52 protein-coding genes and 2 tRNA genes (2 of these 54 only partly in view) are annotated in these 57671 nt (G+C 48.8%); 27 read left to right on the forward strand and 27 right to left on the reverse strand.

Translation table 11 applies throughout. The annotated features are described in order from the left end of the window. On the forward strand, nt 1-596 hold the 3' portion of the coding sequence (locus tag AC6R0R_RS17550) for a PstS family phosphate ABC transporter substrate-binding protein (protein WP_500627658.1). The gene continues 331 nt to the left of window position 1, outside the view; 596 of the gene's 927 nt are visible here — the last part of the coding sequence; the start codon falls outside the window, past its left edge; it ends in the stop codon at nt 594-596. 80 nt (nt 597-676) lie between these two features. On the opposite strand, the gene AC6R0R_RS17555 is transcribed toward AC6R0R_RS17550, so the two are convergent. Both AC6R0R_RS17555 and AC6R0R_RS17560 read right to left on the reverse strand, forming a co-directional pair. Then, entirely contained in the window at nt 677-1189 is a 513-nt protein-coding gene (locus AC6R0R_RS17555) for a glycine cleavage system transcriptional repressor (protein WP_487903137.1), read from the reverse strand. Between the two features lie 192 nt (nt 1190-1381). Continuing rightward, nucleotides 1382-2272 (reverse strand): DUF3943 domain-containing protein, encoded by an 891-nt coding sequence (locus tag AC6R0R_RS17560; RefSeq protein WP_500627659.1) that lies wholly within the window; start codon nt 2270-2272, stop codon nt 1382-1384. A gap of 180 nt (nt 2273-2452) precedes the next feature. Between AC6R0R_RS17560 and AC6R0R_RS17565 the strand changes: the two genes are divergently transcribed. Together AC6R0R_RS17565 and AC6R0R_RS17570 are read left to right on the forward strand one after the other, a co-directional pair. Further along, nucleotides 2453-3694: a CinA family nicotinamide mononucleotide deamidase-related protein gene (locus AC6R0R_RS17565; protein ID WP_500627660.1), complete on the forward strand. Its 1242-nt coding sequence runs from the start codon at nt 2453-2455 to the stop codon at nt 3692-3694. Between the two features lie 229 nt (nt 3695-3923). Then, nucleotides 3924-4175 carry a hypothetical protein gene (locus tag AC6R0R_RS17570; RefSeq protein WP_487903140.1) on the forward strand — a complete coding sequence of 84 codons (252 nt, stop codon included), beginning with the start codon at nt 3924-3926 and terminating at the stop codon, nt 4173-4175. Nucleotides 4176-4351: 176 nt separating this feature from the next. Here AC6R0R_RS17570 and yfaE read toward each other — a convergent pair whose 3' ends face one another. The 4 genes from yfaE to ubiG form a co-directional block, all read right to left on the reverse strand. Continuing rightward, a complete protein-coding gene (yfaE, locus tag AC6R0R_RS17575; RefSeq protein WP_487903141.1) occupies nt 4352-4630 on the reverse strand; it encodes a class I ribonucleotide reductase maintenance protein YfaE in 279 nt (92 codons plus the stop codon). Continuing rightward, nucleotides 4630-5763 carry a class Ia ribonucleoside-diphosphate reductase subunit beta gene (nrdB, locus tag AC6R0R_RS17580; protein WP_334552297.1) on the reverse strand — a complete coding sequence of 378 codons (1134 nt, stop codon included), beginning with the start codon at nt 5761-5763 and terminating at the stop codon, nt 4630-4632. The genes yfaE and nrdB overlap by 1 nt, the downstream gene beginning before the upstream one ends. 73 nt (nt 5764-5836) lie before the next feature. Beyond that, a complete protein-coding gene (gene nrdA, locus AC6R0R_RS17585; protein WP_500627661.1) occupies nt 5837-8119 on the reverse strand; it encodes a class 1a ribonucleoside-diphosphate reductase subunit alpha in 2283 nt (760 codons plus the stop codon). Between the two features lie 465 nt (nt 8120-8584). Beyond that, on the reverse strand, nt 8585-9292 hold the full coding sequence (gene ubiG / locus AC6R0R_RS17590) for a bifunctional 2-polyprenyl-6-hydroxyphenol methylase/3-demethylubiquinol 3-O-methyltransferase UbiG (RefSeq protein WP_487903161.1): 708 nt from the start codon (nt 9290-9292) through the stop codon (nt 8585-8587). A gap of 282 nt (nt 9293-9574) precedes the next feature. Here ubiG and gyrA point away from each other — a divergent pair, with 282 nt between their 5' ends. The 3 genes from gyrA to AC6R0R_RS17605 all read left to right on the forward strand — a co-directional run bounded on the left by gyrA (nt 9575) and on the right by AC6R0R_RS17605 (nt 14836). Next, nucleotides 9575-12208: a DNA topoisomerase (ATP-hydrolyzing) subunit A gene (gyrA, locus tag AC6R0R_RS17595; RefSeq protein ID WP_500627662.1), complete on the forward strand. Its 2634-nt coding sequence runs from the start codon at nt 9575-9577 to the stop codon at nt 12206-12208. A 194-nt stretch (nt 12209-12402) separates the two neighbouring features. Beyond that, nucleotides 12403-14286 (forward strand): methyl-accepting chemotaxis protein, encoded by a 1884-nt coding sequence (locus tag AC6R0R_RS17600; RefSeq protein WP_500627663.1) that lies wholly within the window; start codon nt 12403-12405, stop codon nt 14284-14286. Nucleotides 14287-14395: 109 nt separating this feature from the next. Continuing rightward, nucleotides 14396-14836 carry an EF-hand domain-containing protein gene (locus tag AC6R0R_RS17605; RefSeq protein ID WP_500627664.1) on the forward strand — a complete coding sequence of 147 codons (441 nt, stop codon included), beginning with the start codon at nt 14396-14398 and terminating at the stop codon, nt 14834-14836. Between the two features lie 43 nt (nt 14837-14879). On the opposite strand, the gene AC6R0R_RS17610 is transcribed toward AC6R0R_RS17605, so the two are convergent. The 3 genes from AC6R0R_RS17610 to AC6R0R_RS17620 form a co-directional block, all read right to left on the reverse strand. Further along, nucleotides 14880-15983 (reverse strand): phosphoribosylaminoimidazolesuccinocarboxamide synthase, encoded by a 1104-nt coding sequence (locus AC6R0R_RS17610; protein ID WP_487903146.1) that lies wholly within the window; start codon nt 15981-15983, stop codon nt 14880-14882. 216 nt (nt 15984-16199) lie between these two features. Further along, complete coding sequence (locus AC6R0R_RS17615) at nt 16200-16595, reverse strand: SulA-like leucine-rich domain-containing protein (protein WP_500627665.1); 396 nt, start codon at nt 16593-16595, stop codon at nt 16200-16202. A 257-nt stretch (nt 16596-16852) separates the two neighbouring features. Next, nucleotides 16853-17554 (reverse strand): glycerophosphodiester phosphodiesterase, encoded by a 702-nt coding sequence (locus AC6R0R_RS17620; RefSeq protein ID WP_500627666.1) that lies wholly within the window; start codon nt 17552-17554, stop codon nt 16853-16855. A 246-nt stretch (nt 17555-17800) separates the two neighbouring features. On the opposite strand from AC6R0R_RS17620, the gene AC6R0R_RS17625 reads away from it, so the two are divergent. Then, nucleotides 17801-18757, forward strand: a complete 957-nt coding sequence (locus AC6R0R_RS17625; protein WP_487903148.1) for a lactate/malate family dehydrogenase — start codon at nt 17801-17803, stop codon at nt 18755-18757. 144 nt (nt 18758-18901) lie between these two features. After that, nucleotides 18902-19681, forward strand: coding sequence for an MBL fold metallo-hydrolase (locus tag AC6R0R_RS17630; protein ID WP_487903149.1), 780 nt, complete (start codon nt 18902-18904; stop codon nt 19679-19681). Here AC6R0R_RS17630 and AC6R0R_RS17635 read toward each other — a convergent pair. After that, entirely contained in the window at nt 19646-20185 is a 540-nt protein-coding gene (locus tag AC6R0R_RS17635) for a lipocalin family protein (protein WP_487903150.1), read from the reverse strand. The genes AC6R0R_RS17630 and AC6R0R_RS17635 overlap by 36 nt on opposite strands. Nucleotides 20186-20278: 93 nt before the next feature. Further along, nucleotides 20279-20503, reverse strand: coding sequence for a hypothetical protein (locus AC6R0R_RS17640; protein ID WP_334552286.1), 225 nt, complete (start codon nt 20501-20503; stop codon nt 20279-20281). A 398-nt stretch (nt 20504-20901) separates the two neighbouring features. On the opposite strand from AC6R0R_RS17640, the gene AC6R0R_RS17645 reads away from it, so the two are divergent. The 3 genes from AC6R0R_RS17645 to AC6R0R_RS17655 are packed head-to-tail and all read left to right on the forward strand — an operon-like array spanning nt 20902 to nt 23918. Then, nucleotides 20902-22518: an ATP-binding protein gene (locus AC6R0R_RS17645; RefSeq protein WP_500627667.1), complete on the forward strand. Its 1617-nt coding sequence runs from the start codon at nt 20902-20904 to the stop codon at nt 22516-22518. Then, nucleotides 22515-23204: a response regulator gene (locus AC6R0R_RS17650; RefSeq protein WP_500627668.1), complete on the forward strand. Its 690-nt coding sequence runs from the start codon at nt 22515-22517 to the stop codon at nt 23202-23204. Before AC6R0R_RS17645 ends, AC6R0R_RS17650 begins: the two co-directional genes overlap by 4 nt. Before the next feature lie 45 nt (nt 23205-23249). Continuing rightward, nucleotides 23250-23918: a DUF2726 domain-containing protein gene (locus AC6R0R_RS17655; protein ID WP_500627669.1), complete on the forward strand. Its 669-nt coding sequence runs from the start codon at nt 23250-23252 to the stop codon at nt 23916-23918. A 5-nt stretch (nt 23919-23923) separates the two neighbouring features. Here AC6R0R_RS17655 and AC6R0R_RS17660 read toward each other — a convergent pair whose 3' ends face one another. Further along, nucleotides 23924-24964: a GGDEF domain-containing protein gene (locus AC6R0R_RS17660; RefSeq protein WP_500627670.1), complete on the reverse strand. Its 1041-nt coding sequence runs from the start codon at nt 24962-24964 to the stop codon at nt 23924-23926. 298 nt (nt 24965-25262) lie between these two features. On the opposite strand from AC6R0R_RS17660, the gene nirB reads away from it, so the two are divergent. The 6 genes from nirB (at nt 25263) to AC6R0R_RS17690 (ending at nt 31117) form a co-directional block, all read left to right on the forward strand. Further along, nucleotides 25263-27836, forward strand: a complete 2574-nt coding sequence (nirB, locus tag AC6R0R_RS17665; protein ID WP_500627671.1) for a nitrite reductase large subunit NirB — start codon at nt 25263-25265, stop codon at nt 27834-27836. Between the two features lie 16 nt (nt 27837-27852). Continuing rightward, the gene (gene nirD / locus AC6R0R_RS17670) at nt 27853-28176 is read left to right on the forward strand and encodes a nitrite reductase small subunit NirD (RefSeq protein WP_500627672.1); all 324 of its coding nucleotides are present in this window, start codon (nt 27853-27855) and stop codon (nt 28174-28176) included. A 119-nt stretch (nt 28177-28295) separates the two neighbouring features. Continuing rightward, entirely contained in the window at nt 28296-29150 is an 855-nt protein-coding gene (locus AC6R0R_RS17675) for a formate/nitrite transporter family protein (RefSeq protein ID WP_500627673.1), read from the forward strand. A 103-nt stretch (nt 29151-29253) separates the two neighbouring features. Further along, on the forward strand, nt 29254-30030 hold the full coding sequence (gene cobA, locus AC6R0R_RS17680; RefSeq protein WP_500627674.1) for a uroporphyrinogen-III C-methyltransferase: 777 nt from the start codon (nt 29254-29256) through the stop codon (nt 30028-30030). Between the two features lie 80 nt (nt 30031-30110). Beyond that, complete coding sequence (locus tag AC6R0R_RS17685; RefSeq protein ID WP_500627675.1) at nt 30111-30500, forward strand: glycine zipper family protein; 390 nt, start codon at nt 30111-30113, stop codon at nt 30498-30500. A 137-nt stretch (nt 30501-30637) separates the two neighbouring features. Then, on the forward strand, nt 30638-31117 hold the full coding sequence (locus AC6R0R_RS17690; protein ID WP_500627676.1) for a LabA-like NYN domain-containing protein: 480 nt from the start codon (nt 30638-30640) through the stop codon (nt 31115-31117). Here the strand turns inward: AC6R0R_RS17690 and AC6R0R_RS17695 are convergent. Next, complete coding sequence (locus AC6R0R_RS17695; RefSeq protein ID WP_500627677.1) at nt 31103-31303, reverse strand: DUF2986 domain-containing protein; 201 nt, start codon at nt 31301-31303, stop codon at nt 31103-31105. The two genes, AC6R0R_RS17690 and AC6R0R_RS17695, sit on opposite strands and share 15 nt — an antisense overlap. A gap of 190 nt (nt 31304-31493) precedes the next feature. Here AC6R0R_RS17695 and AC6R0R_RS17700 point away from each other — a divergent pair, with 190 nt between their 5' ends. Together AC6R0R_RS17700 and AC6R0R_RS17705 are read left to right on the forward strand one after the other, a co-directional pair. Further along, nucleotides 31494-33380 (forward strand): methyl-accepting chemotaxis protein, encoded by a 1887-nt coding sequence (locus AC6R0R_RS17700; RefSeq protein WP_500627678.1) that lies wholly within the window; start codon nt 31494-31496, stop codon nt 33378-33380. Nucleotides 33381-33505: 125 nt separating this feature from the next. Beyond that, complete coding sequence (locus AC6R0R_RS17705) at nt 33506-34426, forward strand: LysR family transcriptional regulator (RefSeq protein ID WP_500627679.1); 921 nt, start codon at nt 33506-33508, stop codon at nt 34424-34426. A gap of 165 nt (nt 34427-34591) precedes the next feature. On the opposite strand, the gene AC6R0R_RS17710 is transcribed toward AC6R0R_RS17705, so the two are convergent. Further along, nucleotides 34592-34900 (reverse strand): hypothetical protein, encoded by a 309-nt coding sequence (locus tag AC6R0R_RS17710; RefSeq protein ID WP_487903459.1) that lies wholly within the window; start codon nt 34898-34900, stop codon nt 34592-34594. Nucleotides 34901-35300: 400 nt separating this feature from the next. Here AC6R0R_RS17710 and AC6R0R_RS17715 point away from each other — a divergent pair, with 400 nt between their 5' ends. From AC6R0R_RS17715 to AC6R0R_RS17730, 4 genes are all read left to right on the forward strand, one after another. After that, nucleotides 35301-36719, forward strand: coding sequence for an SLC13 family permease (locus tag AC6R0R_RS17715; RefSeq protein WP_500627680.1), 1419 nt, complete (start codon nt 35301-35303; stop codon nt 36717-36719). After that, nucleotides 36709-38043, forward strand: coding sequence for an ATP-binding protein (locus AC6R0R_RS17720; RefSeq protein ID WP_500627681.1), 1335 nt, complete (start codon nt 36709-36711; stop codon nt 38041-38043). The genes AC6R0R_RS17715 and AC6R0R_RS17720 overlap by 11 nt, the downstream gene beginning before the upstream one ends. After that, entirely contained in the window at nt 38036-38509 is a 474-nt protein-coding gene (locus AC6R0R_RS17725) for a response regulator (protein WP_500627682.1), read from the forward strand. Before AC6R0R_RS17720 ends, AC6R0R_RS17725 begins: the two co-directional genes overlap by 8 nt. A 96-nt stretch (nt 38510-38605) precedes the next feature. Further along, nucleotides 38606-40075: an EAL domain-containing protein gene (locus AC6R0R_RS17730; RefSeq protein WP_500627683.1), complete on the forward strand. Its 1470-nt coding sequence runs from the start codon at nt 38606-38608 to the stop codon at nt 40073-40075. 204 nt (nt 40076-40279) lie between these two features. Here AC6R0R_RS17730 and AC6R0R_RS17735 read toward each other — a convergent pair whose 3' ends face one another. The 3 genes from AC6R0R_RS17735 to AC6R0R_RS17745 form a co-directional block, all read right to left on the reverse strand. Next, nucleotides 40280-41584, reverse strand: a complete 1305-nt coding sequence (locus AC6R0R_RS17735; RefSeq protein WP_334552257.1) for a TRAP transporter large permease — start codon at nt 41582-41584, stop codon at nt 40280-40282. A 4-nt stretch (nt 41585-41588) separates the two neighbouring features. Then, entirely contained in the window at nt 41589-42086 is a 498-nt protein-coding gene (locus AC6R0R_RS17740) for a TRAP transporter small permease (protein ID WP_487903464.1), read from the reverse strand. A gap of 73 nt (nt 42087-42159) precedes the next feature. Further along, nucleotides 42160-43119 carry a TRAP transporter substrate-binding protein gene (locus AC6R0R_RS17745; RefSeq protein WP_334552255.1) on the reverse strand — a complete coding sequence of 320 codons (960 nt, stop codon included), beginning with the start codon at nt 43117-43119 and terminating at the stop codon, nt 42160-42162. Between the two features lie 360 nt (nt 43120-43479). Between AC6R0R_RS17745 and AC6R0R_RS17750 the strand changes: the two genes are divergently transcribed. Further along, a complete protein-coding gene (locus AC6R0R_RS17750) occupies nt 43480-44517 on the forward strand; it encodes a polysaccharide lyase family 7 protein (protein WP_500627684.1) in 1038 nt (345 codons plus the stop codon). A 42-nt stretch (nt 44518-44559) separates the two neighbouring features. On the opposite strand, the gene AC6R0R_RS17755 is transcribed toward AC6R0R_RS17750, so the two are convergent. Continuing rightward, nucleotides 44560-45504: a helix-turn-helix domain-containing protein gene (locus AC6R0R_RS17755; RefSeq protein WP_500627685.1), complete on the reverse strand. Its 945-nt coding sequence runs from the start codon at nt 45502-45504 to the stop codon at nt 44560-44562. Between the two features lie 212 nt (nt 45505-45716). On the opposite strand from AC6R0R_RS17755, the gene AC6R0R_RS17760 reads away from it, so the two are divergent. From AC6R0R_RS17760 to eat, 3 genes are read left to right on the forward strand one after another with little or no spacing between them, the layout of a single operon-like run. After that, nucleotides 45717-47114, forward strand: a complete 1398-nt coding sequence (locus AC6R0R_RS17760; RefSeq protein WP_500627686.1) for an ethanolamine ammonia-lyase subunit EutB — start codon at nt 45717-45719, stop codon at nt 47112-47114. A 3-nt stretch (nt 47115-47117) separates the two neighbouring features. After that, nucleotides 47118-47996 carry an ethanolamine ammonia-lyase subunit EutC gene (gene eutC, locus AC6R0R_RS17765; RefSeq protein WP_500627687.1) on the forward strand — a complete coding sequence of 293 codons (879 nt, stop codon included), beginning with the start codon at nt 47118-47120 and terminating at the stop codon, nt 47994-47996. 11 nt (nt 47997-48007) lie between these two features. Continuing rightward, complete coding sequence (gene eat, locus AC6R0R_RS17770; RefSeq protein WP_500627688.1) at nt 48008-49408, forward strand: ethanolamine permease; 1401 nt, start codon at nt 48008-48010, stop codon at nt 49406-49408. 389 nt (nt 49409-49797) lie between these two features. Here the strand turns inward: eat and AC6R0R_RS17775 are convergent. The 9 genes from AC6R0R_RS17775 to AC6R0R_RS17815 form a co-directional block, all read right to left on the reverse strand. Beyond that, nucleotides 49798-49874: transfer RNA gene (locus tag AC6R0R_RS17775), tRNA-Val, on the reverse strand. A 36-nt stretch (nt 49875-49910) separates the two neighbouring features. Further along, a tRNA-Val gene (locus tag AC6R0R_RS17780) sits at nt 49911-49987 on the reverse strand. 146 nt (nt 49988-50133) lie between these two features. Beyond that, nucleotides 50134-50763 carry a sugar transferase gene (locus AC6R0R_RS17785; RefSeq protein WP_500627689.1) on the reverse strand — a complete coding sequence of 210 codons (630 nt, stop codon included), beginning with the start codon at nt 50761-50763 and terminating at the stop codon, nt 50134-50136. Between the two features lie 12 nt (nt 50764-50775). Next, complete coding sequence (locus AC6R0R_RS17790) at nt 50776-51963, reverse strand: glycosyltransferase family 2 protein (protein WP_500627690.1); 1188 nt, start codon at nt 51961-51963, stop codon at nt 50776-50778. After that, the gene (locus AC6R0R_RS17795; RefSeq protein ID WP_500627691.1) at nt 51960-53051 is read right to left on the reverse strand and encodes a glycosyltransferase; all 1092 of its coding nucleotides are present in this window, start codon (nt 53049-53051) and stop codon (nt 51960-51962) included. The genes AC6R0R_RS17790 and AC6R0R_RS17795 overlap by 4 nt, the downstream gene beginning before the upstream one ends. Before the next feature lie 101 nt (nt 53052-53152). Next, nucleotides 53153-54619, reverse strand: a complete 1467-nt coding sequence (locus tag AC6R0R_RS17800; RefSeq protein ID WP_500627692.1) for a GumC family protein — start codon at nt 54617-54619, stop codon at nt 53153-53155. Next, nucleotides 54616-55731, reverse strand: a complete 1116-nt coding sequence (locus AC6R0R_RS17805) for a glycosyltransferase (RefSeq protein ID WP_500627693.1) — start codon at nt 55729-55731, stop codon at nt 54616-54618. The genes AC6R0R_RS17800 and AC6R0R_RS17805 overlap by 4 nt, the downstream gene beginning before the upstream one ends. Before the next feature lie 3 nt (nt 55732-55734). Next, nucleotides 55735-56493: an acyltransferase gene (locus tag AC6R0R_RS17810; RefSeq protein ID WP_500627743.1), complete on the reverse strand. Its 759-nt coding sequence runs from the start codon at nt 56491-56493 to the stop codon at nt 55735-55737. A gap of 84 nt (nt 56494-56577) precedes the next feature. Then, a protein-coding gene (locus AC6R0R_RS17815; protein ID WP_500627694.1) for an O-antigen ligase family protein crosses the window boundary here: on the reverse strand, nt 56578-57671 show its 3' portion. The gene runs 289 nt beyond the window's last position; the window shows 1094 of its 1383 coding nt (coding positions 290-1383); the start codon falls outside the window, past its right edge; the stop codon is at nt 56578-56580.

Genomic DNA, 57671 nt, shown 5'->3' on the forward strand with positions numbered 1-57671 from the left:
ACGAAGAGAACCCAAACCAAGAGGTGACATTGCAACAGCTCCGTGACGTTTTTGGTTGTAACGACGATGTCCTGCCTACGCGCTGGTCAACGTGGGGCAAAGAAGCAGAAACGCCGCTGATGCTGCCCTTTGCGGTGGATGAAGGTTTAAAACTCCATCATACTTTCCACGAGTGGGTCACGTGCAAAGAGGGCACCTATGCGGCGACGCAGTTTGTCGCGGATGAAGAAGGGCTTGAAGAGGCGCTGGATGATAACGAGCAAGCGCTAGCGTATGTGACCTATTCCAAACGTTGGCAAGAGGCGAATATCTTGTCGGTCGTCGATGACCGAGGTGATCGTTACGATGTGAATAAAGAAACCATCTTGTCGGGCCGTTATCCGCTGTCGAGTGTTTATTACTTGTATCTCGACCTGCCACCACATCGAAATTACTTTTCACCGTCAGAAAAGCAGTTTATCGAGTTGGCACTGAGCCAAGAGCATCAATCGGTGCTCAATCGCTATGGTTTTATCAGTTTACCTGAACAGGCGATTTGGCGAAATTATGTCAAGCTAGGCCTAGAGCCACCTATCGTTGAGGGTGGTTATAAGTAACCATTTCACTGACACTAACTCATTCGATCTAAAAAGCCCCAAACGGGGCTTTTCTATTAATAGAGGCGTTGAAAGTCCAATTAGGACTCGACCATGACGCGCGTATCTTCACTCAGCGATTCGAGTTCGTTGGCCACATCGTCAATGCTGATCTCCTGTGGCAATCGAATTGCCATGTTGGCGGTGAACAAACTCGAGCTCACTCCGCCACCGCCCGCAATAAAGACTCGCTGGCAATCCATGTCGAGAATATTAATGCCTTGACCATCCAGTACGTGAGTGATCTCATTAACGATGCCGTTGCGATCGTTAGCGTCTAAACGGACTTGATAAATAGCATCCGAGGCATGAGCCGCAGTGTCTGAGTCGACAATTTGCACCAACAACTCATCATAAGATTGGAATGCGGCTTTGACGGTGTCTACGTTCTCCGCCGGGACATCGACTTTGATCACGGCCGCGACTTGATCCTCAATAAAGTTCACTTTGCTAATCAGCCATTTACCGCCGTTCTCATGGGTAATGGCCGCGAGGTTTTTGATTGTGGTTGGCGTCGCTTTACCAACAAAATTGACAATAAATGTATGAGTCATAAGTGCCTCCTGCGTTCTTGGACGAAAACATATCGTCTCATTTCAGTGTAGGATCGCGGTAAAGTTGAGGTTTGACTTAGGTCAATTTTTCAAGCTAATACATTGTTGAAATTGAGAATATTGGTACTTCTGACACAAAAAAGCGACGCATGGCGTCGCTCGATGAAGAAGCGTAAACACGAGACGTTGGGTTTAAAACGTCACTTTAAGCTCAAAACCGTAAAAGACGGGGTCATAGGTTGCGCCTGAATTGAGGGCAAACGTCGCGGCCTCTTGGTTACCAAACCACGGATTGCTCACGTACTGCCACTCTGCGCTGCCGCCCCAGGCGTCAGTCACCCAGCCGTGAATGTGGCCAACGGGGTTCAAGAAAAACAGTGTTACGTCCCCCATGCCTTGGGAGCCGAACACTTCACCGCCATCGGCGATGATACTTTGTTCTGCTTCAAACATCATCTCACCGACTACGGCGCCAAAGAATGGGGTGATGAACAGATCTTGCCAAGAGGGCACTTCCGCAAAAGCTTCCACCCCGTACTCCCAGAAAAACGCTGACATCGTAGCGGAATAGAGGAAGGACTCAAACTCATTGAATCCAGCGTGACGCGCCGCAGTGTAGTAGACACCCCCAAAATAGGGGTGCATGACGTAATTGAGAAAATGCTCGTCACGATCCCAAACTGGACCATCAGAGACGTTGTCTTTCCACTTCTTACCCAAATTACTCAGGTCACGACTCTCTTCATCCCACTTAGTGATGGACTCAGGCAGTAGAGTCATCAGGCCGACAGTGGCGACACTGAGGCCTAAAATGGTGTAGGTTTGGCCCATCAAGTAATCCCAGTCTTTCTCACTTTGCACCGTAAGATAGCGTGGGCGAGGAGGCTCAGAGAGCTCAAGCTCATTTGCGCTCAGACTTAAGGTAAAAGGATCACCGCTTTGGTATTGGTATGAGTGCGCGTAGAAGGTATGGGGCTTGGCAGGGATATAACTCAACTCTATCGGCTGAATATCATGTTGGCTTCCTGCTGCGGCATAAGACGACGCCGTTAATAATAGTGCACCCACGCTTTTTCTAAACACATGAACTCCAAAGGGTTGTTATATTGATCGCGCTCACAATTATCCCTTATAGAGGAGAGAATGCAAACCAGTAAATGTCATAAATAAGAAACTAGGTGATATTAGTAATGTCTGTCACTATAGAGCGATAACAAAAAAGATAAGCTTCACGCGCTGAAGCAACCAAATAAAGGAATTCATATGTTAAAAATTGCCATGTTAAGTACTGGGGAAGAAGTGCTCCACGGAGATATCGTCGACACCAATGCCGCTTGGCTGTCTGAGCAGTTCTTTACACACGGATTTTCATTAGCTAAACGTTCTACCGTTGGTGATGAAGAAAGTGCCCTAGTGGAAGAGCTGTTGATGTTGAGCTTTAACTATGACGTGGTGGTGGTTAATGGCGGCCTCGGACCAACCAGCGATGATTTAAGCGCGCACGCAGCTTCGTTGGCCGCAGAAGTGGAGCTTGTGCTGTATCCCGAGTGGCTTGATAAGTTGACGGCCTTTTTTGCTGCCCGCAACATGGCAATGCCCGAAAGTAACCGCAAGCAAGCGATGTTACCTAAAGGCAGTGTCTTACTCGACAATCCTATCGGCACGGCGTGTGGGTTTAAGGTCGTGATCAATGACTGCGTGTTTTATTTTACACCGGGTGTGCCGAGTGAATTTAAGCGCATGGTCAAAGAACAAATCTTGCCTGATTTAAAACAGCAGCACCCTCAAGTGCAGGGGTACGAATGCAGTCGACTCTATACGTTTGGCACGTCCGAATCGGCGTTGTCTGACACGCTCGATAAGGTGGCATTACCAGAGGGGTATACTCTGGGTTATCGTTCTTACCTGCCTTTTATTGAGGTCAAACTCTTTGGCCCTAAAGGAGAGCTAGAGACACGGGTTAAGTTACTGCAACTGATCTTTAATCTCATTGAACCCAGTGTGGTGTCGGTAGATGAAACCATGCAAAAGCATGTCGCGTTTTTAATCGAAGAGCGCAAATCATCGATCGCGACCGCCGAGCAATCGACGTTTGGCGCGCTATCTCAGTGGTTGCACGCTGAGCCCGAGGCAGCGCAATACTGTGGTCATGGCTGGGTGATTGGTCATGCGGTCTCGGTGGGCGAGCAAAAAGAGGATTCATTAGCGGCGGCGTTTGCCTTGGCGGGAGCGACTCGCGAGAAATGCGCGACGGATGTCGCCATCGTGACGGGCAAGGTCATAGAGGGAGTATTCTCCCTCGCGCTCTCTACCCCCGAAGGTGAATGGGGGCAGACGATGAAGTTCAATCGCCAATATGGCCGTCAGGATCAAATTACGATCATTACGACCACGGCTGCGGATATGCTCAGACGCTATTTGTCAGCGAAGCCCCTGTTTGCGAAATACAGCTCGTTATCTCGTGAAAAAGAGCTGTTCGTGCCACGAAATGCGCTTGAGAGCTAGCCAATAACAGTGAGTCTGTCAAATGACTCGCTGTGTTATTTCTCCTTATCCTGCTGAAAAATAAGTTTATTTTCTACTCCCTCAGAATTAAATTTTTTAGAAGAAATCGTTCTAATGGTTAAACGGATGATTTTCAATAGAAGCGCTGTTTGTCTTACTTTTGCAACGTGCATTTAACAAAATTGATCGTAAACTGGAAATTCGGCAGGGTGTTGCAAAGGAGAGTGACATGTTTAATCAATCGAAGATCCTTATCTGGTATCAAGTGGCGAGCCAGAAAGTATTTCTTGGTGAAGCGCTCAGCGATGAGCATCACGATGTGATTTCTATGTGGCTCAACGCCCCAGAAGAGCTCACACCTAGAGAGAGTTTGGGCTATCGACTTTCACTGTTTGATGATGACGGAAGACAGATTGGTGACAAACCCGTCTCCATGATGACCGCCGATGAGTTTTTGTCCGGTATTCGTCTTCAGATGTAACCTCAATCTCGATAGCTCTCTGGGTTGCTCTGGTCTTTTCAGTGATTCAGTTTCGGCTGTTGAAGATTGGATATGAAGTGTCAAAATTGATAACAGCAGAAAAGAGTAAGGCCAGCATGACGCTGGCCTTAATGTTGTTGGGATGATGTCAATCGGTATGCGCTCACCAATCGCTGTTAAGCGCGTTTTTCCTTAAGGCGATAATTGACGTCAGCCACTTCCACATCCGACTTTGCTCTGCATATACAAGGCAAAATTTCATCACCCTGTGTATAAGCCATCGCAAAACCAACGTATTCCACCTCGCCTGAGACCAAGGTGCAGCGGCACGCTCCACAGTGTCCATCTCGACAGTTATATTCAGGTTCCAGTCCGGCCTGTTCCATCGTCTCCAATATCGTGTTGGATGAATTGGATTGGATGGTGGTAATCGCGTTGATTTTGATACTTGGCATTACAGTTCGAAGTCCTTGAAGTCATCAGCACGTACGTCGCTGTCAATCTGACCGACAAGGTACGATGAGATCTCCGCTTCTTGCGGTGCGACTTGGACATTATCTGATGATAACCAAGCGTTGATCCAAGGGATCGGGTTCGATGTCGCATTTGGATAAGCGGCGCTCAGTCCGACAGCTTGCATACGAATGTTAGTAATGTACTCAACGTATTGGCAGAGGATGTCTTTGTTCAAGCCGATCATAGAACCGTCTTTAAACAGGTACTCAGCCCACTCTTTCTCTTGTTCCGCCGCAGCTTTAAACAGATCGAAGCATTCTTGCTTACACTCTTCTGCGATCTGCATGAATGAGAAGTCATCTTGACCGTTGCGAAGCAAGTTGATCATATGTTGTGTGCCAGTCAAATGGAGCGCTTCATCACGGGCAATCAACTTAATGATTTTTGCGTTACCTTCCATCAGTTCACGTTCTGCAAACGCAAAAGAACATGCAAAGCTGACGTAGAAGCGAATGGCTTCCAATGCGTTGACAGACATCAAGCAGAGGTAAAGTTGCTTCTTCAAATTGTGCAGAGAAACCGTGACTTCTTCGCCTTTGATTTGATGAGTACCTTCACCAAAACGGTGATAGTCGTTGGTCATCTGAATCAAATCATCGTAGTAGCGTGAGATGTCGTCCGCACGCTTCAAGATGTGCTCGTTTTCAACGATGTCATCAAACACGAGACCTGGATCATTCACGATGTTACGAATGATGTGCGTGTAAGAGCGTGAGTGAATCGTTTCAGAGAACGACCAAGTCTCGATCCACGTTTCGACTTCTGGCAAAGAGACCAAAGGCAACAGCGCGACGTTAGGGCTGCGACCTTGGATCGAGTCAAGTAGCGTTTGGTATTTCAGGTTGGAGATGAAAATGTGTTTTTCATGCTCTGGCAGTTTGTTGTAGTCGATGCGGTCACTCGACACGTCGACTTCTTCTGGACGCCAAAAGAAAGAAAGCTGTTTTTCGATCAGTTTTTCAAATATCTCAAATTTCTGTTGGTCGTAGCGAGCGACGTTGACAGATTGGCCCAAGAACATAGGCTCTTTGAGTTGATCATTTTTAGTTCGGTTAAAAGTACTGTAAGCCATGATGCCTCAATTCCTTTTATGCCCCGAGACTCGGGGCATTAATTTGGTTAAACGTTGCAAATCCTAGTAAGCGTTAGATCTTACAACCACCGCCTGCACAATCGTCGTCTTGCGGCTGAACGGCGTCTTTTTGGTCGTCGCTCGCGCCATCACGCGTGTTGTGGTAGTACAAGGTTTTAACGCCGTATTTGTACGCAGTCAGAAGGTCTTGCAGCAGTTTCTTCATTGGCACTTTGCCACTTTCAAAACGGCTTGGGTCATAGTTAGTGTTCGCGGAAATCGCTTGGTCAACGAATTTCTGCATGATGCCCACTAGGTGCAAGTAACCGTCGTTTGAACCAATATTCCAAAGCAGTTCGTAGTTGTTCTTAAGCGCAGTAAAGTCAGGCACCACTTGTTTCAAGATGCCGTCTTTAGAGGCTTTGACAGAGACATAACCACGCGGTGGCTCAATACCGTTGGTGGCGTTAGAGATCTGAGATGAGGTCTCAGAAGGCATCAACGCGGTTAATGTTGAGTTGCGCAGACCGTGGGTCATGATCTCTTCACGTAGGCCATCCCAGTCGTAGTGCAGAGGTTCATCACACACTAAGTCCACGTCTTTCTTGTACGTATCGATAGGCATGAGGCCTTTCGCGTAGTTGGTCTCGTGGAACGATGGGCATTTGCCTTGTTCTTTCGCCAGTGCAACGGACGCCTTAAGTAGATAGTACTGCATCGCTTCAAAAGTGCGGTGCGTCAGTCCGTTGGCGCTGCCATCCGAGTATTTCACGCCATTTTTCGCGAGGTAGTAAGCGTAGTTAATGACGCCCACACCGAGTGTACGGCGGTTCATGGTGGACTTATACGCCGCTGGTAATGGGTAGTCTTGGTAATCAAGCAGTGCATCAAGTGCACGCACGACCAAGTCAGACAACTCTTCGAAGTCATCCAGTGACTGGATAGCACCCAAGTTGAAAGCAGAAAGCGTGCAGAGGGCGATTTCGCCAGAATCATCTTCAACATTGCTCAGTGGCTTGGTCGGCAAGGCGATTTCAAGACACAGGTTCGATTGGCGAACCGGCGCAACGCTGGCGTCAAAAGGACTGTGCGTATTACAGTGGTCGACGTTCTGAATGTAAATACGGCCTGTGGATGCGCGCTCTTGCATCAAGATAGAGAACATCTCGATGGCTTTCACCGTTTCTTTTTTAATCGATGGATCGTTTTCGTACTTAACGTACAAACGTTCGAACTTATCCTGATCTTCGAAGAAGGCATCGTACAACCCAGGGACATCAGAAGGAGAGAATAGGGTGATGTTGCCACCTTGAACCAAGCGTTGGTACATCAAGCGGTTAAGCTGAACGCCATAGTCCATGTGACGAACACGGTTCTCTTCGACACCGCGGTTGTTCTTTAGCACCATCAGTGTCTGAGATTCGCGGTGCCAAATTGGATAGAAGACGGTTGCTGCGCCGCCACGAACGCCACCTTGAGAACAGCATTTGACGGCGGTTTGGAAGTATTTATAGAACGGGATACAGCCAGTGTGGAACGCTTCACCGCCGCGGATCTCTGAACCCAGAGCACGGATTCGACCTGCATTGATGCCAATACCGGCACGTTGTGATACGTAACGCACGATGGAGCTTGCGGTTGCGTTGATCGAATCAAGGCTGTCGCCACACTCAATCAGTACGCATGAACTAAATTGACGCGTTGGGGTACGTACACCCGACATGATTGGCGTAGGCAGAGAAATCTTAAATGTCGACGTCGCATCGTAGAATCGCTTGATGTAGTCAAGGCGCGTCTCTTTCGGGTAGTTTGCGAACAAGCACGCTGCCACAAGGATGTACAAGAATTGAGCGCTCTCGTAAATTTCCCCTGTCACACGGTTTTGAACGAAATACTTACCTTCCAGCTGTTTCACAGCGGCATAAGAGAAGTCGAGATCGCGGCGGTGGTCGATGTAAGCATCAAGCTCATCTAGCTCAGACTTAGTGTAGTCCTCTAGGATGTGCTGGTCGTATTTACCCATATCGACAAGACGCGCAACGTGGTTGTACAGCGTTGGTGGCTCATATTGACCGTACGCTTTCTTACGCAGATGGAAGACGGCTAAGCGAGCGGCGAGGTATTGATAATCTGGCGTCTCTTCTGAGATAAGATCAGCGGCTGACTTGATGATGGTCTCATGGATATCAGAAGTGGTGATGCCATCGTAGAACTGGATGTGAGCGCGAAGTTCTACCTGCGACACAGAGACATTATCAAGGCCTTCTGCTGCCCAGGTAATCACTCTGTGGATCTTGTCCAGATCAATGTTTTCTTTGCTGCCATTACGTTTAGTAACGGTGAGTTGTTGGTTCATTCTGCTTCATTTCCCTAACAAAACTGATTAAAGCCGTGTTTATATGTAATTCTTGTAAAATTGATTCCAGCTTTGTGATCAAAATCATTCTATACATTGTAGTACAAACACAATATATAGGGGTGCATCGATGTGCGGGTTACAAGATAGAGCTATCGAAGACGGTTTTCAAGTTACAGTTTTGGGATGACTTGTGGATAACTGACAAAAATAGAAAAAACAGTAAGTGACTACTAACCGATGAGGAAAGGGCAAACAAGATTGTACAAAATTACCGTTTTGGAATCGGTTTAGAAGTAACCATAAACAAAAAAAAATTCCTTGATCTTTGCTAATTTTTTTCTGCGTTTTTTGATGTGTTTAAAATGGAATCACGTGCACAAAAATCGACCTAAAAAGGCGGTGAACTTGTGCTACCGCCTAGGAGATGACCACTAGATGTTGTGCGCTGAGGGGGGTCGTCGATCAACGTTTTTGGGTGTGGACGATGTAGTTCACGTCAACATTAGTGCCTAATCGATAGCGATCAGTGAGCGGATTGTAGTGCAGCCCGGTAATGCCAAGTTCAGTAAGATCCGTTTGATCAATCATCTTGATAAGCTCAGATGGGCGAATAAATTTCTCATGCTCGTGGGTGCCTTCCGGCACGATTTTGAGGAGCTTCTCCGCACCGACAATCGCAAAAAGATAAGACTTGATATTGCGGTTAAGTGTCGAGAAGAAGACGTGACCACCTGGCTTGACAAGGCGAGCACAAGATTGCACAACGGAAAGAGGATCAGGAACGTGCTCAAGCATTTCCATACACGTCACAACGTCGTAACTTTGGGCATGGGTTTGCGCATGGTCTTCAATGGTACTCTGAATGTAGGTTAACTGAGTGCCGGTTTCCAAGGCGTGCAAGCGAGCGACTTCAAGGGGCTCTTTGCCCATATCGAGACCGGTCACTTCCGCGCCTTCTTTCGCCATGCTCTCAGCTAAGATGCCGCCGCCACAACCGACATCCAACACACGCTTGCCAAACAGCCCACTGGCCTTGTCGAGCACATATTGTAGGCGTAGGGGATTGATTTGATGAAGGGGCTTAAACTCGCCTTCTAAATCCCACCAACGTGATGCCATATCTTCGAATTTCTTTATCTCTTTTGGATCGACGTTTTGTGATTGGCTCATAGTCATCTCTGTATCCATACCTAGGTTATTGGGCGACATTATACTCAATCATCTCCTTGGCACCATGAAAGGGCGCACTTTTCTGTATGGCTGGCTAAAAAGTAGTCATTAATCAGCAAGATAATTCATGAGTGTGCAATTTCTCAGCGTTTGATTCACAACCAAGCTCACAACCTGATAAAACGAGAGGGAAAGTAATGCCGAACTGTTGATTTGTGTGTTATATTTTTGCACCTTAAACGTATTGTACATACGATCTATAAATAGAGGGATAATGGCTCTATGAGCGATCTAGCTAAAGAGATCACGCCCGTAAACATTGAAGATGAGCTGCGAGGTTCCTACCTAGACTATGCGATGTCAGTCATCGTTGGTCGTGCTCTTCCAGATGTGCGTGATGGCCTAAAGCCTGTACACCGCCGCGTGTTATTCGCGATGAACGTACTAGGTAATGATTGGAATAAACCATACAAAAAATCTGCCCGTGTTGTTGGCGACGTTATCGGTAAATATCACCCTCATGGTGACAGTGCTGTGTACGATACTATCGTACGTATGGCTCAGCCGTTTTCATTGCGCTACATGCTTGTTGATGGCCAAGGTAACTTTGGTTCTATCGATGGTGACTCCGCAGCAGCAATGCGTTACACCGAAGTGCGTATGGCAAAAATTGCCCACGAACTTCTCGCTGACCTAGACAAAGAAACCGTAGATTACGTGCCAAACTACGATGGCACAGAGCAAATCCCTGCGGTACTGCCGACAAAAATTCCTAACCTACTGGTGAACGGTGCCTCTGGTATCGCGGTAGGTATGGCCACCAATATTCCGCCTCACAACCTAGGTGAAGTGATTGATGGCTGCCTGGCTTACATCAATAATGAAGAAATCACGATTGATGAGCTTATGGACTACATTCCGGGGCCTGATTTCCCAACTGCGGCGCTTATCAGTGGCCGTAAAGGCATCGTAGACGCGTACAAAACCGGTCGCGGCAAGATCTACATGCGTTCTAAAGCGGAAATCGAAGTAGAGAAGAATGGCAAAGAGACCATTATTGTCACTGAAATTCCTTATCAAGTGAACAAAGCTCGTCTTATCGAAAAGATTGCTGAGCTGGTTAAAGATAAGAAAGTGGAAGGCATCAGTGCACTGCGTGACGAGTCTGATAAAGACGGCATGCGCATTGTGATTGAATGTAAGCGTGATGCAGTAGGCGAAGTGGTGCTCAACAACCTCTACGCACAGACTCAGCTGCAAACGACTTTCGGTATCAACATGGTGGCTCTAAATAACGGCCAGCCACAGCTATTCAACCTAAAAGACATGTTGAAGTGCTTCGTTGACCACCGTCGTGAAGTGGTCACTCGTCGTACTATCTTCGAACTACGCAAAGCACGTGAACGTGCGCATATCCTTGAAGCGCTATCCCTTGCGCTTGCAAACATCGATGAAGTTATTGAACTGATCAAAAACGCACCAACACCAGCAGAAGCGAAAGTGGGCTTGGTATCGCGTGGTTGGGATTTGGGTAACGTTGCATCAATGCTTGAGCGTGCTGGTACTGATGCCGCACGTCCAGAATGGCTAGAAGATCAATACGGTATCCGTGATGGTCTGTACTACCTAACAGAAACTCAAGCGCAAGCCATTCTAGAACTTCGTTTACACCGTCTAACCGGTCTAGAGCACGAGAAGATTCTTGATGAGTACAAAGCACTTCTAGATGAAATCGCGGAGCTTATGCACATCCTGGCTAGCACTGAGCGCTTGATGGAAGTCATCCGTGAAGAGTTAGAAGCGGTACGTGATGGTTACGGCGATCCTCGTCGTACAGAAATCACAGCGGCTACCCATGACATCGACATGGAAGAGCTGATTGCTCGTGAAGACGTAGTGGTAACCCTGTCTCACGAAGGCTATGTGAAGTATCAGCTACTGAGTGATTACGAATCTCAGCGTCGTGGTGGTAAAGGTAAGAGCGCCACCAAGATGAAGGAAGAAGACTTTATTGAGCGTCTGCTTGTCGCCAATACGCATGACAATATTCTCTGCTTCTCGACTCGCGGTAAGACCTACCGTTTGAAGGTGTACCAATTGCCTCAAGCGACACGCACAGCGCGTGGTAAGCCAATCGTTAATATTCTGCCTCTTGAAGAGGGAGAGCGTATTACGGCTATTTTGCCAGTCGATGAGTTTTCAGCAGACAAATACATCTTCATGGCGACAGGCGATGGTACAGTGAAGAAAACGTCACTGGATCAATTTGCCAATGTTCGTTCAAATGGTCTGATTGCAGTGAACTTGCGTGATGACGATTCACTGATTGGTGTGGATATCACTACCGGTGAAAGCGACATTATGCTGTTCTCTAAAGCGGGCAAAGTGGTGCGCTTTAGTGAAGATAAAGTCCGTGCCATGGGCCGTACTGCAGCAGGTGTGCGCGGTATGAAGTTAGCGGATGATGACCAAGTGGTGTCACTGATCGTTCCTGCGAACGAAGGCGATATCCTCACCGTGACGCAAAACGGCTACGGTAAGCGTACTGAATTGGCGGAATACCCAATTAAAGGTCGCGCGACCCAAGGTGTTGTCTCTATCAAAGTCTCCGAACGTAACGGCCCAGTCGTTGGCGCTGTTCAAGTAGAAGAAGGCGATGAGATGATGATGATCACCGATGCCGGTACACTGGTACGTACTCGTGTGGCGGAAGTGAGCCAAGTCGGTCGTAACACACAAGGTGTGACTCTGATCCGCACCGCTGAAGATGAATCGGTCGTTGGATTACAGCGTATCGATGAAATCGAACAAGCAGACATCCTCGATGGCGAAGATGCTGAGCAAGATGAGTTAGCACAAGTGAGCGCGCCAACTGACGCACCGGATGTGAATGACGGTGATGACGAGCAAGTGTAATCTTACTCTGTTACGTTGATAAAGAAAGCCGAGGTTAACCCCTCGGCTTTTTTGATCGATTAAAAATTGGCGTCAAAAATATATCGTTATAACAATAGTTTAGCTAATTGATGAGCGAAATTTAATTCACGTGCATAGGTGCCATTTTGCCTATAGAATGCGCGCGATGTTTATTTACTCACTCAATGCGAATCATGAAGTTATCACTCAAACAAAAACTCATTATTGCTAGTTTGTCGGCCGTTGTTTTGATGGCCAGCGTCTTGACTTGGCTGTCTGCCCAGCAACTTGCCAAACAAACTCATCAAGGTGTACAAGACCGTGCAGAAAGTATCGCCAATGCGGCGACCTCCGGTATTGCCGACTGGATAGCGATCCGCAAGGACATTGCGTCTGCCTTCAATCAATACGTGGGCGAAGAGAATGTGGTGCCTTATCTGCAACAAGCACGCAATGCTGGTGGCTTCGACGACATTTTCTACGGCACACCGAAGGGAGAGATGTTCCGCTCTCACCCTGAGCGGAATCGTGCCGACTACGACCCGCGAGTCAGACCTTGGTATATCGATGCCAAGAATGCAGGACGCCAGATGATCACTACGGCTTACCAAGATGCAATCACTAATGCGTTGCTCGTGACGATCGCTCAACCGATTACGCAGGGTACGCAGCTACTTGGTGTGGTTGGGGCCGATGTGTTGATTGATCAGCTGATTAACGACGTCATCAACCTCAATGTAGGCAAAAATGCGCACGCGATGTTGATTGATACACAAGATGGTAACTTCCTCGCTCATCCTGATAAAAACTTGCTGCTCAAACCGGTCAGTCAGTTGTTCGACCGATTATCTTTGCGAGACATCAAACAGGCAGCAGACAACGGATCGATACATCGTTTACATCAAGGCAATCAAGAGAAGCTGTACTATTTCAAATCCGTTGCCCACACCCCTTGGATTTTCGCCATTGAAATGGATGTGACGACAGAAGAAGCGGCGCTCAATCAGCTGATGATCAAGCTGGTGGTGACGTCACTGGTGATCACGGCAGTGGTCATCGCACTGGTCTCTTGGTTGGTGAGCTTCTTATTTCGCGATTTAGTGCGCGTGTCGACCGCCTTGGAAGCCATTGCGTCAGGCGAAGGGGATTTAACTCAGCGTCTAGAGCCAAGAAGTGACGATGAAGTGGGTCAACTGGCGGCAAACTTTAATACGTTTGTTGGCAATATGCATGCGATGGTATCGAAGCTGAGCCTTGTGTCTGCCTCATTGTCTGAGCAATCGAAAAGCACAGCACGAAATGCCGCGCAGAGAAGTGAACGAATTCGTTTGCAGCAAGATGAGATCAACATGGTCGCCACAGCCATCAACGAGATGGCGGCCGCGACGCAAGAAATTGCCGGCAACGCGGACCACACAGCGCAGAACTCAACCCAAGCGGTATCAGCCTGCATGCAAGGTGGAAAACAAGTGGTGCAAACGCAAAGCTCGATTCAGAACCTGGCTAATGAAGTTCAAGTGGCGACAAAGGTCATTCAAGAGCTTGAAGTCCATGGTAACAGCATCAATACCATTCTTTCGACGATTCAAGACATCGCAGAGCAGACAAATTTGCTCGCCTTGAATGCGGCCATTGAAGCCGCTCGCGCTGGTGAGCAGGGTCGTGGGTTCGCGGTCGTTGCCGATGAAGTGCGCGTGCTCAGCCAACGGACCCACTCATCGACCAAAGAGATCCAACACATGATTGAGACGCTGCAAGGCACCACGCTAAAAGCGGTGGGCATCATGCGTGATAGTGGACAATTAGCGGGGACCAGTGTCGAAGACGCGGATTTGGCGGCACACAGCCTCACTGATATTCAACATGCGGTGGAGCGTATTAGCGATATGGCGACTCAGATCGCCTCAGCGGCAGAAGAGCAAGCGTCGGTGACGTCGGAAATCACGCGTAATACGGTTGGTATTCGTGATGTCTCCAATGAATTAGCCGATGAAGCGCATGACGCTGCGGCTCAAGCGAGACAGCTTTCCGAGCTCTCACTTGAGCTTGAACAAGAGATAAAGCGCTTTAAGCTCTAAGTAACGCACTATGTTGAAATGAACCGAGGCCTGACCTCGGTTCTTTTTGTCTATAGTTAATACACGAGCAAAAGTTATTTGTGTGTACATGAGTCACTAGGAGAGTGAGATGTTGAATAAAACTGTATTTGTTGCGCTGATCTTTGGTGTACTTGCTGGAACGGTGAATGCCGAGGAGTCGAATGAAGAGGTCGTTAAGGATCGCGTTCAAGCAACACTGGATCTAAACGAGATAGACTCCGACCAAGACGGGCTAGTGAGTGAAGAGGAGTTCAAGCAATACCGCTCACAAGGTGAGAACAAGCAAACAATGAGTGCGTTTGCGTCGTTTGATAAGGACAAAGATGGTTATATTTCTGAACAAGAGTTGAGTGCTCATGCTCGTTACTCGAATCCGGGAAATGGCACAGGGACGTTGCTTGACGACAAGCGAGAAGGGGCTGATTCCGCCGACGTTGATGGAAGCAAAAAAGAGAAGAAAAACAAAGAAAAGTCTAATAAGAAAGAGAAAAATGATCGGTCGGACAAGGGAAAAAACAAAGACAAATAGTCTAAGAAAACGCCCAGTGGTACTGGGCGTTGCTCAATGTCACTTAGTCAATGAGACCGTAGTCTGCGGCGAGAGTGTCGATGATCTCTTGCTTAGGATTATCGCTGAGCGTAATCGCTTTGCCGGTGATCTTTTCTGCAATACCTGTGTAGGTCTTTGAGATGTCCATCAACGCAGAGAGAGGAAGGGCATTGTCACGAGCTAGGGCTTCACGCTCAGGCATGCGATCTTTATTGAGCAAGATGTCTGGGTCAGGGAAGTGGTTCAGCAAGAACTGGCGGAAACCTTCTTTTGAGTTCTCCACAATATTGCCGGCTTGGTATTGTGCTTCATCCCAAATACGTGAAGAGTCCGGTGTCCCCACTTCATCCATGTAAATGAGTTTTTCCTGACCCGCCGCGTCAGTGACGTAACCAAACTCAAATTTGGTATCAACAAAGATTTGACCGACTTTCGCTAGCGCAGAGCTAATGACGCCAAAGCCTTCACTGAGTAGCTTCTCATAAAGCGCGATGTCGCTTTGCTTTGAGAAGTTAAACGCGGCAAAGTTCTCCTCAATGTTACGGCGACTGATGTTGACGTCGTCCGCTTCTGGTACACCTGGGATGCCACGCAGAATGCCTTTAGTGGATGGCGTCATAAGTAGCTCTGGAAGCGCTTTGTCTTTCTCTAAGCCCTCAGGTAGTGTGATACCACAAAATTCGCGCTCACCTTTTTCGTAAGCACGCCACATTGAACCGGTGATGTATTGGCGGCAGATGGCTTCGATCATGATGGGCTTGGCTTTTTGCACGATCCAAACCAATGGGTGAGGAATGTCGAGAATGTGGCTGTCTGCGAGCCCATTGTCTTTAAACAGCTGGAACCAGTGGTTGGAGATGGCGTTTAACGCCGCCCCTTTACCTGGCACGCCTTTTAGATTCCCTTCACCGTGCCAAATGCAGTCAAACGCGGAGATACGGTCACTGATCACCATAATTGCCAGTGGTGCGTCAGGCGACACGTCGTAACCTTTTTCTTCGATAAGGCGTCGGCTATCGGCTTCGGTTAGCCAATACACAGAGCGGACTTTACCACTGTGAACCGGTTTATCAGTGCGGATGGGAAGATCGTCATTAACGGCGAGAACTTGTTCTGCGAGACTCATTTAGACATTCCTATAATTTGTCAAAAATGGTTGATAAGCCATGAAGGCCCTTCATTTGCAGAGCATGATACCAGAACTTTTTCTCGGTTCCAGATAAAAAGCAAACGTTTGCTTGTTTTTAAGTTGAATGGGTTAGGCCTTGGTTTCAAATCAAGAAACCGCGAAAAGAAACGCCTCTTATCACAACGATAGGAGGCGAAGCAGTGAGGTTTCGATTTAGTGGTAGTGATGCATAGACGCATCAACAAAAAAGACTTCACACTGATGCTGCTTGGCCAGTTCTTTCAATAGTCGCTGTTCGATAAGAGAGAGCTCACTTGAGGCAACCACCGCACTGGCGTTACCTGATTGAATCGCTTTGGTCACAATATCGACTTCCGACTGAGTTTGCGATGGCTTCATGTGGATGATTTGATTGCAACGCACTTGATGTGAGGACAGTTGAGCAAAATCTGGACGTGGGCATTGACCTGTAAATAGAATCCACTGTTTCTGCTGTGACAGATCAGCAAGTCGTTCAAGGCTGGTGTCATCCAAAGATAGAGGCTGGGTAGGCTGAGCCAACACATTAAACTTTGAGTAGCCGTGACGAGGTGTTTGAACTGAAATCATAATACTGTCCTTTCATACATGCTGTATATGCATACAGTAGTTTTGTTGTGGCGAAGACGCAAGGATTTTTTGCGCGCAAAATGAGCGGGTCAGGTAGGTTAATAAAAGGAGTTTGTTTTCTAACTATCTGATAAGTAGTTAAATTGTGTTGCTTTGATAGGTTGAAAGAGAGCTTTGAAAAGGTGCAGAAAATGTGATGGGTGACTCACTCTACTCAGCAGGAGGCCAAGTAGAGGCGAACAGGGTGAGACGAGGTGCTAGAGAAAACGTTCTGGATAGTCGCTAAAAATACCATCCAATTGAGAAAGGTGTTTGAGTCGTTTCGGATTATTGATGGTGTAACACCACACTTCATACCCGGCATCTTGTAGCTTTGAAACGGTAGACTTGGTCGCCCATGTCGCGCCGATATTGCAGCCTGTCGCCTCCACCTCTTTGAGCAGTCGCCAATCCTTTCGCTTCAATCGCTCGGTAAGTAAAGCGCGTCGACACTGAGGAATTTGCTTCGCTAACTCGCGCATCACGTCATGGCTAAAACTCGACAAAATAATGCGCTCTAGCGGTATTGAGGTCGCATTGAGCGTAGAGGCCAATAGCGCGCATACCGATTGGGCGTCGTGGGTATCAACTTTCACTTCAATATTCAGCTTGATGTCGCTGGGTTCAATAAGTGTCAGTAGCTCTTCAAGGGTTAACAGGGTTTGTGGTGTCACTTGACCTTCATGGCGTGCCGCAAAGTTGAGTTGTTTGAGCGCACTGAGTGTCAAGGTGTCGACTCTGCCTGTACCATTCGAGCAACGGTCAACAGTATGGTCGTGACACACGACGAGATGCCCGTCTTTGCAAGGCTGCACATCGACTTCAACCCAAGTAAGGCCAAGATCTATCGCCGCTTGAATGCTGGCGGTGGTGTTTTCTGGATAGTGTCCTGCCACGCCGCGGTGGCCAATAATGAGCATATCTGATTCTCAACGGAGTGATTTGGACTGAGAATACGCGTCATTGAGTGGATGTGGTAGTCATTTTGCTCTCTAAGTTGTGCTCGCTCTTTCAACAGATTGCGATTAACTCTACTGGTATTTATGTCATAAACGATATTTTTATCTAATATTTAATTTGAAGATAAAATTAAATTGGAAAAAAGAGCTCTCAGACGATTAGAATACGCCCAGAGCACTAAATTTGATTGAAACAAGGAAGAGAGCATGAAGATCGGAGTGATCGGCGCTGGCGCAGTGGGTGTAGGTGTTTGTAATTATCTACTGACATTGGGCAGCATTAGTGAACTGGTGTTGTTGGATCAGAATCTAGCAAGGGCGGAAGGGGAAGCGTTCGATTTTCGCCATACTGCTGCGTTAACGTTCACAAAGAATACCCACATTGTGCCGACCGATGACTATCTCAGTTTGATTGGCGCAGACATTGTCGTGATTACCGCAGGCGCGCAGATTAAGCAGGGGCAGACTCGAATTGATTTGGCAGAAATCAACGCCAAAATTGGTGTTGATATCGCGAGGAATGTTGAGCGCGTCGCACCGAACGCGATACTCATCGTGGTCTCCAACCCTTGTGACATTGTCACACACTTTATCGCAACCAATACTGGCTACACGGCGGAGAAAGTGATCAGCAGCGGTTGTGTGATTGATACCGCACGTTTGATGAGTATTGTGGCTAACCGCGTCAACTTAGATCCTAAAAACGTCTTCGGTTATGTTCTTGGTGAGCATGGAAGCAACTGCTTCACCCCCAAGAGCTTAATTTCGATCGCCGGACAACCTGCAGATTATTACTGCGATACACACAAAATGCCTCGTATTTGCGCGGATGAATTGCTTGAATCGGTCAAGCAAGCGGGTTACGAGATATTTAAGCGCAAGCAAAACACCACACACGGTATTGCCGCGAGTGTGTTCCGGATTATTCAAGCCATTATGATCAATGAACGCTCGGTGTTGCCGGTTGCGACCTTGATACAAGGGGATTATGACCTCGACAATGTTGTGCTCAGTTTGCCAACCGTCGTCGGGCAAAATGGTGCCCAAGCGATTTTGCAACATCCCTTTACTCAAGATGAGCTCAGTACACTCCATGCGGTGGCGGATAACGTCACGAAAATCGTTGATCAAGTGGCGGCGCAAACAGGTTTGAATGCCCGTTAACGGGTTGTTCTTTGCAAGAGCACAACCTGTCTCGCTACTGGCTTAAAAAAGAGGATAGGGCTCACAGCTTAGAGTTTTTACTCTTTGCCAAGAGTAAGACGCTGTTAATTTATAATGTGAATACATTGTTAAATTAGCAGCGTTATGAACATTCATACCATTCAAGGTTATATTCAAACCATCTATCTCGCTGAGTATCCCGACAAGCTCTTGCTTCTTGACGGCGCTAGTCGAGCCGACATTACGTACTTGTGCCAGTTCATTGAGCAGCAGCTTGCGCGTCCTCTGAGCGATCTGAAAGTCGTTGTGGTGACACACATGCACCCCGATCATGCGGGTGCGGCGCATCATCTAAGAGCAATAACGGGCTGCCAGATAGTTTCTGCCGACAAAAAGACCCATTGGTATCAAGGGTGGTCGGGTGGGGCAATGTTTTTGTCTGATTTGTTACTCGCATTATGGGTAGCGGGGAGAATGAAAAAAGCACGCGTCAACCTCTGGTATGACCGTTACCTCAAGCCTGATAGCGTAGTCAATGAAGGGGACCAGATACCTGGATTTCCAGATTGGACGATTCTAGAGACGCCGGGCCACACTGATCGGGACCTCTCTTTGTGGCATGAGCCCACACGGCTACTCTATGTGGCGGACTTAATGGTGGAAGTGAAACAGCATCTGATCTCACCTTTCCCTATCTTTTATCCTAATCACTATCGGCGCTCCGTCGAGCGGGTTTTCAAGCTAAACCCAGAGACTTTGCTCGTTGCTCATGGTGGCTCGGTGACCTTCGATCAGAGCGCCTATCAGCACCTTATCGCGACTACGCCCACCACTCCCTCAACGCACTGGAGGGCAACAAAAACCAAGTTACGCGCAGTGCTAAAAGGCCTATTCGCTCAGGTCACCATGAAAAGGAAACAGTAACTGTTCTGTGTCAAAGCCAGCGGACTGGGCAATCCTGACGTATTTATTGAGCTTGTACGCAGGCAAATCAGGCTCTCTGGCGAGAATCCATAAATAGTCTCGATTGTAACCGCTGACGACCGCAGCTGAATAATCCTCTTCTAAATAGAACACTACATAACTGCCGTAAAACGGACCAAAGAAAGAGACTTTGAGGTGCCCAATCTCCTCTCCATCGACAAACTTGGCGACACCTATCGCTTCTTTCCACTGGTTATCTTCATCGTTCCAGCCACGATTGATCACTTGCACGCTGCCATCATCATTGAGCGAGTATTGTGCGCTAACGTGGCTGAGGCCCCGTTCAAAGCTGTGATCAAGCCGAGCAACCTCATGCCATGTGCCAAGATAGCGCTCGAGAGAGAAATCATTAACAGGCGCGATGCCGGTGGGTGTCGACACACAACCGGACAACAGTGAGATCAGTACCGCAAATAGCGCCAATATACGGGGATGAAGGGGCATGTTACACCTCTCGTTGTGGATAGAATGCATTGAAACAAAAAGAGAAACCGGATGGTTTCTCTTAAGTATGGCGTATTCATCGAGCAATGACGATCATTTTGAGTCTAAGCAGACGAATTCGGCTCGCCAGCGAAGGCGATCTGAACTGCTCATGGTCGCAAGCAGCTCTTTACCCGACAATTGGGGGTAGGCATGTTTGATGCGATCTTGTTCACCAGAAGGGGAAGACTCATAAGCACGAACGTGAGTGAACGTACCAGTGAGATGGTTTGAAAGTAGCGCTTTTGAAAGGCAGAAGCCGTACATATCCTTTTCCATGTCCAACGTTCCTATCTGTTGAGCAGCATCGAATCTTGTGCGTGAGTCGCTTCTTTTAAACGGTGTGCTGCAGGTTAGCCAATGACGATTACCACTGAGTGTTCAAATAGTATACAAAACAAATGCGGTTTTAGTGCATAAAATGTTCTAAAAACGGTTTGATCTTAATCAATGAAAAAGAGGTTAATAACTGAATAAACATGAAGTGAACTCAAAAAAGTAACCTTGCGGCTAAAAAAGCACCAAGTTGTTAGCATTTTGATCTCAATTCACTTGGGGAATTCACAGTTTGGATGAGCGCCAGTCGTCCAATACTGGCATCGATGTTAGCCTTAAAATGTCTCATTATAGAAAAGTCTCTTGATCGCAGCGATACGTGATCGGCAGTGAGGAAAAGTATGAATTGGAGCAGTATCAGCTTTCGTAAACGGATGCTGATGATCATGACATTATCTGGGCTAATCGAATTGCTCTTGCTCTCGGCCGCCGGCTTTATTTACATTAAGCATTCGCAAGAAGAAGAGATGGGCTTAAAGGCGCTTGGGGTCGCCTCCTTTCTTGCCAAATCACCGATTGTGATTGAAATGATTGAAACTGGCCAAGTGCAAAGTCAGCAGCGCTATCGTGATTTGACCCAGTTGATTGGCGCCGCGTTTATCGTGATCGGCGACAAGCAAGGTGTGCGCTTAGTGCACCCGGTCGATGATCGAATTGGTAAGCCAATGCGCGGTGGTGACAACAAGCGCGCTTTGGTCGACGGGGAGGCGTACATCTCGTTCGCCAAAGGGTCACTGGGATACTCCGTGCGGGGTAAAACGGCGGTGTTTAATCAGCACGGTGAGATCATCGGCGTTGTGTCTGTCGGGTATTTGATTGACCGGCTTCAAGATAGGATTGAACCCTTCCTGTTCTTCTTGATTGTGATGGCATTGATTGTGGTCGGTGCGAACGCCTTGGTCTCTAGCTACGCATCACGACGCTTTCAAAAAGCGATATTGGGGTTTGAGCCCGAAGAGATTGGCCGACTTTATGTCGAATTGGATGTGACATTGGAAACCCTAAAAGAGGGCATTTTGAGTATCGATGGCGCCGGTAAACTGCGCTCAATCAATAAAAGTGCCTGCCAAATTTTAGGTTTGGACAAACAGGCATGTTTGAATCAGCCACTCAGTGACGTGTTGCCAGACAGTGACTTGCATACTGTGTTGACGACTGCTCGTACCGATAACGACATCAATCTTTACCTCAATAATAAACGTCTTATTGCCAATCGCAGCCCGATTATATTGGATGGCCAAGTGGTCGGTGCGGTGTCCAGTTTCCGCTTGCGTGACGATATCACCGATTTAACTGAGCAATTGGCCAAAACCAAAGAGTACGCAGAGATGCTCCGCTCTCAAACGCATGAGCATCGAAACAAACTCAACACCATCAGCGGCATGGTGCAAATGGGGGAGTTAGAGGGAGTGCTTGCATTGATTGGCCAAGAGACTGAGCATTATCAAGTCTTGATCGAATTTTTACGCGAGACGGTTAAAGAGCCGCTAATCGCGGGCATGTTGCTTGGCAAAACCGAGCGCGCGCGCGAGCTTGGATTGGAGTTGACGGTAGAAGAAGGCACAAGACTGGAGCCGTTACCAAAGCGAATCAATGCCGAAGACATAGTCACCATCTTAGGTAATTTGATCGACAACGCGTTCGATGCCGTGCGAGAGGCAATTAGCCAAGAAGGCCAATTAGCCCAATCGAGGCGCATCATAGAAGTGTCGATCAGTGATTATGGTAACGAGATCATTCTTGAGGTGAGCGATCAAGGTTGCGGCCTACCGGCACATCTAAGTAAAGAGGATCTCGTTCAGCGCGGCGTGTCGAGTAAAGACCAATCCAATCGCGGGGTCGGATTGTACTTAGTGAATGAGCTATCTACACGTTACCACGGGCAATTAGATATTACCGATAACAAGGATTTTGGCACCAGAATGACAGTCTATTTACCAAAGGAAGAGCAAGGATGAGTTCGGCGATACGAATCATGATTGTGGAAGATGACTTAGCCATAGCGCAGCTTCACCAACGTTATCTCGATCAGATGGGCGGCTTTGAGGTCATTGGTATTGCGACAAGCAAAGTGGAGGCTGACATGCAACTCGAGCTGCTGGTCCCCGATCTCGTGCTGCTCGACGTTCACTTGCCTGATGGAACGGGGCTGGATATTTTGCGTGAATTGCGCGCAAAACAGCGCCAGTGTGACGCGATTTTGATCACGGCGGCGCGCGATGTTGAAACCTTACAACAGGCGATGCGCGGAGGTGTGGTGGATTACTTGCTCAAACCCGTCGTGTTTTCTCGCCTAGAAGCGGCATTGAGCAAATATCGAGATAGGCAGCAACAACTGACGCACAGTGACGGTATCGATCAACGCTTAGTGGATAAAATGCTGCAAGCATCCACGCCCGCGACGTCCAATGTGGCCCGATTGCCAAAGGGCATTGATGCCGTCACGTTGGATAAAATTCGTGCATTGTTTAAGCAAGTCGAGAGTTTGACCGCGGATGAGGCGGGCGAGCAGATTGGCGCAAGCCGAACCACAGCTCGGCGCTACTTGGAACATTTAATCAGTACGGGAGAGCTGACGGCGGATCTCAACTACGGCACGGTCGGACGCCCCGAGCGCTGCTACAAATCTGCTGCGGCGGAATGAAGTTGTGGTAAAGTATTGAAAAGTTAAGCTATTGGTGTGAATGGAATGGAAAGTGTTTTCATCGTTGTTGCGATACTAGTGATCTTCTTTTTCATCGTGCAAAAGCGATTTCTTAAGCAAGATGAGCTCAAAGACAGCACCTACAAACGCAAGGGCGCGCTACTCAACATGCAAGAGACGGCGTTTTACAATGCCCTCATCAGCGCGGTTGGTCAACAAGCAGTGGTGTTGAGTAAAGTGAACATGGCGAACGTCATAGCGCCCAAAGCCACCGACAAAAAGCAGTGGTTTATCGCCAACAACCGCATTGCGCGCAGCTATTTTGACTATGTGGTGTGCGATCCTCGCTCTTTGGATGTGCGGGCCGTGATTGAGCTTGATGACGGCAAAGAGCTCAATAAAGGTAAGGTCGAGCGCCAGAAGCTCTTGATGCACGTATGTAAATCTGCCGGGATCCCGCTCATCGGTGCATCGGTCAAGCACAGCTATCAAGTCGGGAGACTGCGTCGATTGCTCGCCGCACATATTGATCTGATTGAATCGGATAAAGAGGTGCGTTTTTGCAAACGCTGCGGCAGCCCAATGAACATCAAGATCGCCAGCCAAGGGGAGTTCAAAGGTCGGCGTTTCTTTACCTGTAGTCGCCAACCTCACTGTACTTACACAGAAAACTACAACGTCGTGTTTGACGACGAGTCAGACACCGCAGAATAGCGGCCCTATGAGGCCGCCGCTTCATTGCATACCATGACCTGATTGCGGCCATTTTGTTTGGCGCGATAGAGCTCTTTGTCGGCTTCACGCAGCACACTTTCAAGATCGTGGTAGTGGTGGCACTGGTAAACCCCAATACTGACGGTTAAATGAATCGGCTCTTCACGAGAGTGAAAGTTTGCACGTTCAATCGTGGCGCGAATCTGTTCGGCTTTTTGCATCGCCTGCGGTAAATCCGTGTTGTGCAGGGCAACACAAAACTCTTCGCCCCCAATGCGATAGACCAGATGCTCATCGCTTAAGGCATCAGTCAGTGCCGCCGTCTGTATCAGCACCTTATCTCCGACATCGTGGCCAAATTGGTCATTGACCTGCTTAAAGTAATCCAAATCTAAGATAAGCAAAGAGAGAGGCAGTGTTTGGCTCTCACGACGATAACGCTCGAAGTTGTGCACCAAGGCATGGCGGTTGTAGACACCCGTCAAAGCGTCCCGTGAGGCCAAGTGACCTAAGGAGGCTTCAGAGGTTTTACGCTTGACCTCCAAGACGTGCGCAGTCACCCACACCGCGGCGAAGGCAAGCGCAAAATTAATCGAGAGGTGGAAGTAATCAAGTAGGGCGGTATCGCCGTTTTTTTGAGAGATGATCACCAACTGTAAAGAGAATCCAATCGCCGTCGCAATGAAGCCTTGTCGACGACCAAGAATCAGATAAAAGAGAACAGGGTAAAGGAACGCCAACACAAACAGACCGTGCGCGACTGGGTGGCTATAGGTCGCGATGCTAATGATCGCCACCACGCTATAAATGTAGAGCACTGCTAAGGTGTTCGAGTGCCTGCCATGATAGCAACAGTAACCCACGTAAAGAGAGAAGGTGCAAAACATCGCTTCTATGTAGGCAAGCGTATAAAACGGACCAACATAGACGTTCACAATGGCCACCAGCATCGACATGGCGGCCAACACTAAACTAAGCCAAAATAACGTTGCCCGTCGCAATTGCCGCGACGGTCGAAAAATATCGAGTTCGTTCCCTGAAGCCATCTGTTAACCGCTGTTTTATTATACTTTTGTTTGATTAATAGACATATTATGCCATTAATTTCACTAATCAAGTTCAGGCGTGAAGTAAGATCACACTAATGAAAATGAAATTAGGTGCACTGTTACAGTGTTAGTGTGATCTCAAAGCATAAATGGCAAATAGGTGTTTGAATACACTGTAGTTCACCTCTACCCCTTTAGGGTAGTTTGATTTTTGAATTGATTTACGTCATGAAATAAATCAGCCAACCGATAAACAATGCGCTCAGATATAAGCACCTAACTCTTAGGAAGTATTATGAGCAAGTTGAAACTGGTCATCGTCGGCAACGGCATGGTTGGCCATCGTTATCTGGAAGATTTGGTCGATAAGACGGATGTCTCACAGTTTGACATCACGGTTTTTTGCGAAGAGCCTCGTGTTGCCTATGACCGTGTCCACCTTTCTTCTTACTTTTCTCACCATACCGCGCAAGAACTCTCTCTCGTTAAAGTAGGCTTCTACGAAAAACACGCGATCAACGTCTTACTCGGTGAGCGCGCAATTAACGTCAACCGAGACAAACGCACCGTCTATTCAAGCTCTGGCCGTGAAATTCAGTACGATAAGCTGATTATGGCGACGGGATCTTTCCCATTTGTGCCGCCCATTAAAGGTCGCGAAAGCAAAGATTGCTTTGTTTACCGCACCATTGAAGATCTAAAAGCGATTGAAGCTTGTGCGAAGAAGAGCAAAGTCGGTGTGGTTATCGGCGGCGGTCTACTTGGCCTTGAAGCGGCAGGCGCATTGAAGGCGCTGGGCGTTGAAACACACGTCGTTGAGTTTGCACCTAAGTTGATGGCTGAGCAACTCGATCAAGCGGGCGGCGACCAACTGCGTAACAAAATTGAAAGCATGGGCGTGAACGTTCACACCAGCAAAAACACACTTGAGATTGCACCAGAAGGCAAAAATACACGTAACGTGATGCGTTTTGCCGATGGCACTGAGCTTGAGACGGACTTTATCGTGTTCTCGGCCGGTATTCGCCCGCAAGACAAACTGGCGCGTCAAATGGAGCTAGAGATCGGGACTCGCGGCGGTATCGCCATCAACGATGTTGCTCAAACTTCTGATGAGAACATCTATGCGATCGGTGAGTGTGCCGCTTGGAACGATATGTTCTACGGCTTAGTGGCGCCAGGTTACAAGATGGCAACGGTTGCGGTTGATCACCTGCTTGGTAATGACAGCAAGTTTGAAGGTGCTGACATGTCGGCCAAACTGAAACTGCTGGGCGTGAAAGTCGGGTCTATCGGCGATGCCAACGGTCGCACGCCGGGTTGTAAGAGCTACGTGTACCAAAACGAAGAGCAAGAAATTTACAAGCGTCTGATTGTGTCCGAAGACAACAAAAAACTGCTTGGTGCGGTGATGGTTGGTGATACGTCTGACTATGGCGATCTTCTTCAGTTGATGCTGAACGAAATCGACCTGCCAGAGCACCCAGATACGCTGATTCTTCCAGCTCACGCAGGTGCAGAGAAGCCAACACTGGGTGCAGACGCGCTACCAGAAAGTGCGGTTATCTGTTCTTGTTTCGATGTAACGAAAGGCAAAGTGGCACAAGCGGTGGCTGAAGGTCATCACACGATTGCTGACATTAAAGCGGCAACCGGTGCAGGTACTGGCTGTGGTGGTTGTATCCCACTGGTCACATCAGTGCTGAACGCTGAGCTGGCAAAATCTGGCATCGAAGTGAAGAACGATATCTGTGAGCACTTTGCCTACTCTCGCCAAGAGCTGTTCCACCTGATTCGCATTGAAGAGATCAAAACGTTTGATGAGCTTCTTGAGAAATATGGTCAAGGCTACGGCTGTGAAGTGTGTAAACCCGCAGTTGGTTCTATTCTGGCTTCTTGCTGGGGTGAGCACATCCTTAAACCACAATTGGTTAAGCTGCACGATACCAACGATAACTTCCTAGGTAACATGCAAAAAGACGGTACTTACTCTGTTATCCCTCGTATGGCAGGTGGTGAAGTCACGCCAGAAGCATTGAAAGTACTGGCTGAAGTGGCAGCGGAATACAACCTTTACACCAAAGTGACGGGCGCGCAGCGTATCGGTCTATTTGGCGCGCAAAAAGATGACCTTCCGGCCATTTGGAAGAAGCTGATTGCCGCAGGCTACGAAACCGGTCAAGCGTACGCCAAAGCACTACGTATGGCCAAAACATGTGTGGGCTCCACTTGGTGTCGCTACGGTGTTCAAGATTCAGTTGGGCTAGGCGTGATGATCGAGAACCGCTACAAAGGCATCCGTACGCCACACAAGATGAAGTTCGGTGTCTCTGGCTGTACGCGTGAGTGTGCGGAAGCGCAAGGTAAAGACCTTGGCATCATCGCGACCGATGCAGGCTGGAACATGTACGTCTGTGGTAACGGGGGTATGAAGCCACGCCACGCAGACCTGCTAGCGAGCGATCTAGACGAAGCAACGCTAATCAAGTACATCGACCGTTTCATGATGTTCTACATCCGTACGGCTGCGCCACTGCAGCGCACATCAGTATGGCTAGAGAACATGGAAGGTGGCGTTGATTACCTACGTGAAGTGATTATTGAAGACAAGCTTGGTATCAACGAGCAACTAGAAACAGACGTGGCTAAGTTGGTTGAAGAGTTCCGTTGTGAGTGGACGGATACCATCAACGATGAGTCTCAGCTAAAACGTTTCTCACACTTCATCAACGCAGATAAGCGTGATGACAACGTCGTGTTTGTTGATGAGCGTGCGCAGCACCGCCCAGCCACTTACACCGAAAAACACCCTGAAGCCGTCTCCTCGAAAATAAAGGGCGACATCCTTCACGTAGCAGTGACTGAATAAGAGCGGAGTCATCATCATGGCATTTGAAAAAGTATGTGACATCACAGACATCATCCCAGGCACGGGCGTATGTGCGCTAGTGAAGGAGCAACAAGTGGCAATCTTTCGTCCGTCAGAAGCAGAAGAGGTGTTTGCTATCAGCAACATGGATCCTTTCGCTCGTTCCAACGTGTTATCACGCGGCCTTATCGGTGAGCACAAAGGCGAGCTTTGGGTGGCAAGTCCACTGAAAAAGCAGCATTTCAACCTAGCAACGGGCGCATGCATGGAAGATGAGCGCTTCAACGTCAAAGCGTTTAATGCCCGCGTCGTGAAAGGGGCGGTAGAGATTGAGGGCTAGCGTTATCGCTTACTTTCTTTCTTAGAGTCAATAGATTAAAGGTTCCCTGTTGGCGCAGGGCTGCGACAGCCGGGAGCCTTTCCCTATTCACTTTTATATTTAAACTTTATGGAGAGACAATGATGTCTGATTTCAAGCCTGCTGAATTCGTGCAAACGATGATCAATGTTGGTGAAGCGAAAACCAACACCCATACGCGAGATTTACTTATCCGTGGCTTTATGGCAGGTATTATCCTGTCACTGGCGGTGGTTCTGGCGCTCACGACGATTACCCAAACTGGATTGGGTGTAGTCGGGGCGATGGTGTTCCCTGTGGGCTTTGTGATTTTGAGTATTATGGGTTACGACTTAGTGACCGGTGTCTTTGGCTTAGCGCCGCTAGCGAAATTTGAAAACCGTCCAGGCATCACTTGGGGTCGCGTCCTTCGCTGCTGGGGGCTCGTTGGCCTAGGCAACCTAGTGGGCTCTATCTTCATCGCTTACATCATTGCGCTGTCACTGACCTCCAACTTCACCAATGATGGCGGCGCCGTCGCTAAAACCATCATCAATGCTTCAACAGCACGCTCGTCGGGTTTTGAATCATTAGGTATGGATGGTTGGATCACCTGCTTCGTGCGCGGCATTTTGTGTAACCTCATGGTGTGTCTCGGTGTGATTGGTAATATGACCGCGCGCCGTTTAAGTGGTCGTATCGCCGCTATGTGGTTCCCTATCTTTATTTTCTTCGCGCTAGTATTCGAGCACGCAGTAGTAAATATGTTCCTATTCCCGCTAGGTATGATGCTGGGTGCGGATTTTGGTGTCGCGACATGGTTAAACTTCAACCTAATCCCAACGATTTTAGGTAACATTGTTGGTGGCCTTGTGTTTACCTGCATCCCTCTCTATCTCACTCACGCGAAAACAGCGCCAGCGCTTGACGCAGAAGAGACGAACGCGCAAGCAACTCCGGTATTGAACGCGAAATAATGTCAATCAGCCCCGCTCTTCGCGGGGCTGAATTTCGATAACAAGTGATGATTTCAATAGAGCGATTGTCACTTTTTATCGTGAATTTTTAAGAGTGGTGGCTATGTCTACAAACGCCGTTAACACAAATCAAGGTGGTTTTGTCTCTTTAGTCGGAGCGGGCCCGGGCGATCCGGATCTGCTGACAGTGAAAGGGTATCGAGTTATCCAGCAAGCGGAGGTCTTGGTTTACGACCGATTGGTGTCAGAGGAGATCCTCGCCATCGCTAACCCTGAGGCAGAGCGGATTTACGTGGGTAAACAGCTCGATTTTCACTGTGTACCGCAAGATCAAATTAATCAAATTTTGGTGGAGAAAGCCCAGCAAGGCAAACGTGTCGTGCGCCTTAAAGGTGGTGACTCATTCATCTTTGGCCGTGGTGGCGAAGAGTTGGAAGCGCTCGCCGAGCACTATATCTCATTTGAAGTGGTGCCGGGCATCACCGCCGCCGCAGGTGCGACTTCTTACGCGGGGATTCCCTTGACGCACCGAGACCATGCCCAGAGCGTGCAGTTTATTACCGGTCATGTTCAACAAAATGGACAAGAGATTCAATGGTCCGCGCTGGCACAGCCAAACAACACGTTAGTCTTCTATATGGGCTTAAAACAGTGTCGCCACATTCAGGCCAATCTTATTGAGCAGGGTATGGATGTCGACATGCCCTGCGCCATCATCGAAAATGGCACTCGTAAAGAGCAGCGTGTCTTAACGGGTAAACTCGCAGATCTGGCGAGTCTAGGCGAACAAGCCGTGAGCCCCGCGCTGATTGTGGTCGGCAGCGTCACACAATTGCATCGTTCATTGCATTGGTTTGCACCAGAAAATAAGACGGAATAATCGTTATTCCTAGTGAAGCGGCGCAGGGTTGCTTATTCTCCTTAACAACGAATTAACGCGAACGCTTTGTTGGAGCAACGATGAAACGAATGACCACGTTATTTGCCAGCCTTGTCATGGCAGCCGGCGCAAACGCCAATTTGATTATTGATAAAAACGGCGTTGATGAAAAAGACTTTATCTACGATAAACATCAATGTGAAGAGTTGGCCAATCAAGTGCAAAAAGACACCCAATCACGTGGTGCTGTCGGTGGCGCAGCGAAAGGCGCAGCGCTGGGAGCGGCGGGTACGGCAATTGCTGGTGGTTCAGGTTCTGAAGGTGCGAAGAAGGGCGCTGGCGTGGGCTTAGCGGTTGGTGTGCTTGGTGGCAGTAAAGATCGCCGTGAAAACCAGAAAAACTATGAAGCTGAACGCCAAACCGTGATGCGTAACTGCATGACCAACCGTGGCTACACCGTATTAAATTAACAACTCGTTGGCTAGACGAGCAATAGCGGCAGGGATTCTCTGCCGCTATTGTTATTGCCAATAGACCGATTTCTCAACCTCATCGAATTCTGTTACAGTGCCGAACCATTGCTAAATCACCAGGTTGGATGCACTTGATGGAAACCATCGCACTTTTTGTGGATGTGCAAAACATCTATTACACCACGCGCGCGCAGTTCCGCGCTCACTTCGATTACAACCAATTTTGGTACGTGGCAACGCAAGGGCGTCAAGTGTCGATCGCCAATGCTTACGCCATCGCTTCTCATGATCCTAAACAACGCCAGTTCCACCATATCTTGCGTGGTATCGGGTTTGATGTGAAGTTGAAACCTTTCATCCAGCGTCAAGATGGCAGTGCGAAAGGGGATTGGGATGTGGGTATCGCGCTCGATGTCTATGAGACGGCGGCCCAAGTGGATAGAGTCGTTCTGCTGTCAGGGGATGGGGATTTTACCTTGTTACTGGAGCGTATTAAGCAGCGTTTTAATACGCCCGTTGACGTTTACGGTGTCGAGGCACTGACAGCGCAAAGTTTGATAGAGGCGAGTGATCGATTCATCGCCATCGACCACGATCTATTACTGCGTCGCTGATTCTGAATCGGCTGCGCTCTGCTCAGTCTCATTGTCTGATACTTGGGTTGCGTTCTCTTCCCCGTTTTCAAGCTTGGCGCGCTCGGCTTTAGAGATGTAACGCGGCTTGTTGCTTTTGTGCAACTTAGCGTTCGCTTTTTTCTGTTTTGACTTCAAAATCTGGTTGATGCGTTTTTTACGATTCATGGTGAACACTTTATCGAGTAGAGGGCGCACATCCTAGCAGATTCCATCTACGCTGCAAGACTCCCCCGTCATTTGAATGGTTAAATTATCACTCGTAGTGATAGTTTCAGCATCAAGATTAACCCCGATCAATAAAGGATTGGCAGCATCGCTTTACCCTTAGTGCATATTTCAATAACGACAAAGGGAAATGAGTGTGAATTCATTCAAACTGAAAATATCCGCGGCGATTGGCAGTATGATTGTTGTCATCGTTGCATTGCTGACGGTGACTGGATTTTTATCATTCAAAGAGGAGAGCGTGGCTCTCAGCCAAACAGTGCTGATGGAGAAAAATGCTGCAGTAGAAACCTACCTAACTGAGAAGTTTACTGGCTACCAACACGTCTTGTCGGGCGTTAAGGTGAGCGTTGGTGATATCACTGACCAAGGTTTATCGGCCAAAGCGGTGACGCAGTTGGAAATGCTTTATCGCACACAGCAGTCTTTTATTGAGGGCGCGTATATTATTGATGTGGATGGCGGCATATACAACGTGGAAGGTCGCCAAATGGATTTCAACGTTAAAGAGCTCAGCCGCTCTTATTACACTGCACTGTTCACACAAGGGAAGACATTTTTCGTTTCACCGCCTTTTGTCTCTGCTGTGACACAAAAAGAAGTGGTGGTATTGGCCTACAAAATCAATTCTCACGTGGCTGTGATCACTTCGATCTATCTCGATTCATTGCTGACTAAAATCAAAGGTCGCAATGATATGTTCCTATATGGTGAAGATGGCACTATTTTGCTATCCCCGTATCAAGATCTATTAGGAAAAAACATCTACCAAGAGCGCCCGCTCTATAAACAATTCAACAAGGATACCCAGATTCTACAATACGAGGCGGTGGTGAATGGTGAGGCGGTTGATTTCACCTCCTTTTGGACACAGCTTGATGTCAGTGGATGGAAGTTCGTCACCTTCATCCGCGATGCTCAAATTGAGCGCAATGCGAACGATCAATTGATCACATCTACCGTCATAGGTTTTGTGAGTCTGCTGCTAGCGATTGGCGTGCTGTTTGTGTTGGTCGACAAGCTGGTATTAGTCCCGGTTGGTGGTACGCCCGATGAAATTGCGCATTTGATGGAAGATATGGCCAAAGGGGATTTCAGTCAAGAGATCCCGCAAACGGGCAAAGAGACGGGTATTTATCTCTCTCTGATCAAGCTCAAACTGCAACTCTCTGAGCTGATTAAGAACACACACGGCATCTCGGAAAGCGTCTCCTCGGCGTCAGAGCAACTCAACGTCATCATGAATGACACCAAATCCAACGCACATCAAGAGTTGGCGCAGATGGAACAAATATCCACAGCCATCAATGAGTTGTCTTCTACCTCTCAAGAGGTGAGTCAGCAAGCGGTGCAAGCGGAAGAGGTTGCCAAAGGTGCACGTGAGAATGTCGCCAACGGTAAGCTGACTCTGGAGAAAAACATCGCGTTGACCGATTCTATCAGCGCCTCCGTCAATGACAGCGCGCAAATTGTCAGCGATTTGCGCCAGTTTGCGCTAGAGATCAGTAGCGTGATTGAAGTCATCAATACTATTTCGGAGCAAACCAATTTGCTGGCGCTGAACGCAGCCATTGAGGCGGCGCGTGCGGGTGAGTATGGGCGAGGCTTCGCCGTTGTGGCGGACGAAGTGCGCAGTTTGGCATCCAAAACGCAAGACTCGACAGTGAGCATCAAAGAGATCATTGAAAAGCTGCAAAAACAATCTGATGTGGCGCAGCACAATATGAGCAAAAATGTTGAGTTGATTGAGGAGTCAGTCGAGCTCGCAGATCGCGTCAAAGCCTCATTTGAAGAGATTTATCGTGCGGTGGACGCCATCTCTGAAATCAACACGCTAGTGGCGACTGCCGCGCAAGAGCAATTTAGCGTCACCGAGGACATTTCCCAAAACACCACTCACGCCTATGATCTGGTGCAAAAGAATGTCTCGGGTGTGGATGAAACGCTGCAAGCCTCGGCTGAGCTGTCAAAACTCGCAGTCACGCAAAAAGAAGAACTTGGCTTTTTCAAAGTGTAACGCCTTCGATTAGCACTTGGTTTATCAAGACTACCCATTAAGCTCGTCATTTGGCGGGCTTAATTTTTTTGTGTAGCTCCGCTACTATGGCGCAATGAATGGTGGATAGATAATTAGAGGTGTGAATGGATTTGGCCAGTAGGATGGAGCTGTTGCTGGAAGTATCGAAAGCGGGCTCGTTTGCCAAAGCGGCAGACCGACTCAATCTCGACCGTTCAGTGCTCTCTAAACAGGTGAAACAGCTTGAAGAGCATTTAGGGGTAAGGCTTATCAACCGAACTACCCGTTCGTTGTCGCTAACCGATGTCGGCTATCAGATTGTGGATCAAGCCAATAAAGTCAGTTCGTTGCTCGAAGAGACCAAGCAAATTGCCGAGTCTTACCATAGTGAACCGGTCGGCAACTTGAGGATCTCAAGCACCACGCTGTTTGGGCGTAAGTACATTCAAAAGGTGGTGGAAGCGTTTTTGGAGAAATACCCGAAAGCGACCGTCAACTTGGTGCTGGATGATTTACGTGTTGATGTGATCAAAGAGCGTATTGATCTTGCGTTTCGCATCGGCCCAATGAGGGATTCGTCCATGGTGGCGAAACGGCTGGCGGACAACAAATTGGCGCTGGTGGCGTCTGAAGAGTTTGTTGAGCAGCATGGTCTGCCTGAGACCCCTGAGCAATTGGTGGCGCTCCCAGCGGTTATTTACGCCAACAGCAGTATTGTGATTGATAAATTGCAGATTCACTCGAAAGATAACTTGCGCTTGGACACCTTCACCATGACTGGGCCATATCGCGTCAATGAGCCTCAGTTAGTGATAGACAGCGTTAAGTCGGGGATGGGGTATGCCATGATTGGTCAGTTTATGATTTCTAAAGAAATCGAAAAGATGGGGTTGGTTCAGTTGCTCCCCGATTATCACATGCCCTCTTTTGGTGATGTCTACGCCCTGTATACTCACCGCAACGTTTCGCCTTTGGCAAAAGCCTTTATTGATATTGCTCAGCAAGTCATCGGGACGCCGCCAGTGTGGGAGCAGTACTTTAGCTAACATACACCAAGTAGATTGAGTGAAAGCAGAGCGAACCGTAACGTCCGAGCAATAAAAAACGCCCAGTTGATACTGGGCGTTTTGATATACTGAGCAGACTGGCCGAACAAGGCGCGTCTCACTGTGACGATTCACGCAGACAGCTGTGGACAGCAACCGTCTAACTTAGAATGAAGTGAGGTAACGTTGTTCGCGAACGACTTCGCCGTTGTCATCAACCAGTTCAAAGGTGAAGGTACGGCCGTTATCGAACAAGTTTGCCGCAACGAAGGTGCCTTTTGAGCCTGAAATGTGAGTTTTGGTGCCGTTGCCGACGACTTTAACCGGTACGTTGCTGACCGGTTGGCCATCTTTCAATACGGTAACTTTCGCTTGGTTGTTGTTAGGTTCAACGTTCAGTGTGTAGTCGCTAGCCGCAAAAGCCATGCTTGAAGTCAGTGTGGTAAGGGCGAGTACTGATAATACTTTTTTCATTTTGATTTCCTCAGAATTTGTTCACATGGGAGAAGTTGTTCTCTGTACGGAATGTATTCTGCGCGAAACCATAAGTGTGATAAATATCACGTTTGTCATTTTACATGTGCAAAAATGGCAACAATATCGCTATTGAGTTTTAAATTAACCACCCCAATGTCACGAAATTAATTTTATTGTGGCTAAATCTGCACGTTTATTTTTCTGGCGAGCATGGATAACAGCACATTGAGCGCTTGATGTCAGCCACGTTGTCGCGTAGCACGTGAAAAGTGAGCTCTAGATCACATTCCAAATAACTCATTGGTATAGTTGCAAAAAGATTGATCCGACACTAGGGTCGTCAGCTTTCTAAAGCCTGATACTGCGGCGAGAAATTATTCTCAGGATGAGCTGTGTCATGCAAAAGTACTTGAAATTCATTATACCGATCGTGATTCCACTGATCGTTCTCGCCTTACCTCTGTCCGCTTTCCCGTTTGACGGATTTACGCTAGTACAACAACGTGTAACGGCGATTTTTTTACTGGCTGCGTTGTGCTGGGTATTTGAGCCGATTCCCATTTATGCTACGTCGGTGGTGATTATTGTGTTGGAATTACTGCTGGTTTCCAACAAGGGTATTTATTGGTTTCGCGCCAATGAGGGTGAGGCGCACTTTGGTACCTTACTCAACTACTCGGACATTATGGCGACCTTCGCAAGCCCAATTATCATGCTGTTTTTGGGTGGTTTTTTCTTGGCGATGGCCGCAACCAAATACCGGTTGGATGTGAACTTAGCACGAGTATTACTCAAACCGTTTGGCCATGATCCTAAGTATGTGATGCTTGGGTTAATGCTGATCACGGGCATCTTCTCCATGTTTATGTCCAACACGGCCACCACAGCGATGATGCTATCGATCTTAACGCCGGTGATTGCGTTGTTTGGCCCCAAAGATCCAGCGCGTGTGGCGTTTGCACTTTGTATTCCGGTCGCGGCCAATATCGGCGGCATCGGTACGCCAATCGGTACGCCGCCTAACGCGATCGCGTTGAAGTATCTGGTGGGGGAGAACAGCATCAGTTTTGGTGAGTGGATGGCATTTGGTGTGCCGTTTGTCGTGGTGATGATGGCGCTCGCATGGGTGTTAATGAACAGTCTCTACCGTGCGCAGCAGCAACGCATTGAATTGTCGATCAAAGGAAAATTCCTCAAGACGCCGAAAGCAATCTTAGTGTACGCGACATTCACTCTGACCATTGTATTGTGGTTGATGGGCTCTAGCCACGGTATGAACTCCTACACCGTGGCGCTAATTCCGGTCGCGATCTTCTCGCTCACCGGCATCATCAACAAAGAAGATTTGAAGAAGATCTCTTGGGATGTCCTATGGCTCGTTTCCGGTGGTATTGCGCTCGGTCTCGCGCTGGACAAAACCGGATTAGCACAAAGTGTTGTTCACAGTATTCCGTTTGATGCTTTCTCTCCTTACGTTGTCCTGTTTGGCGCCGCAATGCTCTGCTTGTTGATGGCGAATTTCATGTCTCATACTGCAACCGCCAACTTGTTGATGCCTATTATGGCCGCGCTTGGCACCTCGATGACGTCACTGGCACCATTGGGCGGTGAAGTGACCTTGATTCTTGTAGTGACATTCGCTGCATCCCTTGGCATGTCGCTGCCCATCAGTACGCCGCCCAACGCGCTGGCGCACGCAACCGGTCACGTACAGAGTAACCAGATGGCGAAAGTCGGGGTGATTCTTGGCGTGGTGGGCGTATTACTGAGCTTTGTGTTGGTGTGGATTTTAAATCTTATCGGCCATGTTGGATAACGTCATGGACGAGCTGATTCGTCACTATTTTTCAGATCCAGAACGCCAAATTGATTTGGCGGCGAATCAGGTGATCTTGCAACAAAATGGCAGTAACGATCGGCTCTACTATGTTCGAGAAGGTGAGCTTGAGGGGTTTGTTGAATCCGAATCCAAAGGCAAACGCATTAAGGTGTTTACCGCTGGGCCAAGTGCCTTCATTGGCGTGCACAGTTTTTTCTCCGGGACGTGGACGGCCTCCTCAACGGTCATCAGCAAAACGGACGTCAAACTGGCTTGGATTGATCGCACCACGGCAGCGGTGGAGCCTGAACGGTTGGGGCCGCTCAATGCGCAGTTTATGCCGGTGATGGTCAATGAACTCAATCGCCGCCAGCACCGAGCGACCCAAGAAGCGCTAGCCAAAGAAAAAGCATTGCAACAGCTGCATACCGCCGAGCAGATGACCACCTTGGGTCAACTGGCTGCGGGGATCGCCCATGAACTCAACAATGCGATTGGTGTTGTCAGTAGCAAAACGGAGCGCCTGCAACAAGAACTGAGTGAACTGCTTTCTGAGGTCAAACCCGCCTATAAAGCGCACTTTGATTTTGGCTTGCGGCAAGGGCAAATGATCTCGTCACGAGAGATTCGCCGTTTGGCAAAAAACATCGAGCAGCGCTATCGCGTTGATAGCAATACCGCTAGTGCGCTCGCACGCGCGTTGGCCAGTGATGAGGTGCCAAGCGAATGGCTAAGCGATGTCAATTCTGCGCTCAAATATTGGCAGATGGGCAGGGGGATGCACGATTTACGCAATGCAGCGCGCCATTCTGTTGCCATCGTCAAATCGGTGAAACAGCTTGGGCGCACGGACAATGAGCCGTTGGAGCTGCTCGACATTAACGACACCCTCAACAAAGCCCTTGCGTTGCTGCAAAGTGATTTACGCCGAGTGAATGTGCACTTGCGGCCTGCTCAATTGCCAAGGATTCAAGGCTCCTCGACCGAATTTGTTCAGGTATGGAGCAACATCATCAAAAACGCGTGTGATGCGATGCACAGCACAGACGACCCGATGATAGAGATACACACTAAGGTGGTCAACCAGAGGATTTTGGTCACCATCGCTAACAATGGGCCAGAGATTGATGAGCCGACCCGGCGCAAAATTTTTCAGCCCAATTTCACCACCAAAAAAGGTGGTCTATCGTTTGGCTTGGGCCTTGGGCTTGCCATCGTTAAAAGAATCGTCAGCGAAAATGGCGGTAGTGTGGTGGTCAAAAGCGATCCTTCACGCACCATTTTTCGCGTTAAGTTACCGTTAGGAGAGAGCAATGGATAAGCTGAATGTCATTTGTGTTGACGACCAACGAGAAGTATTAAGTGCGGTCGTTCAGGATTTAGAGCCACTCAACCAATGGCTCACGGTGTTAGATTGTGAATCTGGAGAGGAAGTGCTGGAGTTAATGGATGAGCTTGATGCACAGGGCGAGTTTATCTCGGTCGTGGTCTCAGATCATGTTATGCCTGGAATGACAGGGGTAGAACTCTTAACCGAGATCACCAATGACAACCGATTTAAGCACACCAAGAAAGTATTGCTCACTGGACAAGCGACCCACACCGACACCATCACCGCTATCAACACCGCCGGGGTGAGTCACTATTTTGAAAAACCTTGGAGCGCAAAGGAATTGCAAGGGTGCGTGCGAAGCTTGGTGACAGAATATCTGTTTGATACGGGACTCGATTATCAACCTTTTCATCAGCAGCTTGATCAAACCATCGTATTGAAACGACTCAGCTAGGCGCAAACAAAGCGTGAAAGTGCACAGGAAAATTGAATAACCTCGATGTTGAGGTTATGTCTATAATATTATTATAAACAGTAAGTTGAGTTGGCTATGGTTGGATATCGTCAGGTTAAAAAAGCTTCGTCGCGCTTCGCGGTGTATGTCATCCCGCCTCTGTTGATTTTTGTTGCCTCAGTCTACTTTGCTACGCAAAAAATTCACCAAACCTTGCAAGATATCGGTGACCATTACATGGTCACCTATGAGCGCATCATCAACGGTATTCTTGATGAAAACCGCGCCGCACTCATCGCGCCCAATCTCTGTCATGTTATTCAGCAAAACATGCGCTTTGAACGTGAGGTGGAAGAGCAGCAAACCCTCCGCAATGGCCAAGTGATCTGCTCATCATTGAGCAACACCAGTGCGTTGTTTCCGCTGACCGAACCGGTGGAGAATCAGAGCATTGAGGTGGTTCCGCTCCCTAACTCTGTGGATGTCTCACTAGCGGTGATTAATTCACGTGTGATTGATGGAGAGGTCTACCACGCAGTGTCGCTGGTGGATAGAGATTTTATGCGGGCACGTTTGGGCTATCTGACGGAGCCGAACATCAATACGGCGGTGTTAATCGTAAACGGCAAAGTTGCTCCTGCTGGTGCGAGTATCCCAAACAGTTGGTTCGTGTATTCGATAGAGTCCAGTCAATTTGGCCATCGAATACTCGTCGAGGCGAGCAGCGAGTTAATTCGACAGACCACGCTGTATTACGTGAGTCTCGCAGTACTGGCGTTAATCGTGCTTTATATCGCGGTGTTTTTACTTAGAATTCAGCTGAGCGCAGAGCGGAGCATGTACGCAGAAATTAAGCTCGCACTGCGTCGCAATGAGTTTGTGCTCCATTATCAGCCGCAAGTGGATGCGGCGTGTGGTCGAACCGTCGGGGTGGAAGCGTTGGTGCGTTGGCAGCATCCCACTCGAGGTTTGATCTTTCCGGATGTGTTTATTCCCGTGATGGAGGAGTTTGACTTAATCAATGAGTTGACCGATGTGGTGGTCAAGCAAGCATGGAATGATTGGTGCGATCGCCACTTTGATGCGCCGTTCCACTTAGGGATCAATTTCCCGCCGGGTTACTTTGCCTCAGCGGAGAAGCAACTATTTTTGGTGAATCATCACCACCAGTTCGCAAAGCGCAACATTGTATTAGGTTTAGAGGTGACCGAGCGTCAATTGCTCGATGGTCAAGCCCGAGAGGGCATCGCAAAATTGCGCGAAAAAGGTCTCGAAGTGTTGATTGATGATTTTGGCACCGGACAAACCTCACTCGCGGTGTTAGAGCAGACCAAAATCGATGTGCTTAAAATTGACAAGTGCTTTGTTGATACCATCGGCGTCGACAGCGTGAGCGCACCAGTGCTTAACGCCATCATTAATCTAGCCAAAGCGCTCAACCTGACCATGATCGCCGAAGGAGTTGAGTACGCGGAACAAGCCGATTACCTTCTCTCACAAGGGGTCAACTTGCACCAAGGCTACCTGTACAGTAAACCGGTGCCGCTTGGGCAGTTAGATCTATAGTTGTGGCGTGGTTGAATGGATGTAGTGCGTCTAACTCAGTTAGGAGGCAAAACCAAGTGCACAAAATTGCCAGACGCTACGGTTTGCATCTCGGTATGGATGTCGCGTTCAGTGACGAAGAGAGTGCTCTGTATATTAATATTGGTAGTGGGTTTTAGGGAATAGCAAAGTCCCCCCGTAACATGGCGTGACGGGGGGCTAAACTCAGTTAATCAAACCGAATGCTCGGGGCAGGGCCAAACTGATGTCTGGGACAAAGGTGATGAGCAGGAGAGTGATGATCAATACCGCGCAAAACGGTAATACTGCACGTATCACGCTCTCTATCCTTGCGCCGCTGACACTGCAGCCGACGAATAGCGCGGTCCCTACTGGGGGTGTCGCTATCCCGATGCATAGGTTGAAGATGATCATCATCGCAAAGTGAATCGGGTGCATACCGAGTTGAGTTGCGATGGGCATGAATATTGGCGTGAAAATAAGCACGGCAGGGGTTAAGTCCATAAACATCCCGACGATGAGCAAAATCACGTTCATTAAAATGAAGATAATAATCGGGTTGTCTGAAATCGATAGCATCCATTCACTGATGAGGTTAGGCAAACCGGTGAAGGCCATCGCCCAAGACATAATTGTTGATGCACCAATCAAGAACAGCATAATCCCTGTGATTTCAGCCGTTTCCACACAGATGGTTTTTAGCTCTTTAACGCCGAGAGTGCGATAACATAATGACAAGAAAAACGAATACAAAACGGCGATACACGCGCCTTCAGTGGCGGTAAAGATCCCCCCTATAATCCCTCCAATGACGACCACGACCAACCCCAAGCTCGGTATTGCCCGCCAAGTAATGGTGAGAATTTCTCTCGCTGTTTTGGGTTGCGACAAGGTTCGATAGCCTTTTTTCTTGGCAATAAAATAGGCGACAACCATACAGCTGAGGCCCATTAAAATGCCTGGCACATAACCGGCGATAAACAGCGCCGCGATGGACGTACCACCACTGACGACAGAGAAGACGATCAATGAATTACTGGGTGGAATTAATAAGCCTGATGGACACGACGCTACATTCACTGCGGTAGCGAACGATTTGTCGTAGCCTTCCTTTTCAAGCTCTGGTTCTAGTGTTTTTCCTACCGCTGCCGCCGCAGCGACCGCTGAGCCGGAAACCGAGCCAAACAACATATTGGCAATCACATTCACATGTGACAACGAGCCGGGCATTTTTCCAACCAAGAGTTTTGCGAACTCGACCAACCGGTTGGCTATTCCCCCTCGATTCATGATGTTCCCTGCCAAAATGAAAAAAGGAATGGCAAGCAAGCTGAAGCTATCAATGCCAGTGACAATCTTTTGACCTGCGGTCATGAAGGCCACGTGAGGAGGAAGGATAGTACACATGATCACCAGTGAGGACATTGCGATGGCGATCGCAATCGGAATACTGAAGCTGATCATGACGATAAAGAGGCATAAAAGCCAAAAACCTACAGAGATATCCATATCATTACCCTTGAATGCGACGCTCTTGTTGGTTGAAGAGCAGTAAGGTGTTGAGAAGAAGGTAAACCAGCATTAACGCTCCTGAGAGCGGCAAAATGAAATAGACATAAGCCATCGGGATCTGTAGCGCAGGCGAAAACTGCAGCATTGTCCGACCAATGAGCTGGCTGCCACCTTTGATCATGGCAAGATAGATAAAGGCACACGACACCAAGTTGATGAGTAGATGGCAGTATTTTTGGTATTTAGGTCCCACTGAACCGACAAAAAGGGTGATGGCCAGATGGCCATTTTTACCGAACAGATAACTGGCACCCAGCAGACCGAACCATATCATGGTGTACCGGGCAAGCTCATCAGTAAAAGAACTAGGATCGTTAAGTACGTAGCGACTAAACACCTGCCAAGTCACAGTAATGACAAGGCTAATAATGGCCACGCCACACAGTATGAGTATCACTTTATCTAACGTCGTTTTTAACGTGTTAAGAGCAGAAACCATTGAAACTCCTATTTACAATGATTCAAAGTTGCAGCCCCACCGCGATGGTGGGGCTTGTTACTTTAGGGGGAAATCAGAGCTTTTGGATGGCTTCAATGTAGGTGCCTAAGACAGGATCTTGCTTGGCACTGTCCAACATCGGCGCGACTTTTTCGCGGAACTTGTCTTTGTCAACCTCAACAAATTTTACGTCCAATGTTTCGGCTAATTTCTTGTTCTTACTGTCGATATCAGCCCAGATCTTAATTTCTTCCTCCATCGATTCGGCGGCAGCTTCGCGGACAATGGCTTTCTGAGCGTCATTGAGGCTACTCCATGTCACTTCTGAAATCATGATGAGATCAGGCGTCATCATATGTTGATCCATGGAATAGTATTTCGCCACTTCAGAGTGTTTCATTTCGACCAAGCTGGAAATATTGTTCTCTGCCGCGTCAATCACGCCTTGCTGAAGCGCGGTATACACTTCCGTAAACGGAACGGGCGTCGCGCGTGCACCGAGCAGTCTCACCATTTCCATCATGGTTGGAGATTCTGGAACACGGACTTTGAGGCCAGCAAGATCGTCGGGGGTTTGAATGGGTTTCGAGCTGTAGAAACTGCGTGAACCAGAATCATACAGTGTGAGCCCGATGAACCCTTTTCCTTCGCTAGACTGGAGAAGTTGCTGTGCTGTCTCACTGCGCATAAAGGTATGCATATGGTCTGCATCACGGAACAAGAATGGGATAGAAATCGCTTTGTAAGTGGGTTCAAACGATTCAGCCAACGAGCCGTTGATTTTCGCCATATCGATGGCGCCTGTCACGACTTGCTCTGCTTGATCGCGCTCTGACCCAAGCATGCCATTGGGAAAGATTTTTACGTCCATTTCGCCATTGGATTTTTCTTTCACTTTCGCCGCAAAGATTTCCATCCCTGCATGGGCAGCGCTCTCTAGGTTCATCGCGTGACCTAATGTTAGCGTTCGAGCTTGCGCACCGAAAGCCAAGATCATCGAGGCGGCAGCCACCGTCAGAATCGTCTGTTTCATGTTGTCATCCTTTTTATTTTGGTCGGTAGAGTGAAGAGTCTTTCAAACTTCCTCATCAGTATTTTCTTGAATTATTTGTAATACAATGACACAAAAGTTTATATGTGCGGCAAGCCAGCATAATTGAGTGGAATTTAAACTGAATTGTGATTTTACTCATATTTATTGTTGCTAAAATCACCATTTTTGGACTTTATTTTTACTTTAATGCGTAATTTAGGCTGATTTGGTGGCATTTTGATCTGCGTGGCAAAATGCAACTTTATACTGTGAGTTGGATTGGCTTTTTCGTTCTTGGTTATTTTTGAACGATAAATGATCACTAGTATGTAGGACAATAACACAATAAGGAGTGACAAAATGAAACAAATGTTAGTGGCGACGTCGCTACTTCTGTCCTTACCTACACTTGCTGATGTGGCCAATAATGGTGTGAACTATCCCGTCCCTGCAGACAAGTTCGACATGCGCCACTGGAAGATCACCATTCCTTCAGACATTAACCAAGATGGCCGAGTCGATGAGATTGAGGGGGTCGCGATGATGAGTTATTCACACTCGGATTTTTTCTACCTCGATAGCCAAGGGCATTTGGTGTTTGAAGTGCACAATAAAGCCATCACCACCAAAAATTCCAAAAATGCTCGTTCGGAGTTGCGCCAAATGGCAAGAGGCGCGAACTTTGCAATCGGAACGCATGATCCTTTAAACAACTGGGCATTGTCGAGCCATCCAGAAGCCGAATCATTCAGTGCTATTGGCGGTAAACTCGAAGCGACGCTCAAGGTTAATCATGTCTCTCTTCATGCTAAGTATCCAAATAAGTATCCCGCCTATTCTGTGGTGGTCGGGCAGATTCACGCTGAAAAAGACAACGATCAAATCAAAGCCAAGACAGGTTTTGGTCACGGAAACGAACCGATCAAAATTTTCTACAAGAAGTTTCCAAATCATAAAATGGGTTCAGTATTCTGGAACTATGAACGAAATTTAGCCAAAGACGATCCCAATAGAGAAGACATCGCCTATCCAGTCTGGGGTAACACTTGGGAAAATGACGCCGAGCCTGGTGAAGCGGGCATCGCCTTAGGTGAGTCATTCAGTTATCAAATTGAAGTTAACGGAACCACCATGTCTCTAACGTTTGAAACGGACCGTCATGACACCGTGACTTATGAGATTGATTTGAGTAAGGGGATTGATGACAAGGACTCACCTACCGGCTACGCCAAAGACGCGTTCTACTTTAAAGCAGGCGCCTATGGTCAATGTAGCGTTCAGGACAGTCACCCAATATGGGGGCCGGGTTGCGAGGGCACGGGTGATTTTGCCGTGGACAAACTCAACGGTGATTACAACAGCGTGACCTTCACAGAGTTAAAACTGAATGGCCAATAGTCTTAATAGACAGCGTTTCGATAGGTAAAGAGTTCGCCGTGCTCAGTCACGAGTGCCACTCATTCGCGTCTCAGACGGCGACTCTCCAAATAATTGACGGTAGCTACGGCCAAACTCTCCCATATGATAAAAGCCAAAGCGAAAAGCGATGTCTGAAATCGAACTATCCTCGAGTCGCGCCTGCAGGGCACGCCTTACTTGATTGAGCCTGACGCGCTTGATGTACTGTTTGGGTGACACCTGGCAATAGTGCTCGAAGGCGTATTGCAACGTTCTTCGGCTGACATGTGTCGCTTGGCAGAGCTCACTGACGGTGATGGGGCGATGAGAGGGCGCTTGAGTGACGTAGTCGATGGCGCTCTGGATAAGACGTTGTTGCTGAGGGGCCGCCACCCGAGGGGTTGGCGCAGAGCTGCGAGATAGTAATTCGCTAATGAAATCACACAATAATCGCTGATGAGTGTGCGCTGACCATACATGCCTTTCTGGATTGAGCAGGACACTGAGGTAACGTCTGAGGAGATTGGCGGATGACTCGTCTGTGATTCCAAGTAATGCGGGGTTGAGACCGGTACCTTGATGGTCGGTTTCACACAGTACATGATCAAGCACTGACTGATCAGCGACGATACCGTAGATGGCATAATCTCGCGGTGTGACGAGTTCAAACTCCCTGTTGCTATCACGCACGAGAATATCAGAAGCATTCATCGGCCGCTGGTTGACAGTAATCGCACTAGCCTCGACGCTGAGACCTAACCATATCCCTTCTTCAATCGAGCATTGCTGACGAAGTGAACGATTACTGTCTTCACGAAACACATGCAGATGACGAAACCGTCGCTCTTGTATCATCCCACTAAAATTCCCCTCGCTGAGTTGATCATACTCTTGATGCCAGTTAATCAATTGGCCTGCTTGCTGATTTGCATCATTACAGTGACGAGTGCACAAGTTTGGTTCACTGGTTGGGGTATCGAGATCCATCCTGTAATACTCCTAATCTCCACTATGCGCCATTGTGGGGCGCCCATCATTAACTCATTGAATAAAAAGGGGTTAAAGATTGCCAATTCTTGATAGTTGATTGGAACAGTTTTCGCTTCATTCCTCTTAAACACATGCTTAAAGAGTTCATTCTCTTACTGGGATTGATGAAGAGAGCAAGAACTGCACCAATAGCCAAAAAGAGGTAACGGATGGCGATTTATCGACGACAGCAAGGAACGACAGTATATACCTTTGCTTCACTGACGGAACTGATGGCCAAAGCGACACCTGAGCGATCAGGCGATCGTTTGGCTGGCGTGGCAGCAGAATCCGCCACCGAGCGCGCAATTGCGCAAATGACGCTGGCGGACTTGCCACTGAGCACATTTCTCGATGATCTTCTTATTCCTTATGAGGACGACGAAATCACGCGTTTGATCATCGATACACACGACCGTGAGGCGTTCAAGTTGATCGCTCACCTGACGGTGGGTGGCTTGAGAGACTGGTTGTTGAGTGATGAAGCCGATAGCCACACTTTGACCGCAATTCGGCCTGGCCTAACCCCTGAAATGGTCGCGGCAGTGAGCAAAATCATGCGCAATCAAGATTTGATTCTCGTCGCGAAGAAGTGTGAGGTGGTGACGGCGTTTCGCAACACGATCGGCTTACCCCAACGTCTATCCACACGCCTTCAGCCCAACCATCCCACAGATTCACTCAACGGGATCGCCGCGACCATTTTCGATGGCTTGATGTATGGCAATGGCGATGCGGTGATCGGTATCAATCCGGCGACAGACAACGTGCCGCAAGCGGTCAAATTGATGACCCTCATGGATGATGTTATTCAACATTACGCGATTCCTACTCAATCCTGTGTTCTGACCCATGTGACCAACACCATCGAAGCGATTGAGATGGGCGCGCCGGTTGATTTGGTTTTTCAATCTATCGGCGGCACGCAGGGTACCAATGACACGTTTGGTATTAACCTCAATATTCTTAAAGAGGCTCAAGATGCCGCACTCTCGCTAAAGCGAGGCACAGTGGGCAACAATGTCATGTATTTTGAGACAGGCCAGGGCACGGCGCTGTCGGCCAATGCCTTTCATGGTGTCGATCAGCAGACTTGCGAGACGCGCGCCTACGCTGTGGCCCGTCATTTTGATCCGCTGCTGGTGAATACCGTGGTGGGTTTTATCGGTCCTGAGTACCTGTTCGATGGGAAGCAAATCATTCGCGCCGGATTAGAAGATCACTTTTGCGGCAAGCTGCTCGGGCTGCCGATGGGTTGCGACATCTGTTACACCAACCATGCTTACGCGGATCAAAACGACATGGATAACTTGCTGACGCTACTTGGTGTGGCTGAGTGCTCCTTCATCATGGGGATCCCCGGCTCTGATGACATCATGCTTAACTATCAAACCACTTCTTTTCACGATGCGCTTTACGCGCGCAAAGTGCTCGGACTAAAGCCCGCGCCAGAGTTTGAACGTTGGTTAATGGAGATGCAGATCTTTGAAGATGTCAGCGGTGTACGCCTCAGTAATCAAGTCGCGAAGTCGTTTTCCAACGCAATGAATCGAATCCAGGGAGCGTAGTTGATGGGTAAAGTGATCAGATTTGAGTCTCATCCTGCTCGAGAAAGTGTGGTCGAGAATCCGTGGCAGAAACTGAAAGATTTCACCTCCGCACGCATTGCACTCGGCCGCTGCGGGAGTAGTGTGCCGACCAACGAATGGCTGTCGTTTAGTTTTGACCATGCCAAGGCGATGGATGCGGTGCATTGCGCGCTCGACATTAACAAACTGGCGCAGGACATTACTCAATCAAGCGTAATGACTTCCCAGATAGGACGCGAGCCCATTGTGGCGAAATCAAAAGCCAACGACCGCTTCGAATATTTGCAAAGGCCCGACTTTGGCCGTGAACTGAGCAAAGAGAGCATGGAGGTGATCGCGCAGCATCGACATGACCAACACGCTTATGACTTGGCCTTCGTTGTGGCCGATGGCCTTTCATCGGTAGCGATTCAGCGACATGCAGTGCCACTGCTGGAGGCTCTGCTTGTGAGACTCACCAGCCAACACAACGCGCCTTGGCGCATCGCCCCCATCACGATTGTTGAGCAGGGAAGAGTGGCAGTCGGTGACGATGTAGCCCAGTGCCTCAATGCCAATATGGTTGTTGTTCTTATTGGTGAGCGCCCAGGGCTCACTTCGCCGGACAGCATGGGGATGTACCTCACCTGGGGCGCCAAGCGAGGCAGTAAAGACTCTGAGCGAAACTGCATCTCAAACATTCGGCCACAAGGTTTGAACTATTCCGACGCTGCTTTTCGCGCCAGTTATCTTCTTGAAGAAGCGCGTTCGCTCAAGCTGACAGGCGTTAATCTCAAAGACCGATCAAGTATGGATGAGCAGCAAGATGGCCTGACGCTCGGTGAACAACATCAATCGAACTTTCTAATTTCAAAACAGTAAAGGGAATGACTATGACGAAACATCAAGAATACCTTGCCAAACGGCAACTGAAAAGAGGCACTGCCGGTTGGGTGCTATTAGCAGGACTAGGGGTCTCGTATGTGATCTCCGGGGATTTCGCTGGGTGGAACTTTGGTATTGCCCAAGCGGGTTGGGGCGGATTTCTGATTGCCGCCGTCGCGATGGCAGTCATGTATCTAACCTTGGTTCTCTCTTTAGCGGAAATGTCTGCCGCGATCCCAGCCGCAGGCGGTGGTTACAGTTTTGCACGACAAGCCATGGGCCCAACGGGTGGGTTTATCACCGGGCTTGCCGTCTTGATTGAGTACGCGTTGGCACCAGCGGCCATTGTTATTTTCATTGGGTCTGCCGTCAATGAGCTGATCGGGATTGATGGGCCTTGGGTCTATGCACTCTTTTATGCGGCGTTTATCGCTGTGCACCTAGCGGGTGTTGGGGAAGCGCTCAAAGTGATGATGGTGATCAGCGGTCTTGCGGTGTTCGCCATCCTGTTGACCGCCGCGGTGCTTATTGGTCATTTTGACGCCAGCAATCTATTCGATATTGCGCCTGCGAGCGCGCAAGCCACAGAGGCGCTGCCTTATGGTTGGTATGGCGTTTGGGCAGCGTTGCCATTTGCGATGTGGCTATTTCTGGCAGTAGAAGGGGTGCCACTGGCTGCTGAAGAAGCTAAAGACCCCGCGAAAGATGTACCTAAAGGCATCATAGGCGCGATGTTATTTCTGCTGTTTACTGCGGCGTTAGTTGTGCTTCTGTTGGCGGGTGCCGTAGGGTCAACCGTGATTGGTAGCAGTGCGGTGCCGTTAGTGGATACACTTAAACTGACAGGTAATCCGACGATAGCCACCATTGTCAACGTGTTAGGGCTTGCCGGTCTGGTCGCGTCTTTCTTTTCGATCATTTATGGCTACAGTCGTCTGGTGTTTGCTTTGTCCAGAGCCGGTTATTTACCGAAGAGCTTGTCACTGACGAGCAAAAATAAAGTCCCTTCTCGCGCGTTAATCTTCCCTGGTATTTTTGGCTTTGTGGTGTCATTAACCGGAGAGGGCGATTTGATCCTCGCTATGGCGGTAGTGGGAGCGACCGTGTCCTATGCGCTGATGGCACTGAGTCATATTCTGCTTAGAGTCAAACAGCCCGAATTGCCAAGACCATACAAAACACCGGGCGGTGTGGTCACATCGGCGATCTGTTTGGTGTTATCGTTGATTGCCATGACAGGGGTGTACGCGTTTGATCCTTCTGCCTTTATGATGACACTCGGCTTGTTCGTGATTGGTGGTGCCTACTATGGCCTCTATAGTCGCAATAACTTAGTGGCGGGTACCGCAGAAGAAGAGTTCGCCATGCTCTCGATTGCTGAACAAGAGCTTGAATCGACCGCCTCTTGAGTAAACAGTTTCGATACTATGAAAGCCAAGCGGATATCGCTTGGCTTTTATACGTCTGGCGATATTGGCTATTGCGTTGGCTACAGCAACGAGGGGGAGCCTTCTATATTTCATGGACACCGAAATTGAGTCCTACAACTTTCAGTTTGGACTCCGTTTTGGTCACCAAACAATTTTTACTTAGCCACCATTTTGGACACCAGATGGACACCGAGCGTTTTTGAGTATTAAGTTGATTGTTGTAGGTGAATAAAAAATGAATGTGTATGCGCTTAGTAATTACGGGAGTAGGGTAAGAATTTAGGATTTAATCAACACAAAATTACAGTGATTAAAAACAACAAAGCCCGCAAGATGCGGGCTTTGTGCTTGTTCTATAAGAACGAATTTGGTGGATCCGGGCGAACTCGAATCGCCGACCCCCGCCATGTCAAGGCGGTACTCTAACCAACTGAGCTACGGATCCAAAATTTAATTTATTGCATATTTATGCAAAAAGGAATGGTGCGTCCGAGTGAACTCGAATCACCGACCCCCACCATGTCAAGGTGGTGCTCTAACCAACTGAGCTACGGACGCATTCCCTTGGAACGCCGAGAATATTAACCAGTCTTAATTCCCTGTGCAAGCCTAATTTCAATGATTTGAGTGTGTTTGCTTTATATCTAATCGAATTGGCGCCGTTTTAGACGCTATTGGCGATAAAGTGTGCATTGGGTCACGTGTTAGCGGCCACGGCCGTTAAACATTACGCTGACGGTTTTGGTCATGATCGCCATGTCCATCAGTAACCAAGACTTCACTGACGACAAAGAGAGTGCGTAGCTGTGGTCGAATCCGACTTTACGGCGTACATCGTCGATGCAGGAGTCGTAACCTTGGTTCACTTGCGCAAGCCCTGTGATGCCGGGCATAACGCCATAGGTGCGGTCGGCAAAGTAGGGAATGGCGGTCTCCAATTTTTGATAAAAGACTGGGCGTTCTGGGCGCGGGCCAATCAGTGACATTTCCCCTTTGATGACATTAAGCAGCTGCGGGATCTCATCAAGGCGTGTTTTTCTAAGGAAACGGCCGACAGGAGTGATGCGTGGATCGTTGTCGGTGGCCCAGACGGCGCCGCTGACTTTTTCCGCGTCTTGATACATGGTACGAAATTTAATGATTTCGAACAGCGCCATTCGATCGGGGCTGGATTGACCTACTCGCAACTGCTTGTAGAGCACCGGGCCGGGAGAGGTGAGCTTGACAGCGAGGGCGACCAACACAAAAATGGGCGCGGATAAGACCAGACCAATCAGGGCAACGGTAACGTCGAACGCGCGTTTAGAATGTTTAATCGTAGTGTAAGCAGACATAATGAACTCCTGTTACTGGTTTTGACCAGTCCAACCTTTGGCGCCGACGCCACATAGATAGCGCAGACCACCGACAAAATTTGCGTAATGACCCATCACCACATACAACATCACTTTGCACACCTTGTGTCGAAAGAGGATGGGGAACAAGTAACTCAACACAGCGGTTGTGTATAAGAGGCATTGCACGAACAGTGCCAAACTAAACAGCGGGTAGCTTGCAAGCAGCAAAGCCGTAACAAAACAGACAATCAATAGATACGGCGTGGCGAGTCTGAGCCCTTTGCCAGAGAGAAAAGCAAAAGCAACCCCGCGGTATTTGGGTAAGAGCATGTCCGCTAACTGTATGACTTGCTGCATGTTTCCTGCTGAGATGCGCAGGCGACGTTTGAAATCACTGTCTGGGTTAGTGGGTTCGAGTTCGATCGCGACGAGCTCAGGCTCATAGACCGCTTGGTAGCCTTTTTTCACAATGCGCATCGGCAAAATGAAATCGTCGTTGATGGTATTCTCATCGAGAGAATCAAAAAGAGAAGTGCGAAAGAGATAAAACGCGCCATGTGCGCCTAAAGTCGAACCTAAGCTGACCTCTTGCTGTTTGACTTTGGTCTGATACTGCCAATAACGGTTTTCGCCTTGATGCTGGCTGCCAAACAGCTGGTAGTGACCATTGACCACCCCAACCTGACGGTTTTGGAAATGAGTATTAGCAAGTATCAGCGCATCCACTGAGATGATGGCTGAGACATCACTGAGCGCCGTGAGTTGCGTAGTCACCAAAGGAATCTGCTCATTCAGCACCGCGACTTTACCGCGGTTAGTGGCAAAATTCTTGATTTCGAAGTGGGTATCGGCGCAGATGGCCTCTTGCACCGTTTGCTGCGCGATATGCACGGTGTCATCAGTACAGCCGTCACACAGAATCATCACTTGGTATTTGTTCTTTGGGTAATCTAAACAGGCTAGGTTACGAATTTTTTCAGCAATCCATGCTTGTTCATTGTAAGCGGGGACCAAAATGGTGATGGAAGCACATTGATCATCCTCTTTTTGCGCTTTAAATCCACGATTGGCATGGCGCGGCGCGTTGACGGGATGTTTTTTCGCATACCACGCCAATAGAAGTGGATAGCCAATATGATGGTAAATCACCAAACTGGCGGACAGGGCAAATAGCGCCATTAACATCGTATCGCTCATGCGCATGCCTCCTTAGTGAGCATTTGATAGGCTTTGATCATCTCGCGTATCTCAAATTGTCTTTCAACAAACGGGCGCGGTGAGTGGGGAAGCGTGCGGCGCTCTAGCGCCAAAATGGCTTCGCTGAGGGCGGTGACGTTGTCTGGCTCTATTAGCAGGCTAGATTGTGGACACAAGGTATCCGCAGTGCCGCCAACATCGGTCGCGACAGTAGCAATGCCACACGCTTGCGCTTCCAGCGTTGCGAGAGGAAACCCTTCAAAGCGCGAAGGTTGAACAAAAGCGTCTAAGCATGGGTAAAAGCGTGCGGTATCTTCTACCAATCCAAGTAGAGTGAGCCGAGACTCGACGCCTAGCTCGCGGGCGAGCGCAATCAATGACTCACGCTCACTGCCTCTGCCTGCGATGACGAGATGATAATGGCGTGGCAGTGTTGCCAGTGCACGTATCGCGACATCATGCCCTTTAACGTTTTCTAAGCGGCCTGCACAGCCAATGAGCCTTTTATCGGTCGGTAAACCGAGCGCTTGACGAGCCAGTGGCTTTGCGGCCGGTTTAAAGCGGGTGCAATCAATCCCGTTGTGAATCACGGTGGAGCGAGAATAGCCAAAGTGGCCGTCGATCACCCCTTTGACATGCTGCGCATCGGCCACCAGCCAAGGCTTAGAGAAAGAGAGCGCAGCGCCCTGTACCCAGCGTGACTTGCTGTTTTCAAGGTGCCATGCGTCGTGCTCAGTATGAATTCGATGTTTCACCCCCGCCAATCGCGCCGCGACACTGGCGTAAAGCAGAGGGCCAATATGATGGGTATGCACCACATCCGGCTGCATGATTCGAAATAGACGGTAGAGCGTGCTCCATGTCTTTAACTCCACCCCCGGCCCTTTGCCAAGAAACAGCAGTTTGTCTTGAATCTCTGCGAGCGCTGGCCAGGCCTCAATCGCTTGTTGAAGCTGACCTTCAAGGCTGATGATGAGCACTTTATGTTCTGGAGACGCGAGCTTGGCCATGTTAATCGCCAATGTCTCTATCCCGCCGGGGGTGAGATGTTGAACAACATGAAAGGTAAGTTTACGTTGTGTGGTCATGGGCACCTCATACTGATGATCGTTCCGTGTTGGTTACTATGGAACTGCAGTATGTGTGCCGACTTTTATTTGATTATATTTCAGCAAGTTAAAATCTATTCCTATTTTGACACACGGCCATTGTCAATTTGAAATTCGTTATAGTTCGCGATCTTAGGAATAGAGGTGATGACGGGGCTGCCGGTGATCGCTTGGATCTCTTGGCGGGTGCGAATGGAGGTGTCAAACAATTCAATAAACGTGGCAATACCGCAACCTAGGCCGATGCCTGCGAATAACCCCGCGATGATAAATACGATAGTGGGGAGGTTATTGGGTGTGGTCGGTGTGTAGGGCAAATCAATGATTTTGACCCGTTTGTTTTGCTCAAACATACCGAGCGATCCTGTAAGTTGCGCCATTTCATAGCGTTGCAATAACTCGTCATAGAGCTGCTGCTTGTTGGCGACATCGCGCTGTAGGCGAAACATCTCACGCGCGTTGTCACCAAACTGATTGGCTTGCTGTTCAAGATCGGCAATGATCACTTCAAGGCTCTTTGTTTCTTCGCTCAGTGACTCGTAGCGCCCACGTTCCACTTGCAGGCTTTGCAGTTGGGTGACTAATAAGGGCTGCATACGGCGGATATCATCCAAATCTGTACTGCTGGCGATGTCCCACAATTGCTCGCTCGAGACGGCGTTTTGTTTGACGGACAACAACGCCTCACGCTCGCTTTCAAGGCGCTGCAATTCACGCTCCTTACCTTTCACTGCGCTGTGGCTATCGGTGTATTTTGCCTTCAGTAGCGTCAGTTCGCTGCGGATTTCAATGATTTGATCCTCAATTTTGCCAACCACAGGATTGGTTTTTGACAGCTGCTCGTCTAGCGAACCTAAGCTACGTTTTACCCCGGCCAGCTCCGCTTGTTTTTCTGCCAAGCTTTGCTTGAGCGATGCCAGTCTGCCGAGGGCTTGGCTTTGCATCTCAGGGGTGACGGAGGCGTATTGGTTACGAAACTTGGCCAGTTTGAGTTCGGCGTCATCGAGTTCTTGGCGACGTTTGTCAATGTGCATGGCGAGGAAGTTGGCTGAATCTTCGATGCTTGAGCGCTCAGGTGCCAACAGCTGGTCAATAAACTGATCGCTGATGGACTCTAACAGCTCTTTCATCCCGTTTGGCGAACTTGCGGTAAAGGTGATCTGTAAGAAATCTTTGCCAGGCTGCGTCACGCTAAGACTCTCTGCCAGTTTGTTGATAATAAACTCTGCCTCTTGGGGTGACGTGTTGTCGTCAATCAACTGATGCTTGGTGGCCACTGCTGTTAACACATGGCGGCTTTTAAGCAAGGTGCTTAAGGCCGTGAGTCGTTCTTTGATCATGGACGAGACGGCTAAATCCTCCAAAAACGGATTCATTTTGGCGGTCTCTTGGATCAGCATACTGGTGTGCGAGGTGTATTTGACGGGGGCAAGGTGGCTGACTGCTAGCCCAACAAACGGCATGATCAGAATAGGCACAACGATGACGTAGCGCTGTCGCCACGCCCCGTTTAGTATCTGCATTAACCGCAGTTTAAGCTCATTCATAGTGCCTCCAGCAGCGTTGCGACTTCCTTGCCTCTTGCTTGCCAGCTCTCTGCGCGCAGATTAGCCGCTGGCTTGTGGGTGCGTTGTGTTTCTATCTCTCTGAGCGCGCGAGAAAAACATTCGACACCGTCTATTAAATGTAGATGATTTTTGTAATCCAAGGCGGCAGGAAAACGACTTGAGATCACAGGTTTACCCGCGGCGAGGTATTCACGCAGCTTCAGAGGGTTGCATGCCGCGATTTGTTCATTATCAACAAAAGGAAGCAATCCAACCGACCAGTGCTGGCTATATTGCGGCAATTCATGGTGCGCTTTGGGGCCGAGATAGTGGACGTTATCGCGCTTTGGTAGTGGATTATGGCTGAGTTCTTGCGGCCCGATGAAGACGAAATGCCACTCTGGATGACGCGCAGAGATAGCATCAATCAAGGGGTAATCGAGCCAATTGGAGACGCTGCCATAAAAACCGGCAATCGGTTTGCCGTCATTGGGTAGATCCTGGGCTCGCTCGGTGAAGGACTCAAACAGTTCGAGGTCAACACCATGCGGTAAGTAGTGGGTTTTACTGGCGGGAAATCGCGTCAGTAGGGCAGCGCCGGAGGTGAGGATCAAATCCGCATGCTCGACCAGTGTCGCTTCGTGCTGGGCGACGCAGGTGTGATCTACACCAGCCAAAGAGGAGAAATCATCGCCGCAATAATACACCACCGCTGACTCGCCAAGATGGCCGCATAAATCAGCCGCCGTGGGCAGAGAGGTCCAGAGAATTGGCGATCGTAACTTGAGTTTTTGTATCCACGGTTTGAGCTGCGCAATCATCATGTCACGCGCAACGCGTCTTGCAAGAGCAGATCGCGGCGCAGGCACGGTACGTAAATTGATCACCTGAATATTGGGATGTTGACGCGTTTGATTGGCATAGCCTCCTTTGCCTCGCCCAAGGAGCTTTTGCCCGGCGCGTTTGAGATCGCTCAGAGTCCATTTGGGTTGGCGCAGGCCAATAGAGTTGACCCACAACACGCGGCGCGTTTGTGCCAATGTGCGAATGAGGTGCTGCGTGCTCGAAGGCAGGCCTGTGAAGTCTTCACCGAAAACAATCAAATCGCGCATGGGTTACTCCTTCTCTTCGCTAGAGGTTTTATCGCTAAAAGATTTGTCGCTAAAGGGTAAGGATTTGACCACTTTGGCAGGGTTGCCCGCCGCGACCACAAACGCCGGTAGTGACTTGGTGACGACGCTGCCAGCGGCCACGACGGTGCCTTGGCCGATCGTCACACCAGGGCAGACAGTGACATTGGTGCCAAGCCAGACATCGCGTTCTAAGATGATATCGCCGACGTCTTTGTCTAAATCCCCTTCGCCTAACGCGCGAAGTTTCGGATCTAACGAGTGGCCCGAATAGCCAAACAGAAAAGCACGTCCCGCAATGCGAACGTGATCGCCGATGATCACTCTGCTGCCCACGGCGATGGTGGTTTGCCAGCCGATGTCGGTGTTACTGCCCACCACCAGTGTGGGGCGTTGAGATTGAGGGCGGGCAGAGAAGGTGGTGTGGCCGCTGATGCGCGCGTCATCGGCGATATGTATCTCTAACACGCCTGACACGTAAGGAACGCCTCCGTACAAATACAAGCGTTTACCGCATTGGTTCACCCGACCTTTAAAAATTGGCGTGTGCCAAAGAACGCGCAGCAGTGTTTGTACTGTGAGTGAGACAGTGCGATGAGCGTGGTACATCAAACGGCAAAGCGCGGTGGGAAAGGGAAGGTCACAAGTACGAATCGCTTTAAGCGTTTGGAAAGCACGCTGTTTCGAGGGGCTATCGCCATCGCGCAGCCACAGTTTGAAGGTGTTTAAATGGGTCGCCAACATCATTGCCTCTGAAGGTGTTATGAGTGTGTATCCCTGAACACTTCACAGAGTGTGCCAAAATATAAAATCCTTAATTTCAGTGGTTTAGGTTTGATCTTCGGCGGTATTCTCAATTTGAGAATAGTTTTGACTCAATTTGGCGGTGGCAATGCATATTGAGGCGAGGATATACAGCGGCCAAGTGAAGCCTTGGGTAAGGAAGGTACCCGAGACAATGGTGCCCACCAGACCGGCATAGGTGGCGAAGGTCGTTGCACGTAAATAGGTGGAGCAGTCGCACTCTGGCTTATCTAAAATGGCGAGTGCGCTGCGACTGGTGAGAATCAATTTGACGATAATGCCGCAAAAGACAATCAAACCGAGAAACCCGGTTTCAGCCAGCACGCCAAACCAAGTGCTGTGCACCGCGTGATTGACTCCATCCCAATGCGAGCTGTAGAAAAAGTAATTGGGGAAAAAGTTGTTTAAACCCACGCCCGTCAGCGGGTTGTCCAGCGCCATTTTAAACGCTGCTTCCCACGCGTAGAGCCGGCCCATGGCGGAGGCGTCGATGCCTTCCTCTGCCGCTCCGCCTGATTGACGATCTGACACACCCGCCAACGCAAACAGCACCAGCATGGCGACTACGCCCAGCGTGATCAGTAAAGTTTTGGAGCGAATCATTTTTAGACCGAAGATGCCAAATACCGCCAATGAACCAAGCAGGCCGCCGCGGCTCTGTGTGGCGATCACCGCCCACATGGTAAGCAGCATGGCCCCAAAGGCGAGATAGCGCAACGGACCAATCTCTTTGGCGGTGGCTAAACTGACGGCAAACGCCAACGGGAACATCAGCACCAGAGAGAGATCGTTCGGATCGCCAAGCACTGACCCCAAATGGCGACCTATGGTGACCCGCGTCCCCTCTACCAATCCAACCCCTGACAGTGAATTGGAAATCGCCACGATAGCAATCAGGGTTCCTGCAATAACAATCCAAATTGAAAAGTGTTTTACCGCCTCTTCATTGTCGAGCAACCACGCGACGGCGAACGTCATAATAATGATCTTCCAATAGATGTTTTTGATGTATTCAATTGCAATCCCCGGGTTCGATGAGGTCACCGCGCCAAAAATAACCAACGCCCAGAACACGCTCAGCCAAGTGAAGGCTGGGTGCCAATACATCTCCAATTTAC

The organism is Vibrio sp. R12-SW3-ISO1 (genome assembly GCF_059834005.1).

Excerpts from the sequence above, each read along its gene's own strand:
- AC6R0R_RS17555 (WP_487903137.1), bottom strand. The coding sequence starts at position 1,189 with ATGACTCATACATTTATTGTCAATTTTGTTGGTAAAGCGACGCCAACC.
- AC6R0R_RS17565 (WP_500627660.1), top strand. The coding sequence starts at position 2,453 with ATGTTAAAAATTGCCATGTTAAGTACTGGGGAAGAAGTGCTCCACGGA.
- AC6R0R_RS17570 (WP_487903140.1), top strand. The coding sequence starts at position 3,924 with ATGTTTAATCAATCGAAGATCCTTATCTGGTATCAAGTGGCGAGCCAG.
- yfaE (WP_487903141.1), bottom strand. The coding sequence starts at position 4,630 with ATGCCAAGTATCAAAATCAACGCGATTACCACCATCCAATCCAATTCA.
- nrdB (WP_334552297.1), bottom strand. The coding sequence starts at position 5,763 with ATGGCTTACAGTACTTTTAACCGAACTAAAAATGATCAACTCAAAGAG.
- nrdA (WP_500627661.1), bottom strand. The coding sequence starts at position 8,119 with ATGAACCAACAACTCACCGTTACTAAACGTAATGGCAGCAAAGAAAAC.
- ubiG (WP_487903161.1), bottom strand. The coding sequence starts at position 9,292 with ATGAGCCAATCACAAAACGTCGATCCAAAAGAGATAAAGAAATTCGAA.
- gyrA (WP_500627662.1), top strand. The coding sequence starts at position 9,575 with ATGAGCGATCTAGCTAAAGAGATCACGCCCGTAAACATTGAAGATGAG.
- AC6R0R_RS17600 (WP_500627663.1), top strand. The coding sequence starts at position 12,403 with ATGAAGTTATCACTCAAACAAAAACTCATTATTGCTAGTTTGTCGGCC.
- AC6R0R_RS17605 (WP_500627664.1), top strand. The coding sequence starts at position 14,396 with ATGTTGAATAAAACTGTATTTGTTGCGCTGATCTTTGGTGTACTTGCT.
- AC6R0R_RS17610 (WP_487903146.1), bottom strand. The coding sequence starts at position 15,983 with ATGAGTCTCGCAGAACAAGTTCTCGCCGTTAATGACGATCTTCCCATC.
- AC6R0R_RS17615 (WP_500627665.1), bottom strand. The coding sequence starts at position 16,595 with ATGATTTCAGTTCAAACACCTCGTCACGGCTACTCAAAGTTTAATGTG.
- AC6R0R_RS17620 (WP_500627666.1), bottom strand. The coding sequence starts at position 17,554 with ATGCTCATTATTGGCCACCGCGGCGTGGCAGGACACTATCCAGAAAAC.
- AC6R0R_RS17625 (WP_487903148.1), top strand. The coding sequence starts at position 17,801 with ATGAAGATCGGAGTGATCGGCGCTGGCGCAGTGGGTGTAGGTGTTTGT.
- AC6R0R_RS17630 (WP_487903149.1), top strand. The coding sequence starts at position 18,902 with ATGAACATTCATACCATTCAAGGTTATATTCAAACCATCTATCTCGCT.
- AC6R0R_RS17635 (WP_487903150.1), bottom strand. The coding sequence starts at position 20,185 with ATGCCCCTTCATCCCCGTATATTGGCGCTATTTGCGGTACTGATCTCA.
- AC6R0R_RS17640 (WP_334552286.1), bottom strand. The coding sequence starts at position 20,503 with ATGGAAAAGGATATGTACGGCTTCTGCCTTTCAAAAGCGCTACTTTCA.
- AC6R0R_RS17645 (WP_500627667.1), top strand. The coding sequence starts at position 20,902 with ATGAATTGGAGCAGTATCAGCTTTCGTAAACGGATGCTGATGATCATG.
- AC6R0R_RS17650 (WP_500627668.1), top strand. The coding sequence starts at position 22,515 with ATGAGTTCGGCGATACGAATCATGATTGTGGAAGATGACTTAGCCATA.
- AC6R0R_RS17655 (WP_500627669.1), top strand. The coding sequence starts at position 23,250 with ATGGAAAGTGTTTTCATCGTTGTTGCGATACTAGTGATCTTCTTTTTC.
- AC6R0R_RS17660 (WP_500627670.1), bottom strand. The coding sequence starts at position 24,964 with ATGGCTTCAGGGAACGAACTCGATATTTTTCGACCGTCGCGGCAATTG.
- nirB (WP_500627671.1), top strand. The coding sequence starts at position 25,263 with ATGAGCAAGTTGAAACTGGTCATCGTCGGCAACGGCATGGTTGGCCAT.
- nirD (WP_500627672.1), top strand. The coding sequence starts at position 27,853 with ATGGCATTTGAAAAAGTATGTGACATCACAGACATCATCCCAGGCACG.
- AC6R0R_RS17675 (WP_500627673.1), top strand. The coding sequence starts at position 28,296 with ATGATGTCTGATTTCAAGCCTGCTGAATTCGTGCAAACGATGATCAAT.
- cobA (WP_500627674.1), top strand. The coding sequence starts at position 29,254 with ATGTCTACAAACGCCGTTAACACAAATCAAGGTGGTTTTGTCTCTTTA.
- AC6R0R_RS17685 (WP_500627675.1), top strand. The coding sequence starts at position 30,111 with ATGAAACGAATGACCACGTTATTTGCCAGCCTTGTCATGGCAGCCGGC.
- AC6R0R_RS17690 (WP_500627676.1), top strand. The coding sequence starts at position 30,638 with ATGGAAACCATCGCACTTTTTGTGGATGTGCAAAACATCTATTACACC.
- AC6R0R_RS17695 (WP_500627677.1), bottom strand. The coding sequence starts at position 31,303 with ATGAATCGTAAAAAACGCATCAACCAGATTTTGAAGTCAAAACAGAAA.
- AC6R0R_RS17700 (WP_500627678.1), top strand. The coding sequence starts at position 31,494 with ATGAGTGTGAATTCATTCAAACTGAAAATATCCGCGGCGATTGGCAGT.
- AC6R0R_RS17705 (WP_500627679.1), top strand. The coding sequence starts at position 33,506 with ATGGATTTGGCCAGTAGGATGGAGCTGTTGCTGGAAGTATCGAAAGCG.
- AC6R0R_RS17710 (WP_487903459.1), bottom strand. The coding sequence starts at position 34,900 with ATGAAAAAAGTATTATCAGTACTCGCCCTTACCACACTGACTTCAAGC.
- AC6R0R_RS17715 (WP_500627680.1), top strand. The coding sequence starts at position 35,301 with ATGCAAAAGTACTTGAAATTCATTATACCGATCGTGATTCCACTGATC.
- AC6R0R_RS17720 (WP_500627681.1), top strand. The coding sequence starts at position 36,709 with ATGTTGGATAACGTCATGGACGAGCTGATTCGTCACTATTTTTCAGAT.
- AC6R0R_RS17725 (WP_500627682.1), top strand. The coding sequence starts at position 38,036 with ATGGATAAGCTGAATGTCATTTGTGTTGACGACCAACGAGAAGTATTA.
- AC6R0R_RS17730 (WP_500627683.1), top strand. The coding sequence starts at position 38,606 with ATGGTTGGATATCGTCAGGTTAAAAAAGCTTCGTCGCGCTTCGCGGTG.
- AC6R0R_RS17735 (WP_334552257.1), bottom strand. The coding sequence starts at position 41,584 with ATGGATATCTCTGTAGGTTTTTGGCTTTTATGCCTCTTTATCGTCATG.
- AC6R0R_RS17740 (WP_487903464.1), bottom strand. The coding sequence starts at position 42,086 with ATGGTTTCTGCTCTTAACACGTTAAAAACGACGTTAGATAAAGTGATA.
- AC6R0R_RS17745 (WP_334552255.1), bottom strand. The coding sequence starts at position 43,119 with ATGAAACAGACGATTCTGACGGTGGCTGCCGCCTCGATGATCTTGGCT.
- AC6R0R_RS17750 (WP_500627684.1), top strand. The coding sequence starts at position 43,480 with ATGAAACAAATGTTAGTGGCGACGTCGCTACTTCTGTCCTTACCTACA.
- AC6R0R_RS17755 (WP_500627685.1), bottom strand. The coding sequence starts at position 45,504 with ATGGATCTCGATACCCCAACCAGTGAACCAAACTTGTGCACTCGTCAC.
- AC6R0R_RS17760 (WP_500627686.1), top strand. The coding sequence starts at position 45,717 with ATGGCGATTTATCGACGACAGCAAGGAACGACAGTATATACCTTTGCT.
- eutC (WP_500627687.1), top strand. The coding sequence starts at position 47,118 with ATGGGTAAAGTGATCAGATTTGAGTCTCATCCTGCTCGAGAAAGTGTG.
- eat (WP_500627688.1), top strand. The coding sequence starts at position 48,008 with ATGACGAAACATCAAGAATACCTTGCCAAACGGCAACTGAAAAGAGGC.
- AC6R0R_RS17785 (WP_500627689.1), bottom strand. The coding sequence starts at position 50,763 with ATGTCTGCTTACACTACGATTAAACATTCTAAACGCGCGTTCGACGTT.
- AC6R0R_RS17790 (WP_500627690.1), bottom strand. The coding sequence starts at position 51,963 with ATGAGCGATACGATGTTAATGGCGCTATTTGCCCTGTCCGCCAGTTTG.
- AC6R0R_RS17795 (WP_500627691.1), bottom strand. The coding sequence starts at position 53,051 with ATGACCACACAACGTAAACTTACCTTTCATGTTGTTCAACATCTCACC.
- AC6R0R_RS17800 (WP_500627692.1), bottom strand. The coding sequence starts at position 54,619 with ATGAATGAGCTTAAACTGCGGTTAATGCAGATACTAAACGGGGCGTGG.
- AC6R0R_RS17805 (WP_500627693.1), bottom strand. The coding sequence starts at position 55,731 with ATGCGCGATTTGATTGTTTTCGGTGAAGACTTCACAGGCCTGCCTTCG.
- AC6R0R_RS17810 (WP_500627743.1), bottom strand. The coding sequence starts at position 56,493 with ATGTTGGCGACCCATTTAAACACCTTCAAACTGTGGCTGCGCGATGGC.